This is a genomic window from Nonomuraea sp. PA05 (genome assembly GCF_008086045.1).
GTDB lineage: Bacteria > Actinomycetota > Actinomycetes > Streptosporangiales > Streptosporangiaceae > Nonomuraea > Nonomuraea monospora.
Window position 1 is genome coordinate 115,344 of the sequence record NZ_VSEY01000031.1, and the last position, 53,166, is coordinate 168,509.

The 53,166-nt window shown below is 72.1% G+C and carries 46 protein-coding genes and 1 pseudogene (1 of these 47 cut by a window edge); 23 read left to right on the top strand and 24 right to left on the bottom strand.

The features are described 5' to 3' along the window. Positions 1 to 2,279, bottom strand: partial view of a type I polyketide synthase gene (locus FXF51_RS39775; protein ID WP_148439936.1) — the 5' end (the start) only. Its footprint begins 4,981 nt before the window's first position; only the first 2,279 of its 7,260 coding nucleotides appear in the window; the start codon lies at positions 2,277 to 2,279; its stop codon lies off the left edge, out of view. A gap of 66 nt (positions 2,280 to 2,345) precedes the next feature. Continuing rightward, positions 2,346 to 2,894 carry an EF-hand domain-containing protein gene (locus tag FXF51_RS39780; RefSeq protein ID WP_148439937.1) on the bottom strand — a complete coding sequence of 183 codons (549 nt, stop codon included), beginning with the start codon at positions 2,892 to 2,894 and terminating at the stop codon, positions 2,346 to 2,348. 234 nt (positions 2,895 to 3,128) lie between these two features. Here FXF51_RS39780 and nhaC point away from each other — a divergent pair, with 234 nt between their 5' ends. The 8 genes and pseudogenes from nhaC to FXF51_RS39815 all read left to right on the top strand — a co-directional run bounded on the left by nhaC (position 3,129) and on the right by FXF51_RS39815 (position 9,270). Then, the gene (nhaC, locus tag FXF51_RS39785) at positions 3,129 to 4,640 is read left to right on the top strand and encodes a Na+/H+ antiporter NhaC (RefSeq protein WP_222871654.1); all 1,512 of its coding nucleotides are present in this window, start codon (positions 3,129 to 3,131) and stop codon (positions 4,638 to 4,640) included. Then, complete coding sequence (locus tag FXF51_RS39790) at positions 4,637 to 6,082, top strand: basic amino acid/polyamine antiporter (protein WP_262380123.1); 1,446 nt, start codon at positions 4,637 to 4,639, stop codon at positions 6,080 to 6,082. The genes nhaC and FXF51_RS39790 overlap by 4 nt, the downstream gene beginning before the upstream one ends. Before the next feature lie 28 nt (positions 6,083 to 6,110). After that, entirely contained in the window at positions 6,111 to 7,370 is a 1,260-nt protein-coding gene (locus tag FXF51_RS39795; RefSeq protein ID WP_148439938.1) for an arginine deiminase, read from the top strand. 90 nt (positions 7,371 to 7,460) lie between these two features. Next, positions 7,461 to 7,613, top strand: a pseudogene (locus tag FXF51_RS63915) (HAD hydrolase-like protein); the annotation flags it as partial. A gap of 68 nt (positions 7,614 to 7,681) precedes the next feature. Further along, complete coding sequence (locus FXF51_RS63035) at positions 7,682 to 8,065, top strand: HAD family hydrolase (RefSeq protein ID WP_262380130.1); 384 nt, start codon at positions 7,682 to 7,684, stop codon at positions 8,063 to 8,065. After that, positions 8,062 to 8,568 carry a DMT family transporter gene (locus FXF51_RS39805; protein ID WP_148439939.1) on the top strand — a complete coding sequence of 169 codons (507 nt, stop codon included), beginning with the start codon at positions 8,062 to 8,064 and terminating at the stop codon, positions 8,566 to 8,568. Before FXF51_RS63035 ends, FXF51_RS39805 begins: the two co-directional genes overlap by 4 nt. 4 nt (positions 8,569 to 8,572) lie before the next feature. Next, positions 8,573 to 9,034: a DMT family transporter gene (locus FXF51_RS39810; RefSeq protein ID WP_148439940.1), complete on the top strand. Its 462-nt coding sequence runs from the start codon at positions 8,573 to 8,575 to the stop codon at positions 9,032 to 9,034. Continuing rightward, complete coding sequence (locus FXF51_RS39815; RefSeq protein WP_148439941.1) at positions 9,013 to 9,270, top strand: hypothetical protein; 258 nt, start codon at positions 9,013 to 9,015, stop codon at positions 9,268 to 9,270. The genes FXF51_RS39810 and FXF51_RS39815 overlap by 22 nt, the downstream gene beginning before the upstream one ends. Before the next feature lie 129 nt (positions 9,271 to 9,399). Here FXF51_RS39815 and FXF51_RS39820 read toward each other — a convergent pair whose 3' ends face one another. After that, complete coding sequence (locus tag FXF51_RS39820) at positions 9,400 to 10,194, bottom strand: class I SAM-dependent methyltransferase (protein ID WP_148439942.1); 795 nt, start codon at positions 10,192 to 10,194, stop codon at positions 9,400 to 9,402. A gap of 67 nt (positions 10,195 to 10,261) precedes the next feature. Between FXF51_RS39820 and FXF51_RS39825 the strand changes: the two genes are divergently transcribed. Continuing rightward, positions 10,262 to 13,012 carry a heparinase II/III family protein gene (locus tag FXF51_RS39825; protein ID WP_148439943.1) on the top strand — a complete coding sequence of 917 codons (2,751 nt, stop codon included), beginning with the start codon at positions 10,262 to 10,264 and terminating at the stop codon, positions 13,010 to 13,012. 29 nt (positions 13,013 to 13,041) lie between these two features. Here the strand turns inward: FXF51_RS39825 and FXF51_RS39830 are convergent, their stop codons facing one another. Then, positions 13,042 to 13,515 carry a cyclophilin-like fold protein gene (locus tag FXF51_RS39830; protein ID WP_148439944.1) on the bottom strand — a complete coding sequence of 158 codons (474 nt, stop codon included), beginning with the start codon at positions 13,513 to 13,515 and terminating at the stop codon, positions 13,042 to 13,044. A gap of 102 nt (positions 13,516 to 13,617) precedes the next feature. On the opposite strand from FXF51_RS39830, the gene FXF51_RS39835 reads away from it, so the two are divergent. Together FXF51_RS39835 and FXF51_RS39840 are read left to right on the top strand one after the other, a co-directional pair. Continuing rightward, positions 13,618 to 14,484, top strand: a complete 867-nt coding sequence (locus tag FXF51_RS39835; protein ID WP_148439945.1) for a helix-turn-helix domain-containing protein — start codon at positions 13,618 to 13,620, stop codon at positions 14,482 to 14,484. 205 nt (positions 14,485 to 14,689) lie between these two features. Then, positions 14,690 to 15,682, top strand: coding sequence for an arsenic resistance protein (locus FXF51_RS39840; protein ID WP_262380124.1), 993 nt, complete (start codon positions 14,690 to 14,692; stop codon positions 15,680 to 15,682). Between the two features lie 140 nt (positions 15,683 to 15,822). Here FXF51_RS39840 and FXF51_RS39845 read toward each other — a convergent pair whose 3' ends face one another. The 4 genes from FXF51_RS39845 to FXF51_RS39860 form a co-directional block, all read right to left on the bottom strand. Further along, positions 15,823 to 16,515 carry an aspartate/glutamate racemase family protein gene (locus FXF51_RS39845; RefSeq protein WP_148439946.1) on the bottom strand — a complete coding sequence of 231 codons (693 nt, stop codon included), beginning with the start codon at positions 16,513 to 16,515 and terminating at the stop codon, positions 15,823 to 15,825. Continuing rightward, complete coding sequence (locus FXF51_RS39850; RefSeq protein ID WP_148439947.1) at positions 16,497 to 17,912, bottom strand: UDP-N-acetylmuramoyl-tripeptide--D-alanyl-D-alanine ligase; 1,416 nt, start codon at positions 17,910 to 17,912, stop codon at positions 16,497 to 16,499. The genes FXF51_RS39845 and FXF51_RS39850 overlap by 19 nt, the downstream gene beginning before the upstream one ends. Next, positions 17,909 to 18,865, bottom strand: coding sequence for a D-alanine--D-alanine ligase family protein (locus FXF51_RS39855; RefSeq protein WP_148439948.1), 957 nt, complete (start codon positions 18,863 to 18,865; stop codon positions 17,909 to 17,911). The genes FXF51_RS39850 and FXF51_RS39855 overlap by 4 nt, the downstream gene beginning before the upstream one ends. Positions 18,866 to 18,969: 104 nt before the next feature. Next, a complete protein-coding gene (locus FXF51_RS39860; protein ID WP_148439949.1) occupies positions 18,970 to 19,881 on the bottom strand; it encodes an aldo/keto reductase in 912 nt (303 codons plus the stop codon). Positions 19,882 to 19,967: 86 nt separating this feature from the next. Here FXF51_RS39860 and FXF51_RS39865 point away from each other — a divergent pair, with 86 nt between their 5' ends. Continuing rightward, positions 19,968 to 20,594 (top strand): TetR/AcrR family transcriptional regulator, encoded by a 627-nt coding sequence (locus FXF51_RS39865; RefSeq protein ID WP_262380125.1) that lies wholly within the window; start codon positions 19,968 to 19,970, stop codon positions 20,592 to 20,594. A gap of 7 nt (positions 20,595 to 20,601) precedes the next feature. Here FXF51_RS39865 and FXF51_RS39870 read toward each other — a convergent pair whose 3' ends face one another. After that, the gene (locus FXF51_RS39870) at positions 20,602 to 21,693 is read right to left on the bottom strand and encodes an NAD(P)/FAD-dependent oxidoreductase (RefSeq protein WP_148439951.1); all 1,092 of its coding nucleotides are present in this window, start codon (positions 21,691 to 21,693) and stop codon (positions 20,602 to 20,604) included. 88 nt (positions 21,694 to 21,781) lie between these two features. On the opposite strand from FXF51_RS39870, the gene FXF51_RS39875 reads away from it, so the two are divergent. Next, positions 21,782 to 22,489: a sulfotransferase family protein gene (locus tag FXF51_RS39875; protein WP_148439952.1), complete on the top strand. Its 708-nt coding sequence runs from the start codon at positions 21,782 to 21,784 to the stop codon at positions 22,487 to 22,489. A gap of 106 nt (positions 22,490 to 22,595) precedes the next feature. After that, positions 22,596 to 23,543 carry an alpha/beta fold hydrolase gene (locus tag FXF51_RS39880; protein ID WP_187414823.1) on the top strand — a complete coding sequence of 316 codons (948 nt, stop codon included), beginning with the start codon at positions 22,596 to 22,598 and terminating at the stop codon, positions 23,541 to 23,543. Here the strand turns inward: FXF51_RS39880 and FXF51_RS39885 are convergent. From FXF51_RS39885 to FXF51_RS39895, 3 genes are all read right to left on the bottom strand, one after another. Then, the gene (locus FXF51_RS39885) at positions 23,540 to 24,721 is read right to left on the bottom strand and encodes a lactonase family protein (protein ID WP_187414824.1); all 1,182 of its coding nucleotides are present in this window, start codon (positions 24,719 to 24,721) and stop codon (positions 23,540 to 23,542) included. The genes FXF51_RS39880 and FXF51_RS39885 overlap by 4 nt on opposite strands. A gap of 90 nt (positions 24,722 to 24,811) precedes the next feature. Then, positions 24,812 to 27,436, bottom strand: a complete 2,625-nt coding sequence (locus FXF51_RS39890; protein ID WP_148439955.1) for a hypothetical protein — start codon at positions 27,434 to 27,436, stop codon at positions 24,812 to 24,814. Then, the gene (locus FXF51_RS39895) at positions 27,415 to 27,840 is read right to left on the bottom strand and encodes a hypothetical protein (RefSeq protein ID WP_148439956.1); all 426 of its coding nucleotides are present in this window, start codon (positions 27,838 to 27,840) and stop codon (positions 27,415 to 27,417) included. The genes FXF51_RS39890 and FXF51_RS39895 overlap by 22 nt, the downstream gene beginning before the upstream one ends. Before the next feature lie 318 nt (positions 27,841 to 28,158). On the opposite strand from FXF51_RS39895, the gene FXF51_RS39900 reads away from it, so the two are divergent. The 6 genes from FXF51_RS39900 to FXF51_RS39925 all read left to right on the top strand — a co-directional run bounded on the left by FXF51_RS39900 (position 28,159) and on the right by FXF51_RS39925 (position 32,359). Next, complete coding sequence (locus FXF51_RS39900; RefSeq protein WP_148439957.1) at positions 28,159 to 29,085, top strand: ABC transporter ATP-binding protein; 927 nt, start codon at positions 28,159 to 28,161, stop codon at positions 29,083 to 29,085. After that, on the top strand, positions 29,082 to 29,846 hold the full coding sequence (locus tag FXF51_RS39905; protein WP_148439958.1) for an ABC transporter permease: 765 nt from the start codon (positions 29,082 to 29,084) through the stop codon (positions 29,844 to 29,846). The genes FXF51_RS39900 and FXF51_RS39905 overlap by 4 nt, the downstream gene beginning before the upstream one ends. A gap of 25 nt (positions 29,847 to 29,871) precedes the next feature. Next, the gene (locus FXF51_RS39910) at positions 29,872 to 31,137 is read left to right on the top strand and encodes a sensor histidine kinase (protein ID WP_148439959.1); all 1,266 of its coding nucleotides are present in this window, start codon (positions 29,872 to 29,874) and stop codon (positions 31,135 to 31,137) included. Then, positions 31,134 to 31,793: a response regulator gene (locus tag FXF51_RS39915; protein WP_148439960.1), complete on the top strand. Its 660-nt coding sequence runs from the start codon at positions 31,134 to 31,136 to the stop codon at positions 31,791 to 31,793. Before FXF51_RS39910 ends, FXF51_RS39915 begins: the two co-directional genes overlap by 4 nt. 14 nt (positions 31,794 to 31,807) lie before the next feature. Next, on the top strand, positions 31,808 to 32,041 hold the full coding sequence (locus FXF51_RS39920; protein ID WP_148439961.1) for a hypothetical protein: 234 nt from the start codon (positions 31,808 to 31,810) through the stop codon (positions 32,039 to 32,041). Positions 32,042 to 32,128: 87 nt separating this feature from the next. Beyond that, positions 32,129 to 32,359, top strand: a complete 231-nt coding sequence (locus FXF51_RS39925; protein WP_148439962.1) for a DUF6289 family protein — start codon at positions 32,129 to 32,131, stop codon at positions 32,357 to 32,359. Between the two features lie 4 nt (positions 32,360 to 32,363). Here the strand turns inward: FXF51_RS39925 and FXF51_RS39930 are convergent, their stop codons facing one another. The 9 genes from FXF51_RS39930 to FXF51_RS39965 all read right to left on the bottom strand — a co-directional run bounded on the left by FXF51_RS39930 (position 32,364) and on the right by FXF51_RS39965 (position 43,059). Then, on the bottom strand, positions 32,364 to 33,386 hold the full coding sequence (locus FXF51_RS39930; RefSeq protein ID WP_148439963.1) for an LLM class flavin-dependent oxidoreductase: 1,023 nt from the start codon (positions 33,384 to 33,386) through the stop codon (positions 32,364 to 32,366). Between the two features lie 43 nt (positions 33,387 to 33,429). Further along, positions 33,430 to 34,527 (bottom strand): serine hydrolase domain-containing protein, encoded by a 1,098-nt coding sequence (locus FXF51_RS39935; RefSeq protein ID WP_148439964.1) that lies wholly within the window; start codon positions 34,525 to 34,527, stop codon positions 33,430 to 33,432. 8 nt (positions 34,528 to 34,535) lie between these two features. Beyond that, entirely contained in the window at positions 34,536 to 37,205 is a 2,670-nt protein-coding gene (locus FXF51_RS39940) for a hypothetical protein (RefSeq protein WP_148439965.1), read from the bottom strand. Between the two features lie 91 nt (positions 37,206 to 37,296). Further along, the gene (locus FXF51_RS39945) at positions 37,297 to 38,466 is read right to left on the bottom strand and encodes an MFS transporter (RefSeq protein WP_148439966.1); all 1,170 of its coding nucleotides are present in this window, start codon (positions 38,464 to 38,466) and stop codon (positions 37,297 to 37,299) included. Between the two features lie 68 nt (positions 38,467 to 38,534). Then, a complete protein-coding gene (locus FXF51_RS39950; RefSeq protein WP_148439967.1) occupies positions 38,535 to 39,815 on the bottom strand; it encodes a TfuA-like protein in 1,281 nt (426 codons plus the stop codon). A 1-nt stretch (position 39,816) separates the two neighbouring features. Further along, positions 39,817 to 40,950: a YcaO-like family protein gene (locus FXF51_RS39955; protein WP_187414825.1), complete on the bottom strand. Its 1,134-nt coding sequence runs from the start codon at positions 40,948 to 40,950 to the stop codon at positions 39,817 to 39,819. Next, positions 40,947 to 41,969 (bottom strand): SagB/ThcOx family dehydrogenase, encoded by a 1,023-nt coding sequence (locus tag FXF51_RS39960; protein ID WP_148439969.1) that lies wholly within the window; start codon positions 41,967 to 41,969, stop codon positions 40,947 to 40,949. Before FXF51_RS39960 ends, FXF51_RS39955 begins: the two co-directional genes overlap by 4 nt. A 95-nt stretch (positions 41,970 to 42,064) precedes the next feature. After that, on the bottom strand, positions 42,065 to 42,193 hold the full coding sequence (locus tag FXF51_RS63040; protein ID WP_262380127.1) for a hypothetical protein: 129 nt from the start codon (positions 42,191 to 42,193) through the stop codon (positions 42,065 to 42,067). 122 nt (positions 42,194 to 42,315) lie between these two features. After that, the gene (locus tag FXF51_RS39965) at positions 42,316 to 43,059 is read right to left on the bottom strand and encodes a neutral zinc metallopeptidase (protein WP_148439970.1); all 744 of its coding nucleotides are present in this window, start codon (positions 43,057 to 43,059) and stop codon (positions 42,316 to 42,318) included. A gap of 111 nt (positions 43,060 to 43,170) precedes the next feature. On the opposite strand from FXF51_RS39965, the gene FXF51_RS39970 reads away from it, so the two are divergent. Beyond that, on the top strand, positions 43,171 to 43,749 hold the full coding sequence (locus tag FXF51_RS39970) for a dihydrofolate reductase family protein (RefSeq protein ID WP_148439971.1): 579 nt from the start codon (positions 43,171 to 43,173) through the stop codon (positions 43,747 to 43,749). 53 nt (positions 43,750 to 43,802) lie between these two features. Here FXF51_RS39970 and FXF51_RS39975 read toward each other — a convergent pair whose 3' ends face one another. Further along, on the bottom strand, positions 43,803 to 47,396 hold the full coding sequence (locus FXF51_RS39975; protein WP_148439972.1) for a CHAT domain-containing protein: 3,594 nt from the start codon (positions 47,394 to 47,396) through the stop codon (positions 43,803 to 43,805). A gap of 67 nt (positions 47,397 to 47,463) precedes the next feature. On the opposite strand from FXF51_RS39975, the gene FXF51_RS39980 reads away from it, so the two are divergent. Together FXF51_RS39980 and FXF51_RS39985 are read left to right on the top strand one after the other, a co-directional pair. After that, positions 47,464 to 47,811, top strand: a complete 348-nt coding sequence (locus tag FXF51_RS39980) for a hypothetical protein (RefSeq protein ID WP_148439973.1) — start codon at positions 47,464 to 47,466, stop codon at positions 47,809 to 47,811. Further along, complete coding sequence (locus tag FXF51_RS39985) at positions 47,808 to 48,701, top strand: hypothetical protein (protein WP_148439974.1); 894 nt, start codon at positions 47,808 to 47,810, stop codon at positions 48,699 to 48,701. The genes FXF51_RS39980 and FXF51_RS39985 overlap by 4 nt, the downstream gene beginning before the upstream one ends. 44 nt (positions 48,702 to 48,745) lie before the next feature. On the opposite strand, the gene FXF51_RS39990 is transcribed toward FXF51_RS39985, so the two are convergent. Then, positions 48,746 to 51,601 (bottom strand): RNA repair domain-containing protein, encoded by a 2,856-nt coding sequence (locus FXF51_RS39990; protein ID WP_148439975.1) that lies wholly within the window; start codon positions 51,599 to 51,601, stop codon positions 48,746 to 48,748. Continuing rightward, positions 51,601 to 53,091, bottom strand: a complete 1,491-nt coding sequence (locus tag FXF51_RS39995) for an AAA family ATPase (RefSeq protein WP_262380128.1) — start codon at positions 53,089 to 53,091, stop codon at positions 51,601 to 51,603. The genes FXF51_RS39990 and FXF51_RS39995 overlap by 1 nt, the downstream gene beginning before the upstream one ends. Between the last annotated feature and the right edge of the window lie 75 nt (positions 53,092 to 53,166).

Consider the following 53,166-nt stretch of genomic DNA (forward strand, 5'->3'; position numbering starts at 1 on the left):
ACCGTCGAGATCATCGGGATGGCCGGGGACGCGGTCGTCAGCCCGGCCAGCGCCTCGGCCAGGCCCGGCTGGACGGGGTCCATGGCGCGGCTGTGGAAGGCGAAGTCCACGAGGAGGCGGCGGAAGAAGACGTCCTTGCCCGCCAGCTCCGCCTCCAGCCGTTCCAGCGCCTCGCCGGGGCCCGCCACCGTCACGTCGCGGTCGCTGTTGATCGCGGCGATCTCCAGGTCGTACGGCTCGATGACCTCCGCGGCCTGGCCGGGGGGCAGGCCCAGCGCGGCCATGCCGCCCTGGCCCATGGCGAGTTGCTGGGCCCGGCCGCGTTCGGCGCAGAGGAGGACGGCGTTGTCGAGGTCGAGGGCTCCTGAGGCGCAGGCGGCGGCGATCTCCCCCACGCTGTGCCCGAACACGACATCAGGCACCAGGCCCTGACTTTTCAGGACTTGCAGGATGCCCATCTGCATCGCGAAGATCGCGGGCTGGCCGACCTCGGCCGTCGCCAGCCGGGAGCGGCTCGCCGGGGCGGCCAGCTCGGCTTCCAGCGACCAGGTCACGTGCTTGGACAGCAGCTTGCCGATGTGCTTGATCGTGTCGCGGAAGTGCGGATCCGTCGCCATGAGGTCGTCGGCCATGCCCGGCCATGGGGTGCCCGCGCCGCCGAAGGCCACGGCGATCCTGCCGTCCTGCTCGGCCGCCGCCGGCTGGGCCTCCCGCAGGAGCGTGGCGGCCTCAGCAGGGGTGGTGGCGAGCACCGAGATGCGGTGTTCGCGGTGGCCGCGGCGGCGGGTGAGGGTGTGGGCCAGGTCGTAGAAGTGGTCGCAGGGCAGCGTCTCGCACTGGTCGGCCACGCGTTGGGCCAGCTCGATGGCGGCGGCAGGGGTGCGGCCGGAAACGATCAGGGGTACGGCTCGCGGTGGCGTGCTCGGCACGGGGGCGCTCAGCGGCGCTGCCTGCTGCAGTGGCGCACTCGGCGGGGCCGCCGCTGGTGGTGCTGCTTGTTGCGGTGGTGCCGCCAGCAGGGCGTGGGCGTTGACGCCGCCGAAGCCGAACGAGCTCACCCCGGCGAGCGCCCGCTCCACCCGCGCGGCACACCGCTGCTCACGAACCGGCGACAGCCCGAGCCCCGCCCAGTCGATGCCCGGGTTGAGCACCTCGGCGTGCAGCGAGGGCGGGATCGACCCGTGCCGCAGCACCAGCAGCGCCTTCATCAGCCCCGCCATGCCCGCCGCCGACTCCAGATGCCCCATGTTCGTCTTGATCGACCCGATCGGCAGCGCGTTGCCGGGCGAGCGGCGCGACCCGACGGCCCGGCCGACCGCCTCGCATTCGACGGGATCGCCGACGGGGGTGCCGGTGCCGTGCGCCTCCCAGTAGACGAGGTCGTCCACCTCGACGTCCGCGTAGATCGTCTCAAGGAGCCGCGTCTGGCTCTCGACGCCTGGGTGGGTGAGGCCGGGTGTGCGGCCGTCGGCGTTGGTGCCGGTGTCCAGGAGGACGGCGTGGATCCGGTCGCCGTCGGCCTGCGCGCGGGCGAGCGTCTTGAGCACGACCATGCCGGCGCCCTCACCGCGTACGTAACCGTCGGCGTCGGCGGAGAAGGCCTGGCATCGGCCGCGCGCCGACAGCATGGAGGCCTGGGACAGGCCGACGAAGGAGAGCGGGTCGAGCAGCACGTTGACGCCGCCGGCCAGGGCGATCCCGGCCTGCCCCGACCGGACGGCGTGGGCCGCCTCGTGCAGGGCGACCAGGGCGGAGGAGCAGGCGGTGTCGATGGCGAGGCTGGGGCCGCGCAGGTCCAGGCCGTAGGAGACCCGGTTGGCGGTGTTGCCGAAGGTCCAGCCGGCGACGGAGTAGGCGTTGAGGCCGGCGGGGTCGCGACACTGGAGGTTGCCGTAGTCGCCGTTGAACACGCCTGTGAACACCGCGGTGTCGGATCCCGCGAGGGAGGCCGGGTCGATGGCGGCGTCGTCGAGCGCCTCGACGGCGAGCTCCAGCATCAGCCGCTGCTGCGGGTCGAGCCGGTCGGCCTCCTTGGGCGCGATGCCGAAGTAGGCGGCGTCGAATCCGGCGAGGTCGTCCAGGAACGCCCCGTGTGCGGCGTAGCTCTTTCCGGGCCGCCTGGTCGCGCGATCGACGAACCAGCCCGGATCGAACCGGTCGGCCGGCACCTCCGTCACCAGGTCGCTTCCCGCGACCAGCGCCTCCCACAAGCTCTGGAGATCCTCGATGCCGCCCGGCAGGCGGCAGCCGACTCCCACGATCGCCAACGGTTCCCGCATGACCCCCCGTTTCCTCAGGCGGAGGCCGCCTGCCCCTGGGGTGGCAAGCGGCCGTTGTCGGTTGGCTCAGACCGGTCCGAAGAGCCAGTTGCCGGTCAGGTCCGGGTCCGCGCTGAGGTAGAACTGCCGGCCGGCCTCCACCAGCTCCTCGATGCTGAGCGCGCCGCTGCCGTCGGTGTCGATCTTCTTGAACGCGAGCTCCGCGTCCTGCGGGCTGGTGCCGAAGGCGGACTGGAACCGCTGGAACTCCTCCAGGTCCAGAACGTGGTTGCCGTTGACGTCAGTGACGTCGAGGGTCGCCTGGATGGCCGGTCGCAGGGCCCGCTCGTAACCGGCGGGGTCGTCGATGAAGGCCGCCTTCATCCCGAGCCGGTACTCCTCGCGGCTGATCTTGCGGTCGCCGTCCAGGTCGATCTTGGCGAGCAGGACTTCCCAGAAGTCGGTGTAGGCCCCGAACAGGCGGCTTGCCTGGTCGCTCTCGGGGTTGACGCCGAAGGCGGCCAGCACCCTGATCCCCAGGGCGATGAGATCGTCGAGCTCCAGATCTCCGTTGTGGTTGACGTCCATGTGATGGAACGCCTTGTCGAGCTTGCGGTTCTGCAGCGCTGTGAGCACGCCCTGCCCTCCTGTGATCGATCAACTACAAAGAATAATCAAATAATTACTCTCCGTAGTCAAGCTCATGAACCCCACAGCCGGGAGTCCAGTCGTTGTCCGCCGCGGACGAGCAGGCGGGCGCCCGCACATGACCTGGGGGAACTTGACCTGGTTGTAGCCATTCCGGGAGCAGGTAACGGGTAGCTCGCCGAGCAGGACAGCGGGGTACCTCGGGGGGCGACGGGTGACAGCGTGAAGGACGGCGGGCAACAGGACGCTGGCCGCGCAACGCGCGCGCCGTCGCTGGCCGATCTGATCATCGTCCTGACCGCGCTGGTGGCGCTGGTCGGCGGATCGCTGGCGTTGTTCGGCCTGGACGCCCTCGACGGCCCGATGCAGGTCGCCCTCGTGTTGTGCGCGCTGGTCGCGATGCTGGTGGTGCTGAAGAACGGGCACCGCTGGGAGGAGATCGAGGCCAGCGGGCAACGGGCGCTGTCCTCGATCACCAGCGCGGTCTTCATCCTGCTCGCGGTGGGCGCGCTGATCGGCACCTGGAACATGTCGGGGACTATCCCGACCCTGGTCTCCTACGGGATCCAGGTGCTGTCGCCCGGGTGGTACTACGCCGCCACCGCGCTGATCTGCGGCATCGTGGCCATGTCGATCGGCAGCTCCTGGACCACGGCGGCGACGGTCGGGGTCGGCCTGGTGGGCATCGCGACCATGCTGGGCGTGTCGGCGCCGATCACCGCCGGGGCGGTGATCTCCGGCGCGTACCTGGGAGACAAGCTGTCACCACTGTCGGAGACCACCGTGCTGACCGCGCAGATGGTCCGGGTGAACGTCTACGAGCACATCAAGCGCCAGGCATGGACGTCCATCCCCGCCTTCGTCATCGCCTTCGCGCTGTTCCTGCTGATCGGGCAGATCTGGGGCCCCGCCGCGACAGACCTCGGGGACACCGCCGGAGAACTGGCCGCTCTCGGCGACCTCTACTGGATCACCCCGCTCAACCTGCTGCCGCTGCTCCTGCTGGTCGTGCTGTCGGTACGCAAGGTGCCGGCGACACTGGCGCTCATGGCAGCGGCGATCTTCGCCGGGATCGTGGGCGTCTTCACGCAGCCCGCGGTGATCCGCGCGTTCGTCGGCGAACCCGCCCTGAACTCGGTCGCCGCCGGGATCAAGGCGGTCTGGCGGGCCATGGCGAACGGGTTCGAGAAGAGCTCGGGCCTCGCCGACGTCGACCGGCTGCTGTCGCGCGGCGGGATGGACAGCATGCTGCCCACCCTGTGGCTGATCATCGGCGCGGTCACGTTCGGCACCCTGCTGGAGGAGTTCGGGCTGCTCAACCGGCTCATCGAGCCGATGGTGCGGGCGGCCAGGAGCACCGGCCGGTTGTTCGTGACGGTCTTCGCCAGCGCCTTCGGCCTCAACCTCATCGCCGGCGACCAGTACATCGCGCTGGTGTTGCCGACCCGGATCTACCGGGCCGAGTTCGCCCGGCGCGGCCTGGCGCCGGCGAACCTGTCGCGCCTGGCCGCCGACAGCGGGACGGTCACCTCACCGCTGGTGCCCTGGAACTCCTGCGGGGCGTTCATGGGCGCGGTGCTGGGCGTGCCGACCCTCGCCTACCTGCCGTTCTGCTTCTTCAACATCGCCAGCCCGCTGCTCAGCATGGTGTACGGCGTCACCGGCTTCAGGATCGAGCGGCTCCCGCCGCAGCACGCACCGGACCAGGACGTGAAGGGCGGGTCGCCATCGTGAGCCAGACCAGCACGCACACCGAGGGCGCGCGGAAGATGTCGCTGACGGTCCTGACCGCGATGGTGGTCGGATCGATGGTCGGCGCCGGCGTGTTCTCGCTGCCGCGCAACTTCGCCCAGGCCACCGGGGTGCTCGGCGCGGTCGGCGCCTGGCTGATCGCCGGGGTGGGCATGCTGATGCTCGCCTTCGTCTTCCAGACGCTGGCGGTGCGCAAGCCGCACCTGGACGCCGGCGTGTACGCCTACGCCAAGGCGGGGTTCGGCGACTACCCGGGCTTCTTCTCCGCCTTCGGCTACTGGGCCAGCGCGTGCGTGGGCAACGTCTCGTACTGGGTGCTGATCAAGTCGACCCTCGGCGCGGTGGTCCCCGCGTTCGGCGAGGGCGCCACGATCGCCGCGGTGGCGGTCTCTGCGGTCGGCGTGTGGGCCTTCCACTTCATGATCATGCGCGGCGTACGCGAGGCGGCCAGGATCAACCAGATCGTCACGGTCGCCAAGCTCCTGCCGATTCTGCTGTTCGTCGTGATCCTGGCGGTGGCGTTGCGCGGCGACGTGTTCGGCCCGAACCTGTGGGCCGACGCCGCACGCACCCCCGGCGCGCTGTTCGAGCAGGTCAGGGCGACCATGCTGGTGACCGTGTTCGTGTTCCTGGGGGTGGAGGGGGCGAGCGTCTACTCCCGCTACGCCCGCCGGCGCGCGGACGTGGGCCGGGCCACCGTGCTGGGCTTCCTGGCCGTCCTCGCGTTGTTCGCCTCGGTGACCATCCTGTCCTACGGCGTGCTGCCCAAGGACGAGACGGCGAAGCTGCGCCAGCCGTCCATGGGCGGCGTGCTGGAGTCGGTCGTGGGCGCGTGGGGCGCGGCACTGATCGGCGCCGGGCTGATCGTCTCGGTGCTCGGCGCGTACCTGGCGTGGACGCTGATGGCCGCCGAGGTGCTGTTCGTGGCCGCCAAGGACCATGACATGCCCGCCTTCCTCGCCCGCGAGAACGAGCGCGAGGTGCCGGTCCCCGCTCTCGTCATGACCAGCACGCTCATCACCGCCGTGCTGGCCGTCACCGTGTTCTCCGACGACGCCTTCACCTTCACGCTGGAGCTGACCAGCGCGCTGTCGCTGATCCCCTACCTGCTCGCCGCCGGGTACGCGCTGCGCCTCGCCCTCACCGGCGAGACCTACCGCGACACCCCCGCGGGCCGCGGCAAGGATTTGACGATCGCGGCGCTCGCCACCGCCTACACCGCCTTCCTGATCGTCGCGGCAGGGCTGAAGTTCGTGCTGCTGTCGTGCGTCGTCTACGCCCCCGGCACCATCCTGTTCGTCCTGACCCGCCGGGAACGCGGGCTGCGCCCCTTCTCCACCCCGGAGCTGATCCTGTTCGCCGTCGTCGCCGCCGGAGCGATCCTCGGCATCACCGGCCTGGTCACCGGCCGCATCACCATCTAGTCCGTACACAGAGAGGACGAACACACCAGTGAGCGATCAGCCCTACGGGGTGCACTCCGAGGTGGGCGCCCTGCGCAAGGTCATCGTGCACCGGCCGGACCTGTCGCTGCGCCGGCTCACCCCGTCCAACAACCACGAGCTGCTGTTCGACGACATCCTGTGGGTGGAGCAGGCACAGGCCGAGCACGACGCCTTCGTCCAGGTGATGCGCGAGCGCGGGATCGAGGTGTACCACCACCACGAGCTGCTCGCCCAGGCGCTGGAGGCGAGCTTCGAGGCCAAGCAGCGCGCCGTCGAGCACGCCGTCACCCATCTGACCGTCGGCCCTGCCCTGGTGGACGGCGTCCGCGAGACCCTGGCCGGATGGAGCGGGGACAAGCTGGCCAGGCACCTCATCGGCGGCCTGACCAAGGAAGAGTTCGGCGTGGCCGACCTGGACGGCCGCTCGCTGGTGGCCGCCTCCTGCCACCCGCGCGAGTTCATCCTGCCCGCGCTGCCCAACTCGCTCTACCAGCGCGATCCCGCTGCCTGGCTGTACGGCGGGGTGTCGCTCAATCCGATGTACTTCCACGTCCGGCTGCTGGAGACGATGAACCAGTCCACCATCTACCACCACCATCCGATGTTCGCCGGCGAGGACTTCGGCTACTGGTACCCCTACGCGGGCGAGGACGACCGCTTCAACGAGGAGTCCTACGGCAACGCCGCCATGGAGGGCGGCGACATGATGCCCATCGGCAACGCGACGGTGGTGATCGGGATCAGCGAACGCACCAACCCGCGCACGATCGAGCATCTCGCCATGTCACTGTTCGCCGCGGGGGCCGCCGAGCGGGTCATCGCCGTGGAGGTGCCCAAGGCCCGCTCCTACATGCACCTGGACACCGTCTTCACCTTCCTGGACGCCGACAAGGCCAGCGCCTTCCCGCCGTTCCTGGAAGCGGCCGTCGCCTACAGCCTGCGGCCGGGCGACAAGAGCGGCACCCTCGACGTCCACCGCGAGCCGGGCCTGCTTCCGGCCCTGGAGAACGCGCTGCGCATCCCGCGCCTGGACATCGTGCCCACCGGCGGCGACGACTACCAGCAGGCCCGCGAGCAGTGGGACTCCGGCAACAACTTCTTCGCCCTGGCCCCGGGCGTGGTCGTCGGCTATCACAAGAACCAGTTCACCAACCGCAAGCTGCGTGAGCACGGTGTGGAGGTCATCGAGATCGAGGGCTTCGAGCTCGGCAAGGGCCGCGGCGGCACCCACTGCATGACCTGCCCCATCCAGCGCGATCCCGTCTGAACGAAATTCCCCATGAACCAGCAAGTAGGCGCTTACGGTGAGGTTCGCAGCCCTCCCTCACCCCACGGCTTCGCGGCCGGAGAGGATGTCATGCGCCACCTGACCGTCTTCGACCTCGACGGCACCCTCGTCGACTCCCCGCGCGCGATCGTGGAGACCTTCACCGCCGCGTTCGGCGCGCTGGGCGTCACCGCGCCGGAGGCCGCGGCCATCCGCGCGACGATCGGGCTGCCGCTCGAACGGGCCTTCGGCGGGCTGCTGGGCGTCTCACCCGATGACGAGCTGGTGACGGGCGAGGTGAGCTGCGCGGCCTGGGCGTCACCTCGGCCGTGGCCACCAGCAAGTTCCACGCCGGCGCCGAGGCGTTGCCGCGTGCGGCCGGGCTGCGCGAACGGTTCGCGCTGGTGGTGGGCGCGGACGAGGTGGCCAGGCCGAAGCCGCATCCCGACTCGGGAGAGCTGGTGCTGCGGACCCTGCGGGTGACGGCCCGGGACGCCGTGGTAGTAGGTGACACCGTGCACGATATTCACATGGCCCACGGCGCGGGCATGCGCTCGATCGCCGTCACGTACGGTGTCCAGAGCCGCGACGAGCTGGCCGCCGCCGCGCCCACCGGGTTCGCCGGTTCCTTCGGCGAGGTCGTCGCCCAGCTCACCACCGCCTTCCGCCCCACGCCTGAGGGGGTGGCGAGATGACCGGACGCGACCCCCACCAGCCGCCCGCCGCCTCCGAGACGGTGACGGGCGGGCGGGCGCTCGACTGGCTGCTGGCCATCGCGGGCGGCGTGCTGCTGACCCTGATGACGCAGGCCAACGCCGTGCTGGCCCGCCACACCGACGCCTTCTACGCCTCGTGGGCCGCGCACGGGGTCGGCGCCGTGGTGGCGTTCGCCCTGGTCCTGCTCTTCGCCCGGCGCCGCCCCGCCCCGATCCCGGACGCGGGCAGGACGCCGCTCTGGTTCTACCTGGGCGGCATCCCCGGCGCGCTCGTCGTCGTCCTGTCCGCCGTCGCCGTCAACAGTGAGCTGGCCCTGGCGGGGACGATCGCCCTGATGCTCACCGGCCAGGTGGTCTTCGGCACCGCCGCCGACCACCTGGGTCTGCTGCGCACCCCCAAGCGCCGCGTCACGGGCACGGACCTGGCGGTCGCCGGGTGCGTGCTCGCCGGCAGCGTGCTGATCGTGCTCGGCGGAGCGTGACGCCGTGCTCTTCTTCGTTATTCTCGCGCTGGTCAACGGCGTGCTCATCGGCGCGAGCCGCACCATCAACGGCCAGCTCAGCACCCGGGCGGGCGCGTTCAGGGCCTCCGTGTGGAACCACGTGGTGGGCTTCGTCTTCCTGAGCGCCGTCCTGCTCGTCCTGCGCGTGTGGCCGGACCTCACGGACGTGCCCGTCGCCGCCTACGCGGGCGGCGTGATCGGCGCGCTGTTCGTGGCCGTCAACAGCTACGTGTTCCCGAGGCTGGGCGCCATGAGCGCGTCCGTGCTGGTGATCAGCGGGCAGGTGCTGTCCGCCGTGGTGATCGACTGCGTCCAGCAGCGCACGCTGCCCGCGCCGATCAGGATCGCCGGCGTGGCGCTCGTGCTCCTGGGGCTCAGCCTGCCCCGCCTAACGGCCCGTCTCCGGCAAAGGGAGATCAGCAAGTGCCCAACAGAGAAGAAGTGATCGACGAACTACTGAACGACCGCACCTACCACATCGAGTTCAACGGCCATCTGACCAACCACGCCAAGCACGCCGTCGTCGCCCTGGCCGCCGGGATCAGGGCGTACTACGACGCGTACGCGAAACTCACCTCCTACGGCTCCGGCCTGGAGGCGCCCAAGCCGGACCAGCACGTCACCGAGGCCAACTGCTGGAGGCGGGCCTGGACCGGCTCTCGTTCACCGAGCACGACGTGACCACGCCGGTGGGCGCCACCTACCGGGGCTCCGGCACGCGACGGACGTGTGCGCCGTGGCCGTGGTCAGGGCCGGGAAGAGCATGGAGGCCGAGCTGCGCGACATCCTGCCCGGCGTCCGCACCTCGGGTCATGACTCGCCGGGCTCGAGCGCCTCAAGGACAAAAGCCACAAACCCAACCTTGCCCTCGTAATCGGGATACTCGTCAGGGAACAGCTCACGGGCCGCCGGATCGACCTGCGGCTCGTCGAGGACCGCGACCCGGAAACCAGCGGCGGCGAACGCGTCGATCATCGCGTGCAGCGGCCGACGCCAGAACGTCATCGGGTACGACTTCCCGCCGAACGTCCACTCGTCGGTGAAGCTGGTGGTGGAGAAGTAGCTGGGCCGGGGAGGGGGCTGGCTCACGTGATCCACGTACGGGTGGTGCACCGACATGATGAGCCGCCCGCCCGTCCTGAGCACACGGCGGATCTCGGCCAGCGCCGGCCCCCAGTCCTTCAGGTAGTGCAGCACCAGCGACGCGACCACGTCGTCGAAGGAGCCGTCGTCGAACGGCAGAGGGTCGCGCAGGTCGGCGAGGCGCAGGTCGGCGTCGTCGCCGAGCCGCCGTCTGGCCAGCGCCAGCATCCCGGCGCTGAAGTCGGTGGCGGTGACGACGGCGCCGCGGTCGCGCAGCGCGGCGGCCAGGGGGCCCGAGCCGCAGCCGACGTCCAGGACCCGGCGGCCGGAGACGTCTCCGGCGAGTGCCATGATGGCGGGGCGCGCCCAGTACGCGTTCATGATGTTGTTCTCGGTCTCCGCCGAGTACGCCTCGGCGAAGGCGTCGTAGTTGTTCACCTGGGCCGGATCCACGGGCCCGGTGGCGGCCGAGACCCATGAAGGATGCCCGGTGGTCACGTGTATGTCGGCTGAGCGTTCCATCGTCACACCCTAACGATCACTACCGCGACATACCCGGGATATACCGCACGTCCCTACATTTGCGCGCATGTCTGCCACGTGGCGGCGACTCGCCGTCCTCATTCTGCTCTCCGCGTTCCTGGTGCCCGCCCCTCCGGCCGCCGCTGCGGCACTGTCCGACGCGGGCTTCTTCGGCAGGTGGACGTCCGGCGCCTGGACGGTGGGCCCGCGGCTGAACTACGCGCTGACGGACCTGAAGCCCGTGGAGACGGCGGTCAAGGCGGGCAACTACGCGCTGGCCAAGCAGCGACTGCTGGATTACTACCGCGCGCGCCCCGCCATCGAGGCCGGGAGCTTCTCGCACACGACGTGGCCGGGCGCGATCGAGCTGACCGCCGACCACATCTGGACGCTCGGCTCGGGCGAGGTCTACGTCAGGACGCTCACGTTCGGCCCGGGAGAGACCACGGTCGCGGCCGACGTCACCAGCAGCATCAACAGCGGTAAGTCCGGATTTTTCCTGATGAGCCGCTACAAGGATCCGGTGATCGCCCTCATCAACAGCAGGAGCAAGGGGTCCGGCAAGCCCGCCCTGCGGCTGACCCTGGCCGACGGCTCCACGCGTACGCTCAACCCCTCGCACGACACCTACATCTGGGCGGCGCATCCGGCCGGCGTCTACGGCGCCAAGTACTCCATGCAGGTCAGCGACCAGGGCGCGGCGGCGTTCAGCGACGAGACGCGCAAGGCGTACCTGCGCTTCGACCTCGACGGCGTCACAGGCGTGAAGAAGGCGGAGCTGACACTGACCGGCTCGGCCGACTCCGCGAAGGACCTCATGCTGTTCGGCAACGCCGAGACCTTCGACGAGGCCACCCGCACCTGGTCCAACACGGTGCAGAACACCTTCTCCTGGGAGGGCGACCCCGGTGGCTTCGACTGGAAGCTGCCCGCCGGCGCCGACATGGAGTACTTCTACCAGTTGCCCCGCTTCTACTTCGCCGGCCCGCTGGCCCTGGAGTACCGCAAGACCGGCGACGAGCGGTACGCCCGCACGCTGATCGGCCTGATGACCGACTTCATCAAGGACGCCGACGGCTACGACGCCGACCAGGGCGCAGGCTCCTACCCGGGCAACCTGCACGCCGCCCGCCGCCTGCACAACTGGATCGCCGCCTACGAGATCCTGCGCAAGAGCCCGTCACTGACGGCCGAGGCCAACACGGCGATCCTCAAGACGATGAACCGGGCGGGCCTGTACCTGCAGGTGAACGTGAACGGCACGCCGAACAAGATGCAGTCGCAGAAGATCACGCTGCTGCACGCCTCGGTCTACTTCCCCGAGTTCCGCGTCGCGCCCGCGTGGCGCACCAACGCCGCCGGCTTCCTGTCGGCCCAGCTCAGCGACTCCACCTACGCCGACGGCGGCTACAAGGAGTCCACCGACGCCTACCTGCGGGGCTATCTGAGCCAGTACGTGGACGTCGTCGCCTTCATGCGGCGCAACGGCATCACGTTCACCGCCACCGCCAAGCTGCGGCAGCTCGGCCGCTTCCTCATGGACCAGAGCTACCCCAGCGGGTACGGCCCGGCCTACGGCGACAGCGACTCCCTCGACCTGCGCGGCACCCTGCAGAAGCTGGGCGAGCTGCTCGGCGACCCCGAACTCCTCTACGTCGGCACGTCCGGCAAGTCGGGCCAGAAGCCCGCGCACACCTCGGCGCTCTACCCGGACACCCGGGTCGCGATCTCCCGCTCCGGCTGGACCGCCGCCGACTCCCACCTGCGGATCAACGCCGACCGCGGCAACCACAGCCACCCGGACGAGCTGGCGATCACCGCCTACGCCTACGGCCGCCCGCTCCTGCCCGACATGGGCACCTTCACCTACAGCACCGACGCCCGCTCGAAGTGGCTGCGGGCCACCACCGAGGCGCACAACACGATCGAGATCGACGACCAGGCGCAGACCTCGACCGCGGCCGGCGGGATCTCGCACCTGATCGGCAACCCGGCCTTCGACCTGATCGGCGCGAACACCGAGAGCTCCGCCGGCGTCCGCCACGAGCGTTCCGTCCTGTCGCTGCACTCGAGCCTGTGGGTGGTCTCCGACCGGCTCAAGCCCGCCGACAGCGCCAAGGAGCACCGCTACGAGCAGAACTGGCATCTCGCCCCCGCCGCCGACCCCGCGCTCCGCGCCGGAACGGAGGCGACGACAACCGCCTTCCCGGCGGGCGCGAACCTCACGATCGTCCCCGCCGACCCCGGCGAGGTGGCCTCCAGCCTGCGGGACGGCTACTACGCGCCGCGCTTCTACTCGGTGGAGAACGCGAAGTACGCCTCCTACGTCAGGACGGGCAAGGGGCAGACGGCCTTCGACACCCTCCTGGTTCCGTCCAAGGGCGCGGCCGACACCTCGGTGACGGTGGAACGGCTGCCGGTGGCCGGCGCGGAGCCGTACGAGGCGACGGCGCTGAGCCTGAGCGGCGGCGCGGGGGTCTACTACAAGTCGTGGGCCGCGAAGGCGCCGCGCACGTTCGGCTCCTACGCCTTCGACGGCAAGCTGCTGCACGCCGATGCCGGGTCGATCGTGATGGTGGACGGCTCGTCGCTCGCGCGCGACGGCGTGACCCTGGTCAAGGCGCCGGCCCCGGTCGCGGACCTGGCCGTGACGTTCGGCGCGGACGGCACCGTGCGCATCGACGGCAGCGGGCTGACCGCGAGCACCGACCCGGCCGAGGCCATCGCGATCTCGGCGCCGGACGCCACCAAGGTGGTGCTCAACGGCGTGGCCGTGCCCTTCGAACGCGCGGGCTCCCTCGTCTACGCCGCCGCCTGACCTCAAGCACCGGGAGCCGCCGCCTGACCTCAAGGCTCCAACCGGGACTCGAACCGGACCGTGACCTGGCCACCCGCCGAGGCCAGCCTGTCCAGCCCGGCGCTGACGACGCCGAGCCGGACCAGGCCCGGGTCGGGCACGGTCTGGCCGAGATCGTCGTAGTAGACGGCGATCATCCCGTTCGACGGCCAGAAGTAGACCTCGCCAGGGACGGGATCGCGCACCGCGGCCCCGTCCCTGGCCGTGATGGCCTGCGGCAGGCGCCCCACCTTGGCCTGCCCCCACGCGTCCGTCAGCCGAAGGGTCAGCGGCAGCATCGCGGCGAACTGCCGTGACGGAGGCGTGCCGGTGCCGGCGTGGCCGCCGACCCGCAGCACCAGAGCCGTCCCCGCGGTGACGGCCGCCTGCGGGCGGGTGGTGGGCGGAGGCGCGCACCCGGCCAGGACGGCGGTCAGCAGAGCGCAGGCCAGGCGGCGGAGCCGGGCGGTCACAACGTCGGTCATGGCGTCCAGCACAGCCGAGCGGGCCGGGGCTGGGGAGTCACTGCTGATGGGTGTACTGACAGTGCATCCCACGCCGCGCCCGGACCAGCGTACGGTCAAGGCATGGACAACCGGTCCGAAGTGCGCGAATTCCTCACCTCGCGCCGCGCCAAGATCACGCCCGCGCAGGCGGGGCTGCCCGTCGCCGGGCAGCGCCGCGTCCCCGGGCTGCGCCGCAGCGAGGTCGCCGCCCTGGCCGGGATGAGCGTGGAGTACTACGCCAAGCTCGAACGCGGCCACCTGGCGGGCGTGTCGGCCGGCGTCCTGGACGCGCTGGCCCGCGCCCTGCACCTGGACGACGCCGAACGCGCCCATCTGCTGCGCCTGGCGCGCGAGGCCGACGGCAGCAACGCCATCCTGCGCCGCCGCCGGCCGAAGCAGCCGGTGGCACGCCCCGGCCTGCAGTGGATGCTCGACACCATCACCACCGCCCCGGCCATCATTGGCAACGACCGGTCGGATCTGCTGGCCGCCAACCACCTCGGCCGCGCCCTGTACTGCGACGTCCACACCGACCCGGCCCTGCCGCCGAACTTCGCCCGCTTCACCTTCCTCGACGGCGCCGCCCGCCGCTTCTACCCCGACTGGGACCTGGCCGCCGACATGACCGTGGCCAACCTGCGCACCGCCGCCGGGAAGGACCCGCACGACAAGGGCCTGCACGACCTGGTGGGCGAGCTGTCCACCCGCAGCGACGACTTCCGCCGCCGGTGGGCGGCGCACAACGTCCGCACCCACGGCACCGGCGTCAAGCACTTCCACCACCACGCCGTCGGCGATCTCACCCTCACCTACGAGAGCATGGACCTGCGGGCCGACCCCGGCCTATCGATGACGATCTACGCCGCCGAGCCCGGCTCCCCCTCCGAGGACGCGCTGCGGCTGCTGGCCTCCTGGGCGGCCACCCGGCCGCCCGCCGAGACCCGCTGACCGCGGGAAGGTCCGGGTCAGGGGCCTGTGCGGTGAGCAGAGCAGCAGTGCCCCTTGCCGAGCAGGCCGCCCGGTAAACCAGCAGCCCGCCGGGAACAGTGCGGCCCACCGGCCGGGTTGAGCCGTACAGCACGACGAGGAGAACCACCATGCCGACCACTTCGCCCGTCATCCGGGTCAGCGACGTCCACCTGCGCGACCACCGGTGAGCGCCGACCCGCGGGGGCCGGGCCTGGTCGCGGAGATGGAGCGGCGGCAGGTCGCCGTCTACGTGGGCGCGATCGCCGCCGGCGGCGCGGCGGGCTGGGCCGCTCCCGGCCTGGGCCCGGCGCTGGAGCACGCGATCAATCCCGTGCTGGCGGCTCTGCTGTACGTGACGTTCCTCCAGGTGCCCGCCGCCGAGCTGGTGCGGTCGCTGCGCGCGGGACGGTTCCTGGCGGCGGCGCTGACGGTGAACTTCGCCGTCGTGCCGCTCGTCGTCGCCGCCATGTTCGCCTTCCTGCCCGCCGACCAGGCGGTACGGCTGGGCGTGCTGCTGGTGCTGCTGACGCCGTGCGTCGACTACGTGATCGTCTTCACCGGCCTGGCCGGGGGTGACGCCCAGCGGTTGCTGGCCGCCACCCCGCTGCTCCTGCTCGCCCAGATGGCCGTGCTGCCGGTGCTGCTGGTGGCGTTCATGGGCGCCGGCCTGGCCTCCGTGGTCGAGCCTGGGCCGTTCGTGCGGGCGTTCGCGGTGCTGATCGTCATCCCGCTGACGCTGGCCTGGCTGACGCAGGCGTGGGCGGCCCGCCGCCCCGCCGGGCGCGCACTCGCGAAGGGGGCGGGGACGGCGATGGTGCCGCTGATGGCCGTCACCCTGATCACCGTGGTCGCCTCCCAGGTGCCGGAGCTGGACGGCAACCTGGACGCGGTCGCCGCCGTGGTGCCGTTCTACGTGCTGTTCCTGGTCGTGATGGCCGGCGCGGGGCTCGCCGTGGCCCGCCTGTTCCGCCTGGACGCGCCCGCCGGCCGGGCGGTCGTCTTCACCGGCGCCACCCGCAACAGCCTGGTCGTGCTGCCGCTCGCGCTGGCCCTGCCCGACCGGCTCGCCGTCGCCTCGGTCGTCGTGGTCGCCCAGACCCTGGTGGAGGTGGTGGGCATGGTCGTCTACGTCCGCCTGGTGCCCAGGCTGCCGTGGTCAGGCCCGGACCGGCAGTGACCGGCCCGGCAGTCGCGCAGGCTCTGCGCCGCCGCGCTCCGGACCGCCGCCAGCTCGGCCATCTTCGCGTCGATCCCAGCGGCATCCGCTTCCGGTCGCGCGCCGTGCTGGAGGAGCTCTACCGCCTGCCCGGCAGTGCCTCACCCGCCGAGCGCGAAGCAGGCCGCCTCCTCGGCGTGCAGCCTGGCGCTCGGCAACACGGGGACGGCGGTGTCCTTCTCGCTGATCAGCAGCTCGATCTCCGTGCAGCCGAGGATCACCCCCTCCGCTCCGGCGTCAGCCAGGCCGGCGACGATCCGGGCGAACGCGTCCCTGGACGACTCCCGCAGCACCCCGCGCACCAGCTCCTCGAAGATCACCCGATGGACCAGCTCCCGCTGCTCACGCGGCGGCACCACCACCTCGAAGCCCTGGGCGGCCAGCCGGTCCCGGTAGAACGGCTGCTCCATGGTGAACCGCGTGCCCAGCAGCCCGACCCTGCGCATCCCTCTCGCGCGGGCCTGCGCGGCCACGACGTCGGCGATGTGCAGCACGGGCACGCTCGCGGCCCGCGCCACGTCGTCACTCACCCGGCTGAAGGTGTTGCTGCAGACCAGCAGCACCTCGGCGCCCGCCTCCTCCAGTTTCCTGCCCGCCCCCGTCAGCATCCTGCTCACCTCGTCCCAGCGGCCCGCGAAGACGAGGTCCTCGACCGTCGTGTAGTCGACCGACCAGATGAGGCTGTTGGCGGAATGGCTGCCGCCGAGCCGCTCCCGTACGCGCTGGTTGATGATCTGGTAGTAGATCACCGTCGACTCCCAGCTCAACCCGCCGATCAGCCCAATGGTGCGCATGAGACTCCGTTCCCCTGACTCGCGCCGGACAGCGCACGGGCGCAGGCGCTGAGCCCGATCTCGCTGGACGCCTTCACGAACACCACGTCCCCCGGCTCCAGCAACGCCACGGCCAGCCCGACGGCCCCGGCCACGTCCTCCACCGTGTGCACGGCCACGCCCTGGCCGGCGGCCCGCGCCGCCTCCGCCATCGCGCGCGGATCCCCCTCGCCGACCGCGATCAGCACGGTGAAGCCCAGCTCGGCGACGAGCGCGCCGATCTCCGCGTGCCGGGCGCGCGAAGCCTGCGCCTGCTGCCCCATCGCGCCGAGCACCGCCACGGTACGACGACCGCCCGCCAGCGCCCGCACCGCCCGCAGCCCGGCCCTCATCGACTCGGGATTGGCGTTGTACGCGTCGTTGACCACGGTGACGCCGTCGGGCCGTTCGACGATCTCCAGCCGCCCTCCGGACCGCCGCCGCGCCGCGTTCAGCCCTTGGGCGATGTCCGCGACGTCCAGCCCCAGCGCGCTCGCGACGGCGGCAGCCGCCAGGGCGTTGCCCACCTGGTGCTCGCCCATGAGGTCGAGCCCGACCGCGGCCCGACCGGACGGTGTCACCAGCTCGAACGCGGCGCGTGCCCGATCGTCCAGGCGCACCCCCTCGGCCCGCACCGACGCGCGCGCCGACCTGCCGAACCACACGACCCCGGCCCTGGTGCGGGCTTCCATCGCCGCCACGTACGGATCGTCGGCGTTGAGCACCGCGATCCCGTCCGCCGCCAGCGCCTCGACCAGCTCGCCCTTGGCCTGGGCCACGTCCGCCAGCCCGCCGCCCATCCGCTCCACGTGCGCGGAGCCGACGTTCAGCACCAGCCCGACCCGGGGCGGCGCGAGGCCGGTCAGGTACGTCAGGTCGCCCTTGCGGCCCGCGCCCATCTCCAGCACCAGGTACCGGGTCGCGGCGTCGGCACGCAGCACCGTGAGCGGCAAGCCGAGCTCGTTGTTGAACGACCTGTCGGTGGCGACCGTCGCACCGTGCCGTTCGAGCACCTGCGCCAGCAGGTCCTTGGTCGTGGTCTTGCCCACCGACCCGGTCAGCCCGATCACGACCGGGCTGATGCGTCCGAGCACGTGCCTGGCCAGCAGGCCGAGCGCGGCCTGGACATCCTCGGCCACCAGGGCGGGCACGCCGACGGGCCTGGAGGCCAGCACGGCGACGGCACCGCCGGCGACCGCCCGCTCCGCGTAGTCGTGACCGTCCACGCGGGCGCCCGCCGTCGCGGCGAACAGCCCGCCGGGCGCCACCTCACGCGAGTCCACCGCCGAAGGCGCCGTCACCAGCGCCTCCGGGTCAGGCACGTCCGCGAGCCGCGCGCCGGTCACCTCGGCGATCTCCCGCAACGTCATGGGGATCACGAGCCGCTCCTGACCAGTGCCAGGTCGATCAGCCGCCGCAACAGCTCCCCGTACGGGACGCCGCTCGCGGCCCACGCCCTCGCGTACACGGAACGGGCCGTGAACCCGGGCATGGTGTTGATCTCCCCGACGTACAGCCGCCCCGTCCCCTCCTCGTACAGGAAGTCGACCCGGGACAGGCCGTAACCGCCGATCGCCCGGAACGCGCGCAGCGACAGCTCCCGCACCTCCCCGGCCACCCGTTCCGGCAGCACGGCCGGGATCGTGGCGATCTCGGCCGGGCTGAGGTACTTGGCCTCGTAGTCGAGCCACTCCCCCGGCACGATCAGCTCACCCGGCACCGACACCTCAGGCGCGTCGTAGCCGCCCAGCACGCCGCAGATGAGCTCCCGCGCCGACACGCCCTGCTCGACGACGACCACCCGGTCGTGGGCCAGCGCCGCGTCCACCCCCGCGCGCAGCTCCGCCATCGAGGTGACCCGCGAGATGCCGATGGAGGAGCCCATGTTGGCCGGTTTGACGTACATCGGCCAGTCGAGCGGCTTCACCAGCCCCCACGGGTCCGTGGTGGTGCGCCACTCGTGCTCGGTGAACCACACGTGCGGGGTGACGGGGATGTCCTCCGCCAGGAACGCGCGCCGCATCGCGACCTTGTCCATCGCCACGGCCGAGGCCAGCACGCCGCAGCCCACGTACGGGAGGCCCAGCGTCTCCAGGTGTCCCTGCACGACGCCGTCCTCGCCGAACGGACCGTGCAGCACGGGGAAGACCACGTCCACCGGCTCTCGCCGCAGCTCCACCGGCCATCTGCCCTGCCGGTCGATGATCACGGCGATGGGCTCGTACCGGTCTCTCGGCAGCGCGTCGAGCACGGCCTGCGCCGACTGTAACGACACCTCGTGCTCGGCGGACGGGCCGCCTGCCAGCACAGCCACGCGCAAGCGTTCAGTCACGATCTTTCAGCCTTCCTCGGTGGAACTGATCCCCTCCACTGTCGGCTGGTCGTATCCGCGCCTCGTCATCGCTGTGTCATGGCTGTGTCACGGCGGGGTTCTGCTCAGTGCGGGAAGGCGAACGGGCGGGACGGGATCGCGTCGAGCGCGGCCAGGGTCTCCTCGTCGAGGGTGATCGCGCCGGCCGCCAGGTTCGCCTCCAGGTGGCTCACGTCGGCGGTGCCCGGGATGAGCAGCGCCCGAGGGGACAGGTGGAGCAGCCAGGCCAGCGCGACCTGCGCCGGGGTGCACCCCAGGCGGTCGGCGGCGGCGAGCACGGCCGGCTCGTCGGTCACCTTCGCCATGCCCGGCAGCGCGCCGCCGAGGGGGAAGTACGGCACCCAGGCGATCCGCTCCGCCTCGCACAGCCGGAGCACGTCCTCCTCGTCGCGGGACACCAGGCTGTAGGCGTTCTGCACGCACACGATGCCGGCGGGCAGGGCGCGGCGCAGGATGTCGCCGGTCACGCTGCTCAGCCCGATCGCGCCGATCTTGCCCGCCTCGCGCAGCGCGATCAGCTCCGCGAGCTGGTCGTCGAGGTCCACCACCTGGTCCGCGGGGGCGGGGACGGTGACGCCCGCGTCCATGCGGCGCAGGTTGACGACCGGGATCCGCTCCAGCCCGAGCGTGGTCAGGTTCTCCTCGACACCGGCGCGCAGCTCCTCTGGACGTTGCGCCACGCGCAGCGGGGCAGGGCCGCCGGGATCGGAGACGGCGCCGACCTTGCTGACGATCAGGACGTCGTCCGCAGGCCTGAGCGCCTCGCGGATGATCTCGTTGACGAAGCCGTCGCCGTAGAACTGGGCGGTGTCCACGTGGTCGGCGCCGAGGTCCAGCGCGTGGCGCAGCACGGCCACGGCGGCAGGGCGGTCGTCGTGCAGGCGGGCGAGCTGCATCGCGCCGTAGCCGACGCGCGCGACCGTGCGTCCGGCCAGCTCGCCGGGGCCTCCGGGACGCGGGGCGGGATGGGACATCATGGAGTACCTGCTCTCGTGAGAGAATGCCAGCAAAACGGAGGGACCTCCGTTACATCCACCGTAGCACTACCGGAGGTGCCTCCGTTTTGACCGGTCCCGCCACGCCGCCACCGCCCCACAGCCCGCCAGGCTCGCCGGAGCCCGCCGACCGGCCGGTCCGCCGGGACGCGCGGCGCAACCGCGACAAGCTCATCGCCGCCGCCCAGGCCGCCTTCGCGGCAGCCGACGGCCCCGTCGCGCTGGAGTCGATCGCCCGCCAGGCCGGAGTCGGCATCGGCACCCTGTACCGCCACTTCCCCACCCGCGAGGACCTCGTGGACGCGGTCTACGCCGCCGAGCTCGACGCCGTCACCGCGAGCGTCCCCGCCCTGCTCGGGCAGCACCCCGCCGACGTCGCCCTGCGGGCCTGGATGGGCCGCTACGCCGCGTTCGTCGCCACCAAGCGCGGGATGATGGAGACGCTGCGCGCGGGCTTCGCCTCCGGACGCATCGCCCCGCCCTCACGCGAACGGGTCACCGCCACGATCGCCGCCATCCTGGAACGGGGCGCCGAGGCGGGCACCCTCCGCGCGGACGTGGACCCGGACGACGTCACCACGATGCTCATCGGCGTGTTCGTCGCCATCGCGGGCGGCGCCCCCGACGAGCAGATCGGCCGCCTGCTCGACCTCCTCACCGACGCGCTCCGCCCGGGAGCCGCCGCAGGACCCTGATCGCCGGTCATGGTGCGAACCGCTCGGGGCGGAAGCCGTCCAGCAGGTCGTCCCGCCTCCCGCCGAGGATCTCCGCGGCGAGCAGCCGTCCGGCCACCGGCCCGAGCGTGATCCCGCTGTGCGTGACCGCCTCGTAGTAGCTCGGCACGGACGGCACCGCCCCCACCGAGGGAAACCCGTCGCCCGGGATGGGCCGGAAAGCCACCCGCGTCTCCGCGATGCGCGCGCCGCCCAGCCCGGGAACGACGCGCCGCGCCGAGGCGTGCAGCAGCCGCCCGAGCTCCGCGGGCTCCTCGCCCGTGTCGATGAGCGCGTCGATCTCGCGGCTGTGCAGCACCACGGAGGCGTCCCCGTCAGGGCGGATCTCGACGTGCGGCGCGTGCATGGCCCGCCCGATCGGGACCTCCGCACAGCTGAGCCGGGTGACGACGCCGGGTTCCCTGCGCATCGGCAGGCGCCGCCCGACCAGCTCGGCGACCTGGGAAGCGCTGGGGCCCGCCGCGTTCACGACGGCGTCCACGCCGAGACGGCTGCCGTCGGACAGCACGACCGCCCTGACGCTCCCGTCGGCGCCGGTGCCGATCTCGCGGACCCCGGCCCCGAACCGCCGCTCGGCGGCTGTCTGGCCGACCAGGCGGCCGACGAGACGGCGCCCGTGCACCCACGCCTCGTCGGGGTAGAGCACGACCGGCGCCTCGCCGGGCACCGCGAGGCCGGGTTCGAGCCGCCGCGCCTCGGCCCCCGTGCACACCTCCACCCCGTAGTCCCAGGCGGCCAGCAGTTCGGCGGTCTCCAGGAGCCTGGCCTCCGCCGCCGGGTCGTCCGTCCAGCGCAGGTGACCGCTGGGGTACCACCAGGAGTCCGGCCCGATGGCGGCGGCCAGCTCGCGATAGGCCGCCATGCCTGCGACGTTCAGGTTGTAGTAGGCCCTGCTCACGGTCTTGTTGCTGGCGTTGACCCACGAGAAGGACCAGTTGGTGACGCCTTCGCCCGGCTGGGCGGCGTCGATGAGGATCACTTCGGCGCCCTGCCGGGACAGGTTCCAGCCCACGGCGGCCCCGAGGATGCCCACTCCGATGACGGCGACCCTCTTTCCCATGAGGACTTCCTACCCACGTACAGGCGTTGCCAGGGCCATGATCACACCACCATGATCGACCCAAGCCGACACCGCATGGAGGAACGACATGCTGAACGTGATCGGCGCGGGATTCCCGCGCACCGGTACGAGCTCGATGAAGGCGGCACTGGAGCGGCTGGGCTTCGGGCCCTGCCACCACATGTTCGACGTCGGGTCCGACCCCGACAGGGCGCGGCGGTGGGCGCCCCTGGCCGACCCCGGCACGGTGCCGGACTGGGACCACGTGTTCGAGGGCTTCCATTCCGCCGTGGACTGGCCGGCCTCGTTCTTCTGGCGCGAGCTGGCTGCCGCGTACCCGGAGGCCAAGGTGGTCCTCACGGTACGCGACCCGCACACCTGGATCGCGAGCATGCAGGCGCTCATCGCCAACGGGCCCGCGCGGTTACAGGCCGACAAGCTCGCACCGGAGATGGCCCCGCTGGTCGAGAACATGAACACCACCCGTCCGCTGCTCGAACGCATGATCCGGGAGGGGCTGGGCAGCGACCGGGCCTTCGGCGAGCCTCTCGACGAGAAGGACAGCCTCCTGGCGTTCGAGCGGCACGTGGCCACGGTGCAGGAGAGCCTGCCGCCCGAGCGGCTGCTGGTGTTCGACGTGCGGGAAGGGTGGGAGCCGCTCTGCCGCTTCCTGGGCGTGGACGTCCCCGCCGGGGAGCCGTTCCCGCACCTGAACGACAGCAAGGTGATGGAGCAGTCGATCGACAGGCTGCTGCAGGGGGAGAACATCGGGCTTCCGTTCCACCCCGCGAGCTGACGCCCCGCGCCGCCGGCGTGTGTCCTGGATCACTTGCCGCACCTGTCACGGCGGCGGCCGCCTGCCCGTCCAGACCGGGAATCCCCGAGGACGAGCAAGGATGATCATGAAGAGCACGTCTCACACCTGGCGGCGCTGGACGGCGGCCGTGCTGGCGCTGCTGGTGGCCGCGGCGCTGTTCGGCGCCTACGGCTGGCAGCCGGCCGAGGAGGGCCGCGGCTTCCGCTCGCCGTACCTGGCGCAGGCCGGTTCCCGCTACGCCGACACCCGCCTCGCGCGTTTCCACTACGTGCGGGCGGGGTCCGGCAGCCCGGTGATCCTGCTGTCGCCCGGCGGCACCTCGGTCGTAGGCTGGAAGGAGCAGGTCGGCGTGCTGGCCGCCGACCACACCGTCTACGCGGTGGACCTGCCCGGCCAGGGCTACACCGAGCTGAAGGACCAGAGCTTCGCCTACGACCTGGACGCCATGGTCGCCGCCGTCGCCGGCTTCATGGACGCCGTCGGCGTGCGGCGGGCCGCCCTGGCGGGCAACTCCTGGAGCGGCGGCTGGGCGCTGGCCTTCGCCCAGCGCCACCCCGGCCGCGTCAGCAGGCTCGCCCTCCTGGACGCCACGGGCCTGGACGAGCCGGGCACCTGGATGTGGGAGGCCCTGAAGGTCCCCGTGGTCGGGGAGCTGGCCGTCAAGCTCTCCACGGGCAAGTCCACCGTGCGCGGGCTGGTCGAGGGCATGATGGTCAACAAGGGGCGCATCACCGGCGAGCTGGTGGACGAGTGGTGGGCGCCGCTGACCTTCCACGACAACATCCGCGCCACCTACCTGCTGGAACGCCGCCTGGACTGGGCGCGGACCGAACGCGCCCTGCCCGCCACCAGGACGCCCGCTCTGGTGTTGTGGGGCGCGCAGGACACCGTTCAGCCCGTCGAGCGCGCCCACCGCTTCGCCGGGCTGCTGCCGGACGCCCGGCTCCAGATCCTGGACGGCTGCGGCCACCTGCCCCAGCTCGACTGCCCAGAAGCGGTCAACCGCCACCTCCTGGCGTTCTTCGCCGCCTAGCGCGGACCGATCCCGCCGAAGGTGACGGATTGGAACAGCGGCCGCATCCCGCCGGTCTTGATCGGGCCGTGGATCAGCTTGAGGTCGCCGTCCGGCTCCACGGCGAACGTGAGGAGCTCCGAACGCAGCGTGCTGACGTAGGCCCGCTGCCCGTCGGGGCTCAGCGCGATGCCGACCGGGCCGCGTCCCGCCTCGAACGGGGCGCTGGGGACGGGCTTCAGCGAGCCGTCGTCGTGCTTGATGGTGAAGCCCCAGACCTTGGTGGCGGCCTCAGGGTCGTCGTTCAGTGCGCCGCTGGTGACGTACAGGTGCTCGCCGTCGGGCGCGACGGCGGTGCTGGAGGGCACGTCGGGCGCGGTGTACGGCGAGCCGGGGACGGCCTTGAGCGAGCCGTCGGCGCCGATCGCGAAGCCGAAGAGCTGGCGGGGTGACACGCTGGTCAGCGACTCGCAGGCGACGTAGAGGTAACGCCCGTCGGGGGTGACCGACAGGCCCTGCCCGCCGCGCTCGATCGGTTCCGGCTTGCCGAGCCTGCTCAGCTTGCCCCCCGGGCCTACCTCGAAGACGACGACGAAGCCGGGCGGCCCGGTGTCCGGGATGACGGCCGGGCGGCCGTGGCTGACGAACAGGAAGCGGCCGTCGGGGGTCATGGCGAGGCCGCGCGGGCTGTTCTCGCCGGTGGAGACGGGTTCGCCCAGCTCGGACAGGCGGCCGTCCACGCCGACGGAGAACGCCGACACGGTGCCGTCCTCGGTGTTGGCGGTGTAGAAATTTTTGCCCGAGGGAGCGATGACGCTGCCGAACGGGAAGTCGCCCGTCCCCACCGGAGGCGCGAGCACCGTGAGCCTGCCGTCGTCGCCCACCCGGTACTGGTGGACGCTGTCGTCGCGCGCCGTCGCGACGTAGGCGGTGCGGCCGTCGGCGGAGAGCTGGAGCTGCCGCGGCTGATCCCCCGTGTCGATGAGCGGCTTCTCCAGCGCCGGTTTTCCCGACAGGTCCAGCCTGAACAGCGAGATGTTGTTGGAGTCGCCGTTGGTGACGTAGAGCGTGCCGCCGCCGGCGGCGGCTCCGGCCGGCGCGCCGGCGAGCAGCACGCTCGCGGTCAGTACGGCGAGCGCGGCCAGAGCCGGGCGGGATCCGGGCGTGGCGGGCCGGCGCGGGGAACGGGTCGATCGCATGATGTCTCCCATCAGGGGTTGTCCGCAGGCCGGTAGTCGAACACGCCGCGTCTTCAGGGCCGTTTCAGTACGGCTTCACCCCGCCGCCGCTCAGTTCCGCCGCAGCGTGTACGTCTTCGTCTCGCCGGGAACGAACGGGTTCTGGGAACGCACCTCCAGGCTGTCGCCGTCCGCGCTGAGCGTGAACGTGGCCGCGCCCCACTTGAAGTCGCAGTTCTGGCCGCCGGAGCCGTGCACCCAGCGGGTCTCGCCCTCGTAGACAGGCCCGTTCCCGGACAGGTGCACCTCCGCGCCGCCGTGGGGAAAGGTGCAGCCGCTGTTGGGCTCCACATGGTCGGGTCCGGACCTGGTGGCTTCGTAGGAGCCGCCGCCCACGTCCTGGAAGTCCAGGTATCCGCCCCAGCCGCCGGACAGGTCGGGGGGCGGCTTGGGGGTGACGGTCAGCTCGGTGTCGTCGGAGCGGTCGGCGGCCCGGCCCGTGACGGTCAGGCGGTACGTGTCCGGTCGGGCGGGCGCGTGGCCGCGCAGCGTCACGTGGCCGTTCCCGCCCGCGGTGGCCGTGGCGACGAGGGTGTCGCCGAGCGTCAGGCGGACGGTCTCGCCCGCTTCGAAGCCCGTGGCGGTCACCTCCAGCGCCGCCTCGGCCTGCACCGACGACGGGACGCTGGTGAGCCTGATCAGGGGTGCGGGGCGCTCCCGGACGGTGAGCGTTGCCTCGGCGCGCCGTTCGGGGGTCTTGCCCTGGGCGGCGATCGTGTAGGCGCCGGCCGCCTGGACGGTGGCGTCGGGCAGCACCGCGGCGCCCCTCGCGTCGGCGGTTCGGGTGCCGAGGTCGCCGCTGCTGCCCTGCCCCTTCCAGGAGAACGTGATCTGTTCGCCGGGGTCGAAGCCGGTGGCGCGGGCGTCGGTCGAGCCTCCGCTCTCGATGGCGGGGTTGGAGAGGGTGAGGTGGGGGGTGGGGCGTGGCGTGTCGCGGTTGCGATCCCGTGGTGTGTTCTCCTCCGTGTCGGGCGAGGGCCTGCGGGAGGTGTCCGGCCCGGGGTCCGGCGGGGTGCGGCGGATGGGGCCGGGACCGGTGTCGGGCGAGGGCCGGTCGCCGGACTCGACCGGCGGATCGACAATCCCGAGCGGCGGATCGACGGTCCCGAGCGGCGGGCGGGCGTTGCCGGAGGTCCGCGGTCCTGCCGCGATCGGGGTGATGACCGTCGCGGGCTGCTCCGCCGCGCTGGGCCTGGCCAGGTGCACGCCGATGGCGGTGGCCGCCGTCACCACCACGGTGGTGGTCACCGCGATCGCCAGCGTCGGCACGCTGAAGACGGATCCGCCCTTGCCGAGGAACGCCAGCGCCCCCGCCGCGCCCAGCCCGCCCCCGCCGAGGCCCAGGAGCAGGCCGAGGGCGCGCTCGCGTACCTTCTTCTCGCTCTCGAAGTAGGCCACGTCGTCGGCCGCGCCCGCGTTCGTCGCCGCCGTCAGGCCGAAGGCGAGCGTCCGGCCCCAGGCGCCCCAGCGCAGGGAGCGGCCGAGCAGCGGCGCGGCGGCCCTGGCCAGGGTCCTGGCGGGGTCGTGCGCCTCCTCCTGCACCGCCGCCCGCAGCACGGCGACGATGACGGCGGCGCTCGCCGCCACCTCGGCGCGCGTGGCGGACCTGACCCAGGCGGTGCGCCGGGTGGCGTAACCGGCCGCGTCCCGCCTGCCGCGCCGGATCGGCGCTTCGCCCGCCAGCAGGTGGCCGGGGCCCGCGGGCTCGGCCAGGCGCAGCCGCCGCAGTTCGGTGAGCGCGGCGTCGGCGTCGTCCGGGGACGGGAGGGCGGCCAGCGCGGCGAGCACCGGCGCGGAGACCGGCACGCCGGGCAGCGCGGCCAGCGCGCGGGCCGCCGCGGACCTGTCGCCGTCCAGGGACGCGACCAGGGCGCGGGCGGCGGTGCCCGGGTCGGCCGCGACGGGCAGGACGCCGTTGGTGCGCATGAGGGCGGCGGCCTGGAGGAGCGTCCTCGGATGCCCGTTCGCGGCCCGGCACAGCTCCCGGATGGCGGCCCTCTCCTCCCCGCTCAGGACTCCGGCCCGGTCCGCGACCACCTCGGTGGTGGTCAGGGTGACGGCGTCGGCCTCCGTCAGCCCGCCCAGCGGCAGGACGTGCCCCTCCGCACCCAGCAGCCGCTGCGTCGAGCCGAGCAGCAGCCCGGCCCCGGGAGTGGCGTCGAGCAGCCGCTCCAGCGACTCCGCCGTCCCCTCGTACCCGTCGATCACGACGAGCGCCCGCACCTTCCCCATGAGCTGCCGCAACCGCTTGGGCGGCGGCAGATATCCGGGGCTGTCGTAGCACGCCTCGAACAGTTCCTGGACGATGTCCTCGGTCTCCAGCCCGGCCCCCGACAGGTACACGACGTCCTCACCGGCGTCCGCCGCCTCGCGGGCGACCCTGCTCAGCACGGCCGACTTCCCGATCCCCGGCGGCCCGTGGACCAGCACGGGCGCGCTGCGCTCGGCGAGCCAGCCGCGAACGCGCGCCAGGTCGCGATCGCGCCCGATCAGGCTCCCCGCGCTCTCCGGCAGGAAGCGCGGGTCGGGACGCTCCCGCTTGCGCACCGGCACAGGGCCGCCCTCGCGTTCGGTGACGATCGTCCGTCCGTCGGTGTAATGGACGATGTTGTTGTCACCGACGAGTACGGTTCCGTTATTGTCACCGTTGATGTCTATCTGGACGGCCTCTGACACGTTTCCTCCCATTCCCCTCGGTGGATGCGGGCGACGTTGTGATCGCCGATGATCAGGTTGCCGTTGTTGTGTCCGTCGATGCGCACGTTCGTCCCGCCCGTGGCGGCGGCCCGCAGCTCACGAAGCAGGCCCTCGATCTCGCCCGCGCATTCCGGCTGCCTCGTCAGCAGCTCGGCGATCCGCCCCTGCCAGTGGCCCGCCAGCACGTACGCGGGGATCTCGCTGCCACGCAACGCCTGGCCGGATCGTTCCAAAGCGGCCTCCTCCACCGGCACACGCTCCGCGTCGCCGCCGCTCATGATCCGGGCGATCCGGGCCCGCGCGCTCGCCCAGCCGTCCGAGACCATGGCCTGTACGAGGGCGTGTCCCGTCGCCCCGGCAAGGGTCAGTAATTCCAAATCCATCGCCGTCTCCCTTTTCAAGCGACTAATAAACGACATTTCCGAAAAAGGGGGACGGGGGCGTTCTGTCCGTGCCCCTATAAGCCGGGCGGAAGCCCCGTCCCACTCCTTCATGCCGAAAATTCAACACGCGTCCGGCGCCATGTGCGGCGCCCAAGAGGCACGCCGTACAGATCCGTACAGCCTGGTCGATCCACCGATCGGTGGATCGAGCCCAGCCGTCCGGACGGCAGCCGATTTCCGTCCACCGGCCGATACCGGAGACGGCCCTGCTCGAAGCAGGGTTGAGGGGTAACGCATCCGGCTCGGAAGGGACCCCGCATGCCACCCGTGATCGAGGTACGCAACCTCCGCAAACGCTACGACGACAAGATCGCGGTCGACGACGTCTCGCTCACCGTCCAGGAGGGCGAGATCTTCGGCATCCTCGGCCCGAACGGCGCGGGCAAGACGACGACCGTGGAGTGCGTCGAGGGCCTGCGCACCCCGGACCGCGGCGAGATCAGGGTGCTCGGGCTCGACCCCCTGCGCGACCGCGCCGAGCTGACCCGGCGGCTCGGCGTGCAGTTGCAGGCCGGCCACCTCCCCGATCGGCTCCAGGTCGGCGAGGCCCTGCGGCTCTACAGCTCCTTCTACCCCGAGCCCGCCGACTGGCGCGCGCTGCTGGACGGCCTCGGCCTGGCGGACAAGGCGAGAACCAGGTACGCCAAGTTGTCCGGCGGCCAGAAGCAGCGGCTGTCGATCGCGCTGGCGCTCGTCGGCAACCCGAAGGTGGCCATCCTGGACGAGCTGACCACCGGTCTCGACCCGCAGGCGCGGCGCGACACCTGGGACCTGATCGAGGGCGTGCGCTCGCGCGGCGTGACGATCGTGCTGGTCACCCACTTCATGGAGGAGGCCGAGCGGCTGTGCGACCGGCTGGCGCTGATCGACGCCGGCCGCGTCGTCATGGTGGACACCCCGGCCGGCCTCACCGCGCGGGCGCGCATCGAGCAGCGCATCCAGTTCCGCCCGTCCAGGCCCGTCGATGACGCGCTGCTGGCGAGCCTGCCGGACGTCTCCGGCGTGACCCGCCGCGGCGAGCTGGTCGTCGTCACCGGCAACGACAACGCGCTGAACGCCGTCACCGCCGTCCTGGCCCGCGACCAGATCGTGGCCGAACGGCTGCGCGTCGAGCAGGCGAGCCTCGAGGACGCGTTCGTCCAGCTCACCGGCGCCCACTCACAGAACGGAACCCGTACCCCATGACCACGCTGAACACCGCCCGGCACGGCTCCGCGACCTGGCGGCTCATCATGACCGAGTGCACGCTGAGCGTCCGCGACAAGGTCGGCCCCCTGTGGGGCATCGGCTTCCCGCTGATCCTGCTGATCATCCTGGGCAGCGTCCCCGATCTGCGGGAGCCCGTGGACGGCGGCGGCCTGACGTACTTCGACCTCTACGTCCCCGTGCTGATCCTGTTCAACCTGGCGATCCTGGCCACGGCCGCGCTGCCGGTCACGCTCGCGGGTTACCGGGAGAGCGGCGTGCTGCGGCGCATGCGGACCACGCCGGTCGGCCCTGCCCGCGTGCTCGCCGCCCAGCTCGTGGCCAACTTCGCCGTCGCGGTCGTCGCGATGGTGCTGTTCCTGGCGGTGGCGCGGCTCGGCTTCGGCGTCGGACTGCCGCAGCACCTTGCCGGGTTCGTCCTCGCCTGGCTGCTCGCGGCGGCGGCGCTGCTCGCGATCGGCCTGCTGATCACCGCGCTCGCGCCCGGACGCGGCCCGGCCACGGCGATCGGCACGGTGCTGTTCTTCCCGATGATGTTCTTCGCCGGGCTCTGGATCCCGATCTCGCAGATGCCGCCGCTGCTGCGGGACATCGCCCACTACACGCCGCTCGGCGCGGGCATGGGGGCCTTCCAGGACGCCTACCAGGGCGTCTTCCCCTCCGCCTGGCCGCTGCTGACGCTGGCGGCCTACGCGGTGGTGTGCTCGTGCGTCGCGGTCCGCTGGTTCCGCTGGGCATAGAATCTCGCGAAAGGAGAGGGAAGCCTTGAGCAGGAAGACCGCGCAACAGCCGCCGTTCCTTCTGGTCGACGTGGTGCCGTACGCGCTGCTGGCGCTGCTCGTCGCCATCCTGCTGGTCGTCGAGGACCGGGTGGACGGCTCCCTGCTCATCGACCTCGGCCTGTGCGGGCTGGCCGCCGCGTGGATGCTCGGCATGTTCACCCTGCGTCCCGGCCGGCGGGACCGGCCGCGGATGATGGGGGTGTTCGTCGCGGGGCTGCTCGCCATCACCGCGGTGCTGGTGGCCCGCCAGCCCGCCTTCGGGCTCTTCACCCCTGCCGCATACATCTACTCCTTCACGGTGCTGCCCTGGCCGTGGCGGCTGCTGGGCGTGACCGGCGCGGCGGTCCTGGCCGGCACGGCGCAGGCTTCCGCCATCCCGGCGACGGACGCGTTCGGCCTGCTGATGCACCTGATCATCATCGGCTTCAACGTCGCCATGATGTGCGGCTGCGCCTGGGTGCTGCGGATCGCCGAGCGGGAGGAGGAGCGGCGCGAGCAGACCCTGGAGGAGCTGAGCCGGACGAACCGGCTGCTGGAGGCGACGCTCGCCGAGAACGCCGGCCTGCACGCCCAGTTGCTCGCCCAGGCCAGGGAGGCGGGGGTGCTCGACGAGCGCCAGCGGATGGCCCGCGAGATCCACGACACCCTGGCGCAGGGCCTGACCGGCATCATCGCGCAGCTCCAGGCGGCCGAGCAGTTGCACGAGGTCCCTGCGCAGTGGCGGCGGCCGTTCGACGCCGTCAAGAACGTGGCCAGGCAGACGCTGTCGGAGGCCCGGCGGTCGGTGGACGCGCTGCGGCCCGAGCCGCTGGACGGCGCGCACCTGAGCGACGCGCTCGCCGACGTCGCCGGCCGCTGGTCGAAGCTGCACGGGCTGCCCGTCCAGGTCACGACGACCGGCACGGTGCGGCCGATCGCGGCGGACGCGGAGTTCGCGCTGCTGCGCACGGCGCAGGAGGCGCTGGCCAACGTGGCCAAGCACGCCGGCGCCGCCAGGGTCGGGGTGACGCTGTCGTACCTGGAGCAGGAGGTGGCGCTGGACGTGCGCGACGACGGCAAGGGCTTCGACCCGGCCCGGCTCGACGCCACGGCGGAGCCGTCCCCCGGCGGCGGTTTCGGCCTGGCCATCATGCGGCAGCGCGTCGAAGCGCTGTCGGGAACCCTGCGGATCGAGTCCGAGCCCGGCGCCGGCACCGGGATCTCGGCGTGCCTTCCCCTCCCTCTCCTGCCGGCCGGGAGCCACCCATGACCGAGCCCACGATCCGGCTGCTGATCGCGGACGACCATCCCGTGGTCAGGGACGGACTGAGCAGCATGTTCGCCTCCGCGCCCGGGTTCGAGGTGCTGGGCGAGGCCGCGGACGGCGCCACCGCCGTCCGACTGGCCCGGGAGCTGCGGCCCGACGTCATCCTGATGGACCTGCGCATGCCGGGCATGGACGGGCTGACCGCGATCACCGAGCTGGCCAGGCTCGGCCTCACGGCGCGCGTGCTGGTGCTGACCACGTACGACACCGACACCCACGTGCTGCCGGCGATCGAGGCGGGCGCGACCGGCTACCTGCTCAAGGACTCGCCGCGCGAGGAGCTGCTGCGGGGCGCGCGGGCCGCGGCCAACGGCGAGAGCGTGCTGTCCCCCTCGGTGGCGGCCCGGCTGATGAGCCGGGTCAGGAAGCCCGCGCCGCAGCTGCTGAGCCGGCGGGAGCTGGAGGTGCTGGAGCTCGTGGCGGCCGGGAACACCAACCGCGAGGCGGCCGCCCGGCTCTTCATCACCGAGGCCACCGTCAAGTCGCACCTGCTCAACATCTACGCCAAGCTCGGGGTGAACGACCGGGCCGCCGCCGTCACCGAGGGGTTCAACCAGGGGCTGCTCGTTCCCCGGGGCTTGCCCGAGGGGCCGGCCTGAGGTGTGATCAACGCATGAAACTCAAGCGAGGGGTCTCAGCCGCGGTGCTGTGCGCCGGCGTGCTCGCGCTCGGCTCGTCACCGGCTCACGCCATCCCCCCTCCCCCGCCGGGTGGGGATCTCCTCATCGTCCACAGCTACTACAGCGGCGACCAGGTCATCGGGCAGCGCTGGGCAGGGTGCGGCCAGCCGCCCGGCCAGTGGGGAATCCTGGAGGGCCCGGTGAAGGTCTTCTTCACACCCTGCTGACCAGGAGACACAAACCGCCAGCTCTTGATCAATCGCATGGGGCGGCCGATCATCAAGGAAGATCCCCCCACCTATGGAGGAACCCCCATGATCCGCCGCCTCCTGCTGGCCACCGTCCTCGCCCTCGCCGCCGTCACCGTCTCCACGGCCCCCGCTCAGGCCCGCGCCTGCAAGTACAACTACACCTGCGTGACCGTCTTCTACAGCGACTCCACCCGCACCACCGTGGTCGGCGAGAAGTACGAGGACTGCACCGGCGCGGTCGACATGTGGGGCGTCCGCACCGGCTACCTGGAGTTCTACGAGAGCCCCTGCTGAGCCGTCAGCGCCAGCCCAGCGCCGGAGCGACGTGCGTCAGGACCGACGAGAGGAGATGCGCGTTGTAGTCCACGCCGAGCTGGCTGGGCACCGTCAGCAGGAGCGTGTCGGCGGCGGCGATCGCCTCGTCGGCGGCCAGCTCCTTGACGAGCACGTCCGGCTCGGCGGCGTACGTGCGGCCGAAGACGGCCCTGGTGGTGGCGTCGATGAAGCCGACCTGGTCGGAGCTGGTGCGCTCGTGGCCGAAGTAGGCCCGGTCCGTCTCGTTCACGATCGGCATGATCGAGCGGCTCACCGACACCCGCGGCTCGCCCTCGTGGCCGGCCTCCTTCCACGCCTCCCGGTAGGCGGCGATCTGCTCGGCCTGCTGCACGTGGAACGGCTTGCCGTTCTCGTCGTCCTTGAGCGTGGAGCTCATCAGGTGCATGCCCAGCCCGGCGGCCCACTTCGCGGTGGCGTTCGAGCTGGACCCCCACCAGATCCGCTGCCGCAGCCCCGCCGAGTGCGGTTCGAGGCGCAGCAGGCCGGGCGGGTTGGGGAACATCGGCCGCGGGTTCGGCTGTGCGAAGCCCTCGCCGTCGAGCACCTTCAGGAACACCTCGGCGTGCTGCCGCGCCATGTCCGCCTCGCTCTGCCCCTCGGCCGGCTGGTAACCGAAGTAGCGCCAGCCGTCGATCACCTGCTCGGGTGATCCCCGGCTGATGCCGAGCTGCAGCCGCCCGCCCGCGATCAGGTCGGCCGCGCCGGCGTCCTCGGCCATGTAGAGGGGGTTCTCGTAACGCATGTCGATCACGCCCGTGCCGATCTCGATCCGGCTCGTCCGCGCGCCGACGGCCGCCAGCAGCGGGAACGGGCTGGCGAGCTGCTGGGCGAAGTGGTGGACGCGGAAGTAGGCGCCGTCGGCGCCCAGCTCCTCGGCGGCCACCGCCAGGTCGATCGACTGCAGCAGCGTGTCGGACGCGCTGCGCGCCTGCGAGTGCGGCGACGACGACCAATGCCCGAAGCTCAGGAAACCGATCTTTTTCATACGCAGGTCAACCTTCCCCACGTCAAGGACATTCCGGCGGCTCTCAGCCGGTCGCGGAAGGCAGCAGGTAGTCGCGGACGAACGCCGTCACGTCGATCTCCTCATCGCCGTCCGCGCTGGTCACGAAGACGAGGTCCGCGCCGGGGATCACGTGCGCGAACTGCCCGCCGTACCCCCAGGCGAAGTAGGTGAAGCGCCCGGCGACGGTCCGCGTCCACCAGCCCTCGGCGTAGGCGAAGGTGTCATCGACCTGCGTGGTACGGGCCTGCGCCGCCCGCACCGCGCTCCGGGGCACCAGCTCCCGGCCCTCCCACCGGCCGCCGCGCAGGTAGAGCAGGCCGAACTTGGCCAGCTCCCGTGGCGTCAGGTACACGTTGTACCCGCCGGAGTAGACGCCCTGCCGGTCCCGGCCCCAGTGCTCGGCCGTGACGCCCATCGGCCCGAACAGGTGCCGGTGGGCGAACTGGCAGGTGCCCATGCGGGTGGCCCGCTGCAGCACGGCCGAGACGAGGTGCGTGTCGCCGGTGCTGTAGTTGTACGCGGTGCCGGGGGCCGAGACGAGCGGGCGGCCGAGAATCGCCCGGACCCGGTCCGGTTCCCGCTCGATCCGGTACTCGGTCGAGTCCTCCGTCCAGTCCAGGCCCGACCTCATGGTGAGCAGGTGCCGGATGGTGATCTTCTTCTTGGCCGGGTCGCCACCGAAGTACTCCGGCAGGTACCTGGCGACCGGGTCGTCCAGGCTGCCGAGGTGGCCCTGGGCGACGGCGATGTGGGCCAGTGCCTGGAGGACGCTCTTCGACGCCGAGTGGATGTTGCCGCTCCGCCGTGCGCCGCCGCCGTGGAAGTACCGTTCGGCCACGAGCCGGCCGTGCCGCACGACCAGCGCGCTGAGCAGCGACGCGTTGTCCCCGAGCCGGTCCAGGCCCGCGTCCAGCAGGGCCGGGTCCATCCCTGCCGACTCCGGCGGGGATGGCGGCCAGTCCGCGTCGTCGTTCACCGGATCCTGGTACGTCGGGTTGTCCTCGTAGAACGTGCGGCCGTCGCCCGCGATGCGTTCGCAGTCGACGGCCGCCGTCGCGCCGGAGCATCCGGCCGACGCCAGCAGCGCCAGCGCCGGCACCACCCGGATCAGCCGCCGCACAGAGGCTGTCAGGGCTTGAATCCGAACATGTACGTGTTCGGCGTCCCCGGATCGCCGGACGTCACCGGCTTGGCGATGGACCAGGTCCTGATGCCGAGCTGCCCGAACGCCCCCTGCGCGGCAGGCTGGTCGGGGGCGGCGCCGTAGTAGAGGGTGACCCGCCCGACGAGGCCCTCGACCGGGTCGTGGCTCATCGGGACCGCCAGGTCGAACAGGGCGCCCTGGTCGTAGGGCCCGGCGTCGGTGAACTCGCCGTCCTCCCGGATCTTGGTGCGGCCCGCCTGCGGGTCGGCGGAGGCCAGGCCGTCGTCGCTGGAGTACTCGACCTGCGGGTCACCCGCCCGCACCGTCACGTACTCCTGGCGCGGGGTGGGGTCGGCGTTCCAGTTCAGCACCCTGCGCAGCGTGACGTGCGGCAGGTCGGCGGCCTCGCCGGTGGTGCGCACGGTCACCTTGACCTGGTAGAGCTCCTTGACCGGCGAGGGGCCGAACTCCTGCTCCAGCGTGGTCGTCCCGTAGGGGCTCTCCACCGTGACCACGGACTTGGCGGTCGTGTCGGTGGACTCGAAGCTCACCGGTGTCACCCGGTTGGCGACGCCGGGCGCGCCGGAGATCCAGGGGCCGCGCGCCCATCCGGAGTAGGCGGGGACGCCGCCGGGGTGCGAGACGTTCACGCCCCAGCCCTCGCACTTGCACTCCTCGTTCTGGTCGACGTGCGCCAGCCCTTCGCCGCCGGTCGGCAGGTAGCGCAGGCCGATCGCGGTGGTGCCCTCGCCGGACGACGGGGCGCAGCCCTGCTCGTGCAGGGTGCCGTACTTGTTGACGCCGAGCGCGACGGTCCCGTTGGAGATGCCCGCCGCGTCGATGCCGTCGAACGCGGTCTCCCAGTGAACCTTCGCGTTCGGCTGCCTGTAGTCGACGAGGTCGGCGCGGAAGTGGGTGAAGACGAGGGTGAGCGCCTGCACCTGGCTCGCGCACGGGCCCATGGTGAAGCGGTGGTGGGCGTCGGGGATCGGGGTGCTGCCCTCGTCGGGGACGGCCCGGGCGGGGAAGTTCCCCCACAGGATCGGGGTGAGCTGGACGCTGCCCGCCTGCTCCTCGACCTTCGCCTTGATGTCGACGATCCACGTCTTCCAGGCGCCCGCGGAGGTGGGGCCAGGCACCATGATGTCCACGTACGCGCTGCCGCCCTCCTCCAGCACGAGGTCACCGGACGCCTTGCCGTCGCCGCTGAGCTTGCGCACGTCGCGGGCGGGGCGCGGCATGGCGGGGAACGGGTCGGCGGCGGCGGTCCTGGTGTCCCGGCCGAGCAGGTCGCACCAGGCGGGGATGTCGGGGTCGGTCAGGTGGAAGACGGCGCCGGGTGAGGGCCCGCCTCTGGCCTGGCCGCAGAGCTGGTAGGTGGCGATGCCGAAGTCGATCATCTCGTGCACGATGCTGCTGCCGAGCTCGGCGACCACGGCGGAGATCACCAGGCCGGGGTCTGCGTCCTCGGAGGTGTCGATGCGCTCCCAGACCTTGCGGACGGCCACGGCGCCGAAGCGTTCCTCCAGGAACTCGGCGAAGACGAACCCGCCGTACTGCCGTCCCTGGGCCAGGCCGTCCCAGTGGGTGATCGACTCGTGGGGGCGGCCGAGGAAGTCGGTGATGTTCGAGGCGTAGGCGTAGCGCTTGCCGGTGGACGGCAGGTAGGTGTCGTCCTTGACCGCCTGGTGGGTGGCCCACTCGGCGGTCGACTCCATCCAGGCCTGCAGCGGGATGAGGTTGCCCGGGATGTTGGCGATCGACCTGGGCGGCTTGTAGGCGTACTGGATGACGTGGAACACCTCGTGCCTGGCGGTGGACCATTCGTCGGCCTGGTGGCCCATGAAGATCGAGCTGCGGCCGATGAGGTCGGTCGGCGGCGTGAACCCGTCGTGCGCGCCCGCCCCCTCGGGCCCGAACACGACGAGGATCTTGTCGGTGCCGGGCCGCCGGTAGCCGAGCGCGGTGTAGGTGTCGAGGGCCATCTCGAAGGAGACGGCGGCCCGCTGGATGTAGTTGGGAATGCCGTCGTCGGCGATGCCCTCGCGGAAGTCGGTGACGGCGCCGTCGTAGGAGTTGACCGGGCGCGGGCCGTCCAGGTTGTACCAGATCTCGAAGTTGGCGGTGAGGTGGCGGCAGTGGAAGGTGCCGATGGCTCCGGCGCGCAGGTTCTGACCGCACTGGACGGGCGGCACGGCCAGCGCCGCCGCCTCGCCGCGCTGCGTCGCCTCGATCCCTTCGCCCGTCGCGGCCCATCCCCGCGGGACGGGGCGCGCCTGCTCCCTGGGCTTGTCCTCGTCGAAGGCGTGGTTGGCGACCCGGTTGCGGATGCCGTTGCGCACGGAGTGCGGCAGCCGCTCCATGACGCTGTCGATGGCGAGCCCGAGCACCGCCCGCTCCTGCTCGGTGATGTGGTCGTCGCGGTAGCGCTGCGGCGGGTTGCCCTGCCAGCCGAGCTTGGCGTAGCCGTGGTTGACGAACGGCTGCTCGTTCAGCCTGCCGTCGCGGACGTCTTCGAGCAGCGCCCGCAACCCCGGGCTGAACTGCGAATAGTCGTCGCGCGGCTCAATCGTCTCCGCGCTGGAGGCGCCGGTGAGCAGTCCTCCGCATAAGACCGCCACCACGGTCACGATGATTACCCCGAGTCTCCCCATGCCTTCTCCTCATGTCGGTCCCCCGCACCGAAGCATGAGGTTGTCCGGCGGCTCTGTCCCGGCCTGTCATCTGATTGTGATCCCCGGGCCGTCAGACGGGCTGGAACTCGAACTTCCGCCCCACGACGAGCACCGCCGCCGCCAGCAGGCCGGTCGCGGCGGCGAGTACCAGCCAGCCGAGCGACCCTCCGGAGGCGACGACCAGGCCGAGCACCGCCGGGGCGGCGGCCGACGCGAGCCCGTGCAGCGTCCCGAAGGCCGCGCTGTACTGCCCCTGCGACTCCCCCGGCACCACCCTGAACTGCAGGTCCATGGCTCCGGCCGAGAGCAGGATCTCGCCGAGCGAGTAGACGACGACGAACGCGAGCACGAGGACGACCGCGACGGCGAGGGAGGCCCGCGCCATCCAGGCGAAGACCAGGTAGGACGCCCCGATGGTCACCCCGCCCGCGAGGAACGACAGGACGGCGCCGCGCCCGGAGTTCACCCGGCCGTTCGCGTAGATCTGCAGCAGCACGCCCAGCACGGTGTTGACGACCATGGCGATGCCCGCCAGCCAGGTCAGCCGCGGATGGGTCACCGCCAGCCAGAGCGGCACGGCGAAGGGCAGGACGTGGTTGTGCACCGAGATGAACGCGGACACGACCGCGAACGTCATGAACCGGCGGTCGCGGTAGACGTGGAACAGCCCCGCGGGCCGCCGGCCGCCGTTCGCGGGGCTGCCGGGCACGTCGAGGCCACCGGTCAGCAGCGCGCACCACAGGAAGGTGACGAGGTTGACCGCGACGGCGAACAGGTACGCCCACGGCGCGCCCACCGCGAGCACGCCCGCGCCGGCGAGACCGCCCAGGGCGAGACCGGCGGTCAGGAAGGTGCGCAGCGTCGCGCGCGCCATCACGGCGTCGGCGCCGGCGGCGCGGCGGATGAGCGCCACGTTCGACGACATGCAGAGCCCCTGCCCGACACCGGCGAGCAGGCCCGCCAGGACGAAGACGACGACCTCGCCCGCGGCGAGCATCGCCGTCATGCCGGCCAGCGACACGATGAGACCGGCCTGGAACACCTGCCGGGGGCCCTTGGTGTCGGCCAGCCGGCCGCCGGCCAGGTCGGCCGCCATGGCCGCCAGCATCGCCGCGAAGAGCACCGCCGACACCAGACTGAGCGAGTGGCCGAGCACGGAGGTGAAGTACAAGGCGCTGATCGTGGCGTACAGGCCGTTGCCGACGGCGTTCACCCCGGTGATGAGAGCCAGCAGCGTCATGGCGCGGGAGCCGCGTACGGTACGCCAGGCGCGCGCATATGCCGATATCAGGGATTCCTCCGGATATTTCAGGAAATGTCCAGCGAAAGCGCCACGGTTTCCGGGTTGTACTTAGCGAGCAAGTAGTACGGTCGCAGCGCGGCGAGCAGGACGTCGGCGCCGGGAATTCCTCGCATTCTAGCGGCGATCTCCAGCTCGTCCCGGCGGACACCGTAGAGATCGCTCGCCAATTGCGCCAAGCGATCGTCAGGGACACGTTCGGCGGAGAAGCCGGGGAGCCGGGATTCGGCGTTCAGATTGATCGCGGTGGCGAGCGCGTGCACGTCCCTGGCCCGCGCCTGAAGCTGCGGTGAGCGCAGCCGCCTGGCGGCCTCGGCGTCCGGGGTGACGTCGGGCAGCATGCGGAACGCCCTGGTCACCGCCTTCCTGAGCAGAGCGGTGGGCGGTTCCCCTGAGCGTTCCGCCTCGGTCAGCCAGGGGCGCAGGCGCGGCAGGAGCGCGGTGTCGCCGGGCGTCAGGTAGCCCTCGTGGCAGGCATGGTTCAGGACGGGATCGGGGAAATCGATGGGCGCGTCCGGCCCGCACCGGGAAGCGCACTCGTTTCGAATCGCATCTCCGACGATTCGTGCGTGCAGTTCTTCGTAACCACGGCCGAAAAGCTGAAAGACGCGAAGCGTGCGTCCGCCGATCTCGTGGCCCAGTCGCCAGGCGTGCAAATAGATGGTGTTCGGCACGTCGGGGCGTTCCGGGAAAGTTTCCTTGGACATCTCTTCGACGAGCAGGATGGCGTCGTCTTTCTTGGCGTCGATCCACGCGGACTTCAGGGGTCTTTCCGCGAGGCGTCCGAACGTGCGGTCCAGGTAATGGACGGCCCGCATCTCGCGGATCAGCTCTCCGGCTTCTCGGGGTGACATTCTTCCCAGCTCGACCAGGCGTTCCACGGTGTAGCGCAGGGAGACGAGCGGGAACGTCAGGCAGCGATACCCGTGCTCGCGATCGGTGTGGGCCACCGCGACCTCGTCGTCCGACGTCAACCGGCCGGAGGCGAAATCGGCGTAGACGCGGCCGACGCCGCGCATGCCGAACGGCGCCAGTTCGGCGGCCCGGAGCGCGCCCATGCTGGCCGCGCCGAGCACGGCGGCCCCGCACTGGAGCGCGTACAGGATCTCCTTGTGCTGCACCGACCTGACCTGGTGGAACAGGCCGTCCACGATGCCGATGACGTCGCCGGGCCGCGGTTCGAGCGCCAGCAGGTCGCCCGCTTTGACGGGCGGCAGAACCCGGATGCTGTCGCCGGCATGGGCCCGCGCGTCGGGGAGGCTCGGGCCGGCGAAGAGGAACCGGCGCATCCTAGTGTTCCTTCCTCGCCGTGCCGGGGACGACCACGTGAACCACCGGAATGCCCAGGTCGGGGCGCGTGTGGTCGACGTAGAGCGGTTCCGACCGCGTCCGGGCGCGCAGGCGTGTCGCCACGACGTCGATGTCCGCACGGACCGAGGCGCCGCTGTCGTCCCGGCGCGTGTAAGGGGTTCGCGGGGCCGCCGCCCAGCGGGCGGCTCTCGCGTCGATGCCCGCGTGCGAGATCCTCGCGGACGTGTAGACGGAGGCGGGCAGGTCGTCCCTGGCGCCGGCGATCGCGGTCAGGCGGGACTGCGCCGCCTCGGTGAGCGCCCGGCTCAGCGCGACGTCGCTGTCCACGTGACAGCCAGAGCCGCGGAAGACGACCGGGAAGTCGTGACTCAGGATCAGCACCTTGAAACAGGGCAGCCGGTAGACGTTGCCGATGTCCTCGATGCGCAGACTGACACGGGCGTCGGCGAAGCGCTTGACCAGCTCACCCGGATAGCCGCCGACCGAGCCGGGAAGGATCGGCACCCGTTCGCCGTCCGAGGCCAGCGCGTCGCGTTCCGCCACCTCCAGCAGCCCGTGCAGCAGAGCCTCTTCGAGGGTGTTGCCGCTGGCCAGCCCGTTCGTGGACGGCCGGAACAGGGGGACGGCCCAGCGGTCGCGCACGGTGCCGTCGAGGCGGACGGCCTCGTACGGCAGCCACCGGGGGCGGCCGTCGCCGGGCAGGACGGGCTGGGCGGGGACCCAGTCGAGCCGCGTTCGCGCGGTCAGCAGGCTGCCGTAGGCCAGCGGCAGCCGTGCGGGGTCGTAGGTGAGCTGCGGTCCGAGGCCTTCAGCGGTGTCGCTTCTCAGCCCCGCCGGGGCGGTCTCCGCGTGCCACAGCTCTATGGACTCCATCACCGCCGACGCCTTCGCCAAGGCGTCCGTGAGGCCCTTTCCCTGCGAGACGGACAGGGTGGTGGACATGGGTCTGCAGGCCTGCCACACCGGGATGCCGATGTGGTCGAGGCCGGTGATGTCGGCGATCCGGGTGATGCCGATGCGCTGGAGATGGGGCGCGACCCGGCGCAGCGTCTCCTCGGGCGGGACGGTGCGATGGGTGCCGTCCCGCACCGCCTTCTCCGGGTGACTGCTCATGGGGTGCCTATGACCGCGCATCCCATGACGAGCTCCGTGGCGCCGTCCAGCTCCAGGAGCTGCGCGAGGGTCTCGTCGCGCAGCGCCGCGGTGAACGTGCAGGAAAGGCCCATCGCCGCGGTGAGAAGGTAGACCGTCTGGCTCAGGTGGCCCACGTCGTAGTGCAGGACGCGGTAGGAGCGGGAGATCTTGTACTTCCACTTGTTCCTGGCGAACACGCTGGTGAAGAAGACGTACGCGGACGCGTCGCGGGCCCACGCCTGGTCGCCGCACACCCGTACCAGCAGGTCGTCGGGCAGGGCCGCGGTCAGGCGGTCGAGCTGCCGGTTCCTGGCGTCGTAGTGGTAGAGCCCCGCCGGGACGCCGGCCACCCTGCGCGCGTAGACGTACAGCTCGGTCGGATGCCTGCCGCCGCCGGACGGGCTCATCTTGAGCGTCGTCCCGCTGAGCTCGCTGCTCCTGATCGGCGACGCCGTGATCGACAGGAGCGCGGCGAGCCGGTCGCGCGGGATGGCGCCGCCCGAGTACGTCCGCACGCTGCGCCGGGCGTAGAGCAGCGTCAGCAGATCGCGTTCGACGATCGCGCCTCCGGGTGGGGCGCCGTCCGCGAACGAGACGCTGTCCAGCGCGTTCGCGTGCTTCTTGAACGCCGGGGGCGGCGGGTCGGCCTCCAGCTTGCTCCTGAGCTGCTCGTCCTGCTCGGCCTCGGACAGGAACAGGTTCGAGTCGAGGAACTGGGTCGAGTAGTGGAACGCCCTGGCGATCGGCGACCAGGGGGCCCACGCCGCGTTCAGCCGCCTTTCGCGGAGGTCGCGCGCGGAGCCCAGCTCGACCAGGATCTCCACGCCGATGAGCGCCCGGATGACGCGTTCGGCGCGTTCGCGGTCGCCCTGACCGGCGAGCACCGGCGCTATTTCCGCCGGCTTCCTGAAAGCCGCGATGAACGATTCCGTGCCGGTCGCCAGAGCGACTTGCCGGTGATTCAGATAATCGTCCCAGACGAGATGTCCGTCGTCCACATAAAGGACGCCACAGGATGAGGTCCGATACATCGCATTCCTCTGGTCGAGGAGTTGGGACGGCAGGGGGATGCCGCCCCAACAGCCTTTTCCGGCTACTGGATCTCGATGCTCTTCCAGTTGGGGCTGTAGGAGTCGAGAGACTTCTCCGTCTGGGCGTAGCCGTCGGCCCGGGCCTCGAAAGCGAGGTCCTCGTCGGTGGGGAATGCGATCTGGTTGGGCATTTCGAATCCTTCCCGCGATCATCTTGCTGGCCATTCGAATTTAGCAAGCGGCTGGAAGGAGCGTCAAAGCAATTAAATGCCGGAGCATTTATTGAGAAATATCGGCATTTAATTCGCGCGTCTCAGGAGACCTTCGACGAAGGTACCGTCCAGGTGTCGCAGGACTTCGGGTCGCCGGTGCGGAAGCCCGCTCGCATCCATCGCCTGACGTTGTCGTCACCGGCTATGCCCAGGAGCTGGTTCCAGTCCTTGGCGCTCCTGCCCTTGAGCGGCCAGACGCTCTGCGTGAAGGCGCCGCCGAGGCACTCGGTCTGGAGGTGCATGCGCCGGTCCTGCTCCCGCTGCTCGGCCTTGCTGCCGGCCCGCAGGTCCTCGGCGGCGTCGTACAGGCCGGTCAGCTTCTGCACGTGGTAGCCGTACATCGACGCGGCCTGGTTGAAGAGCAGCAGATCGGACGGGGACGCGAGCCAGGACGGGCCGAGGATGAAGGAGAGCGTACGGTCCCAGTCGCAATACCAGACCTCGGAATCCTCGCTGCTCTGCTCCTCGGAACCGCAGTAATTCTTCGGCAGCCGCTTGACGTACCGGACTTTGACCGGTTCGTAGGGCAGGCCGGCCTTCTTCAGATACGGCCCCCATGTGTTCTCCAGGCAGCGCAGCACCTCGTTGAGGTAGGCGCGGGCCTGCTCGTCGTTGTACGGTTCGACCGGCAATTCGTCGCACGTCGTCTGCGGCAGGGGGCCCGCCTGGTAGAGGGCGTTCTTGGTGAGGACGGGGTTCCGCACCGGAAACGCCGAGGCGTTCGCCGTCCCGGCTAAGGGAGTGATGAGGGCGCACGCGAGCGCCGCGATCTTGAAGGCTTTCACGACGGGCGAGAATAGGGCCGTTCGCGGTCGGTGTCCACTTACCCGCTCAGTTTTGCCGCGCGTTCCGGTCTGTACTCCGACACCCGCCCGACAGCATCCGAGGAGAGCAGCATGACCGCCATCTACACCTTCGACGTCTTCTCCAGCCTCGACGGCTTCGGCGCCGCCGGCGGCGACTGGACCGGCTACTGGGGCAAGCAGGGCCCCGAACTGCTCGGCCGCCGCCTCGCCCTGTACAGCGAGGAGCAGCGGATGGTCTTCGGAGCCAACACCTACCGGGCGTTCAGCCGGATGCTGGCCGAGAGCCCCGAGGACTCCGAGGTGCGCGACCCGTGGGTGACCCGGATGACGAACCTGCCGGCGACCGTGGTGTCCTCCACCCTGCGTGGCGCGCTCGACTGGCCGGACGTGACGCTGGCGAGCGGCGACGCCGTGGACGTCGTGGTCCGGCTCAAGGAGGAGTCCAAGGTGCCGTTGCGCTCGCACGGCAGCCTGGCGATGAACCGGGCGCTGATGGCCGCCGGGCTGGTGGATCGCGTCCAGGTGACGCTCTTCCCGGTGATCACCGGGCGGACGGGGCTGGATCCGATCTTCCAGGGTGCGCTCGACTTCGACCTGGAGCTGATCGAGAGCCGGACGCTCGACGGCGACATCCAGGAGCTCGTCTACCGGCCCACCCTGCACGGCTGACGTCCGCACACCGCCGCCGACGTGCGGCGGGCACACTGTCATCGGCGGGCGCTTCACGGCCCGCTGTGGATCAGTGGCGCCCACAGGTCGGCCCGGTCGGGGTAGCGGGCCCGCAGCTCGAGCGTGACCCGGTGCAGAGCCGCCGCCGCCTGATCGACCGCGCCGCCCAGATGACCGTAGAAGGCGCGCGCGGCAGCGGCGGCGACCTCGTCGGACAGCGGCCACAGGCTCGCGATGACGTGCCGGAACCCGGCGAGCTGGAACGCCGAGGCGAGCTGGATCGCCTCGTCGGCGAGCCGCATGCCGCGGTGCGCCGTCGAGCAGGCGGACAGGTAGGCGAGCTCGGCCCGGTCGAGCCGGAGCGCGCTGATCTCGGGGATCGCGAGGATGCCGTCGTGCAGCAGCAGCCCGCCCCGGGACGGTCTGGTCAGGTCCGCGCCGGCGTGGCAGGCGAAGTGCGCCCAGGTCGCCTCCGTCAGGGCGGCCCGCACGTGGCCCGTCGTCGCGTTCTCGCCCGTGAGCGGCGGCGTGTCCGGGTGGTCGCGGTGCAGCGCGGCGGCCTCCTCGACGCAGCCGGGTAGGTCGGGCAGGCCGGGCGTCTGCTGGAGCGCGACGGTCAGCTGGCGGCGTTCCGCGCCGGCGGGGCGGGCTCGGGCGTAGGCGAGTGCCCGCAGGGTCGGAGTGTAGGAGGAGACGACGTGGTCGAGCGCGCCCGGCTCGCCGGGGTGTCCGGCCGCGTGCAGGGGGAACAGGCCCAGCAGACCGGTGGGAAGCCAGCACACCTGGGGCATGCCGTCCGGCTGCAGGGCGGCCATGACGGGTTCGACGGCCGAGGTCCACAGCCAGCTCAGGATCTCGCGGATCACCCGCTGCCGTTTGAGCGGGCCCGTCAGGCGGCTCTGGTCGTCGGTGGCGTCCAGCAGCTCTTCGGCCTTGTCGCGGACGTCGGCCACGGTCAGCCTGGGCAGCGGGAGCAGCAGCGGGGCTGCGCCGGGCGTCATGATGATCGCGTCGCTGCGGAGGATGCCCGCGTTGAGCAGCACCGCCGTGCCGTCGATGCCGAAGTCGTCGTAGCGAGGTGGGAGCAGGAAGCGGGTGAAGCCGGGCCGGCGGCGGATCTCGGCGAGGAGGGCGTCCTGCTCGGCCCACAGGCGTTTGCGGTCCTCGACGTACTGGATGGTGCCCGCGGCGGCGGGGTCCGTGTCGAGCGGGATCGAACCTCCGGCGGCGGGCGCGGCTTCGAGGCGGTCGCGCAGCCGGCGCAGCCGCGCGGCCGGCTCCGGATGCGCGCGGGCGAGTTCGGTGAGGTCGGTACGGCTGTCCAGGCCGGCGCCCAGCAGGATGCCCCTGCCCAGCTCCGCCACCTCCACGGCGCGAACCGGGTCGCGTCGCGCGCAGTGGGCCGCGATCGCGTCCGAGACGACGCCGGAGTGCTCACCGAGGCCGCGTTCCTGATCCGAGCGGGCACCCTCGCGTGGCGCGGTGGACGGCAGCAGCGCGACCGCCGTGTCGAGCAGGTCCGCCGCGCCCGTGAAGTCGCCCATCGCCGCGGCCAGCAGCCCCGCGTAGTGGCCGGCGAGGACGCGGTCGGTCGGCGAGGACGCCGTGGCCGTGCGCACCTCCACGCCGAGCTGCTCGATCGACTCCTGGAGGAGGCCGCGGCTGTCGACCTGCAACCGGTACCAGTACGCGTCGGCCAGGTAGCCCAGATACCGCGCCCGATACGGATGGTCTTCGGCGGTGCACGCGGCGGCCTGCTCCCCCGCCTCGACGGCCAGGTCCAGATCGGCCAGATCGGCGGTACGTTTGAACCGTTCCAGGTAGGTGAGCCCGAGATCCGACCTGACCGCACCACGGTCAGGATGGTGCGTCGGGACGCCCGCGGCCGCCTGCCGTCCCAAGGCGACGGCCCGGTCGAGATCGGCGACGGCGCCGCTGTGCCGGTAGCGGCGCTGATGGGCGAGCCCGGCGGCCGAGAGCACGCCGAACCGATCCGGATGGTCGGCGGGGAACGCCGCCGTCGCCAGTTCGGCGAGTTCCACGGCGCGGTCGAGATCGGCCACCTCGCCGTCACGGACGTACCGCTCCTGATAAAAGACCCCGAGGTTGGACAAGGTGCCCGCGTACGCGGTGCTGTCCGGGGCCGCGCGGAGGGCCAGTGAGCGTTCGAGCAATGCGATCGCGTGATCCAGCTCCGCCGCCACGCCGTTGCGGCGATACCGCTCCCGGTGGGCGCCGCTGAGCGAGGACAGGTAGCCGGCCTGGGAGGGATGGTCCTGCGGCGTCGCCGCGATGACCTGTTCGAGGAGCGCGATGGCGTGGTCGAGATCGGCCAGGGAGCCGCCGCCGCGGTACCGGTCCTGGTACGCGTCGCCGAGGCTGGACAGGAACGTCGTGCGGTTCGCGCCGGCGTCCGGGGTCACAGCGAGCGCCTGTTCGGCGAGTTCGACGGCGCGGTCCAGATCGGCCCGTGCCCCGCTGCTGCCGTGGCGCTGCTTGTACGAGAGCCCGCAGGCCGACAGGACGGCCCCTCGCGCGGGATGGCCTGGCGGCATGGAGCGCAGCGCCCGCTCGGCGGTGTCGATCGCCCGGTCCAGGTCGGCCGGGTCGCCACGGCGGGCGTGCCGCTGCTGGTAGGCGTTGCTGAGATTGGTCAGCCAGCCGGGCTGGTTGGGGTGATCCTCCGGGGTGCCGGCGATCGCCTCCTCCCCCGTCCTGATCGCCCGGTCGAGATCGGGCAGCGCGCCCAGCTCGCCGTAGCGTCTTCCATAGGCGGCGCACAGGTTGGCGAGCTGGCCCGACCGTTCGAACCCCGGGTCGCAGGTCAGGGACACCGAACGCTCCATCAGCTGGATAGCCCGGTCCAGGTCGGCCCGGCTGCCGATCAGGTCGTCGCGCTGCAGGTAGCAGTTGGCGAGATTGCCCATCGCGGCGACCAGGTCCGGGTGGTGGTCCGCCATGGCGACGGCCTGCTCGCCCGCCTGGATGGCACGTTCGAGGTCGGCCCGGTCGCCGTCCCGGGCGAACCTCTCACGCAGGGCGTTGCCCAGGTTCGTCAGCCGCCCGATCCGGTCCGGGTGGCCTTGCGGGGTGAGGGTCAGGGCGTGCTCGTTGTGCTCGATGGACCGGTCCAGGTCTTCCGGGGGGCCGCCGCGTTCGTACCGTACGAGATGGGCGACGGCGAGATGGGACACAACCTGCGGGCCGGGCGCCCGCCGGGCGGCTTCCGCCAGCAGGAACAGGCAGGCGTCCAGCAGGTCGGGCTCGGCGGACGCGAACGCCTCGGTGAGCAGCCCGCCACCGACGCCCGCCGTCGCCGCCGGATCGGCGGCCGGGCCCAGGACGGCTCGTAAGGGCTCGGGGATCGCGCCGCCGTCGTCCGCCACGGGCATGACGACGACGATCGCGCGGGCGAGAGCGGCGCTCGACTCCGGGCCGGGCGGAAGCAGGTTGTGCCGGTAGAGGTGGAACCAGCCGAGGGCGTACGCGGCGGCGGACCTGCGCCGGGCGTCGGCGGACTGCGCGGCCTGCCACAAACCGGACGCCTCGGCCAGCGCCGAGTCGCTGAGAACCAGCTCGGCGTCCGCTGTGCTGGCCAGCGCGTCGAGCCGTCGGTGCAGCAGGGCCAGCAACATGTCGAACGCCACCCTCTGATGCTAGCCAGCCGTGACAGGATCGTCGCGGGTGCAGCGTCGCGGAGGGGAAGGAGACTCGATGGACGCGTCGGAACGGCTGGCCCTGGCCACGCTCTGCGAGGAGTTACCGGAGCTGCGTGCGGAGTGCGCCCGTCAGAGCGCGGCCCGGCAGGCGCTGCTGGCCCGCGTCGAGTCAGAGGCGCAGGCACGCCGCCCGGTCCTCGGGCTGCTCGCCGAGCTGCTGGGCACCGGTCCGGACGGCGCCGTCCGGGCGTTGGGCACCGCTCTGCCCGGCTCGGGGCCCGGCCAGGCGGATGAGGAACGGTTCGGGTGCCCTGACCGGGCGTGCGTGCGCGTCGCGTTCACCCTGCCCGCCGGACCGGCGCCGCGCTGCCGGGTGACCGGCGAGCCGATGGCCCGCTCGTGAACAACTTCTTCCAGGCCCTGGCCACGAAGCTGGCCGAACGGTGGGTCGCCCTCCTGTTCGTGCCGGGCGCGTTGCTCGTCGCGGCGACGTGGGCGGGGATCCGCCTGGGGCACACGCTCGACGCCGCGCGCCTGACCCAGGCGGCTTCCACCGTCACCGCGAGCTTCGCGGCCCGGCCTGCGGGCGTGCAGGCGCTGTCGATCGCCACGCTGCTGCTGGTGACGACCGGCGCCGGATGGGCGGTGCAGACACTCGCCCCCGTGACGCGTGGGCTCTGGCTCGGCCAGTGGCCGTTCCTGCGCGGCCAGCGGATCGCCCGCAGGCGGGCCCGCTGGCGGCGCCACGTCGAGCGGCGCCGCCGGCTCGCTCGTGACCATCCGGCCGAGTCCCGCACCCCCGAGCAGCAGGAGTCGATCGACGCCGCCGCTGGCCGGGCCAACCGCGTCGCGCTGGCCCAGCCGGGCAGGGCCACGTGGATGGGCGATCGCGTTCACGCCGTCGAGCAGGTCGCGCTGGACCGTTACGGGCTGGACCTGGCGTTCGCGTGGCCGCGCCTGTGGCTCGTACTGCCGGACGCCACGCGCGCCGAGCTGAACGCGGCGAACGCGGCGTTCGCCGGGGCCGTGGCCACCGGGACGTGGGCGTGGCCCTACCTGTTGCTCGGTGTCGTGTGGTGGCCGGCGGCGGTGGCCGGGGTCGTCGTCGGTGTCACGGGATGGGTGCGCGCTCGTGGTGCGATCGCCGATCTGAGCGCGCTGTCGGAGGCCGTGCTCGATCTGCACACCCGGACGCTGGCGGTCTCGCTGGGCGTCGGCAGCCCCGACGCGGCCGGGCCCATCACCGTCGCGGAGGGCGAGGAGGTCACCTCTCTCGTGCGCAAGGGTCGTTGAGTCTCACACGCGAGGCTCGTCGAGCGAGCGAACCCCTTCGGGGCTCAGCACAGCGTGGGCACTGCCCCGCCGTCGGCGCGTTCGACCGTGACGCCGGTCAGGCCCCTGGTCCACGGGGCGGTGATCTCGCTGAGCCCGGCGGCGGTGGGCGGCGTGCGGCCCAGGCCGATCGCGTACCGGACCTGCCGGGGACCGCTCTCGAACGGTCGCGGCCAGGCGTGCGCGTCCGACGCCCCGGCCTCCTCCAGGGCGCCGATCAGCTCCAGCATCCGTCCCCTGACGCGGCCGAGCAGCGTGTCGAGCTCGCCGGAGCTCACGGTCACCACCGCCCAGGCCGCATGACGGCGGTGCAGCGGCGGTGGGACGGCCAGCTCCTCGGTGCGGCCGGACTCCGCCAGCTCCCACGCCCGATACAGCTCCTGGGTGAGCAGCTCCAGGCCGCCCGAGGTGACCTGGCGGGCGCAGTTGCGAACGGGCGCGCTGGGCGTCATCACCACGATCGGAGCGGGGCCGGGATCTGGAGCGGGGGTGAGGGCGACAGGGTCGCGCCAGTTCCAGGCGGCCCACGTACCGAAGAACGTGCTGAGCGGGTCGCCGCCGTCGTGCACGGTTCGTGCGGCCATCACCATCCACGCCAGGCCGGGAAGCCCGCCGAACGGAGCCGAGTCCAGGCCGCGGGCCCGCGCCCACGCCTTCACCTGCCTGGCCAGGCGGGCGAACAGGACGTGGTTCCCGCCGGTCGCGGCCCGGATGGCGGCGGCGTCGCTGATCGCGCTCAACGCGGTCGCCGCCGCGTCGCCGAGCTCGGCGCGGCGGTCCACCGCCTGCGCCGGCGGCAGAGAGCCGGTCGGTACGACGGTCAGATCCACATCCAGGTCTCCGGTACGCAGCCGCAGGCCCGGCACCCGGGCGCCCACCACCTGCCGCAACCGTGTCGCCTCGGGCAGGGCCGCGCGAACCCGCGCCTCGATCTCGGTCAGGTCGGGCTCGCCGGGCAGGATCGCCACCAGGTCCAGGTCGGCGTTCGGTAGCTCGCAGCCGACGCGACGGGAGCCGGCGACGTGCACCACTCCTGGCTCCAGCGCCGCCGCCAGCGTGTCCGCGAGCGCCTCCGCCGGCACCCCGATTCTCGCTGGCGCCTCTGCCGGGACGCCCGTTCTCGCCGGCGCCTCCGCCTGGCTCTCCGTCGGCGCCTTCCGCGGCCCCGCCACGACCCACGCCGGCCCGTTCTCCCCGGCGTCCGCCTCGGGCAACCAGTGGAACTCGCCCGTCCCCAGCGTGATCCGCGCCCTGACACGCATGGGTTCGTCACCCCGGCGCGACAGCAACACCAGCTCCCCCACCTGCGCCACCATCGCGCCCAACCGGATCGGCTCCTCGGTCCGCCCGAGGGTCAGGTGCGGGGTGAAGCCCTCCGGACGCCCCGCGCACCGGGGAAACCGCCGCCGCAACGCCTCGTGCAGCCGGCGCCACGGCTCCGGGTCGCCGGCGGCCGGATCGAGCCAGGCGGTCACGTGCTCACGATGCCGGAACGCCCGCACCCCCTCCAGCCTGGCCGGGAACGGCCCTGCCTCGGCCGCCGCCGCCGCGAGCAACGGCGCCGCCGCCTCGAACTCCGACTCCGGCACGAACCCGAACAGCAAATTCACGTGCGGCGGCCACCGGCGGATCTGCGGATCGTGCGCCCGCCGCACCTCCTGGATCGCGGGCCACAGCTCGTCCGGCGGGATCCACGCCACCGCCGTCCGCGCCGTCGGCGGCACGTCGAGCACCCCGCGGTCGCGAACGTCACCCGTGAGGTCGAGCACCGCCTCCACCGCGTAGTGATCGGAGATGAACAGCCCGCCCGGGTCCGGCGCGTCGCCGCGCAGCGTCGCCGACACCACCTGGGGCCGCCCCCGCAGCAGGATCCGGTCCAGGCGCGCGGCCCGCCCTGACCTGGAGGACAGCGCCGCGAGCGGGTTGACGACCGGGTCGAACGTGGGCGTCCCGTCAGGCCCGTGCGCCTCCGCCCAGGCGTCGCGCAGGCCGAGCGCCGCCGCGGGCGTGTCCGTGCCGTCATTGAAGTCGCCCGCCAGGACGACGTCACCGTCCACGCCTGCCAGCCCCTCGGCGATCGCGGCCAGCTCGCCCCGCCGCCTGGATGGGCCGTCGGCGGAATGGTCGCTGGTCAGGTGGGTGACGGCGACGGTGAGGGGCCCGGTGACGGTGTCCACCACGACGGCGGCGATCGCCTTGTGCGGGCCCAGCCCGTGGCGGGCCGCCTCACGCACGGGCAGCCGACTGAGCAGGAGCAGACCGGCTTCGTCCACGTCCGGGCCGTACGGGTCGGTGCCGAGCGTGTACGCCTCGCGTACCCAGGGGGTGGCCAGCAGCATCCGCAGGAGCGCGGGCTCGGCCTCCTGCAGCGCGATCACGTCCGCGTCGGCCTCCGCCAGGGCCGCGAGCAGCAGGGGGCGGCGGCGGGCGGTGTCGATGCGGTCGCTGTCGTAGCGGTCCCAGAGCGTGTTCCAGGTCAGGACGCGGACGGCGGTGGGTGTGACGGGCCCATGTCCGGCGAGCGCGGCCTCGTCTCGGGCGGGGTGCCAGCCGGTGGCGGGGTTCCAGGCGTGCGGGGTCGAGGCGGTGAAGAACGGCGGGCGCAGCAGGCGCGCGTCCCGGACCCGGCCGGCCTCGCAGGTGTCGACCCGGTCGAGGCCCGTGGCGCGGTCCCACACCAGCTCGCCGTCCGCCTCCACGAACAGCACCCGGTGCCAGGGGATGTCCCCGCCCGGCGTGAACGCGGACAGCGCGACACGCTTGGGGGCGGCCTCGCGCTGCCCGACACCCAGGACGAACCGGGACGCGTCGAACCTCGGGTCCCAGCGGATCCGGTGGTAGATCTCCTCGCTGGTACGCATCACGCCTCCCGTCCGTACAGGGCGCCGTCCACGTCGTCGATGGCGCCGCGCGCGCCGACGTACCAGGTGCGATGGGACTGACCGGGGTACGGCGGGACGAACCGCCGCCATTGCGCGGTGAGCACGTGCGGGGGCACCGGATGGGGGCGGCGGGCGTTGCGCCGGTGCAGCTCGTCCTCGTCCACCAGCACGAGCGCGTGCGCCGTCAGCGCGTCGCGGCGGCGCGCCACGGCGTGGACCAGGCCGCGCTGGTGCGGGTTGAGGGAGGTGGCGTCCCAGACGACGGTGCCGCCGGCCGCGAGGGCCATATCGAGGCGGTCCAGTGCCTCGCCGAGCACCTCGCGGTTCGCCCGCTGGTCGGAGCGAGAGCCGCGGGCGTCGCGCAGGTCGTCCTGCGAGATGTACGCGTCGGCTTCCTTCAGGCTTGCCGCGAACGTGCTCTTTCCGCTGCCCGACGGCCCGACGAGGTGCACCAGCCGGGGGAAGTGCCCCGGCCGCCACCGCCACGTCGCCGCCACAGCCTCCTCCACTGTGGTGAGCTTGCCGGCGGCCCACGCGGTGCGCGCCTCGGCCCAGCACCGGTCGGCCGCGTCCGTGTCGAGGCCGGTCAGCGCCTCCCCGAGGCCGGTCCGCAACGGGCCCAGCGGGTCCTGGCTGAGCAGCCCGGCCTCCTCAGCGTGCAGCGCCGACCATTCGACCTGCTCGCGGGCGTCGTCGTCGGGGTTCGACGGGACGGACGCCGCGACGGCGTGCAGCACGCCCAGGTCAGCGGCCAGCGCCATCCGCCGCAGCCCGGTCTGCCGCTCCTCGTCGGGGAACGGCCGCCGTAACCCTCCGTGCAGCCCGGCCAGGTCCGCCACCCGCCGCGCCAGCGGCATGCCCAGCGGTCCCGCCAGCCGGGCCGCCACCCAGGGTCTCGGCCGGGCGTGCAGCATGGTGGCCAGGACTCCCGCCAGCCTCGCGTCCCCCCACCGCCCGATCGCGTCCAGCCGGGCGACCACCTCGGCCACCGCCCGCGCCTCGGCCTCGGCTGGGGTGAGCACACCGGAAGCGAGCGCCTCTCCGCCGGGGGTGAGGCCGAGCGCGGACAGCAGGGCGCCGGCCTCCGGGGCCGCGCCCGACCGTACCGACCACAGCGCCGCCCCCGCCCCCAGCCCGTTCGGCACCACCGCGGCGTGCATCCAGTGCGTCCCCGTCCGTACGTGCTCGCGCCGCACCCACTTGGCCACCCGCCCCGCGAACTCCTCCCGCCCGAACCCCTCGGCGGCCCGCACGACGTAGCCCTCCTGCCGCTCCGGATCCAGCCGCAGCCCTCGCAGCACCCGCTCGTCGAAGACGCCACGCCACAACACGGGCGGCACAGGAACCCCCAGCGTCCGGAGGAAGGCGACGGTGTGGTCCCAGCCGAGGCAGCGGTCGCCGTCCCACACCGAGAACCCGTAGAACCAGCTCTCCAGCTCCTGGTAGGCGATGGAGTGGCGGGCGGACATGTTTTCCCCCCCCCCCCCCCCGCCCCCGGGGGGGGGCCCGCCGCTCCCCCCCTTCCCGCCCGATCGGGAGAGGCA

What these genes read in the sequence shown, in the direction of transcription:
- FXF51_RS39860 (WP_148439949.1), bottom strand. Translation starts at nt 19,881, where the DNA reads ATGATGTCCCATCCCGCCCCGCGTCCCGGAGGCCCCGGCGAGCTGGCC.
- FXF51_RS39880 (WP_187414823.1), top strand. Translation starts at nt 22,596, where the DNA reads ATGAAGAGCACGTCTCACACCTGGCGGCGCTGGACGGCGGCCGTGCTG.
- FXF51_RS39930 (WP_148439963.1), bottom strand. Translation starts at nt 33,386, where the DNA reads ATGAAAAAGATCGGTTTCCTGAGCTTCGGGCATTGGTCGTCGTCGCCG.
- FXF51_RS39885 (WP_187414824.1), bottom strand. Translation starts at nt 24,721, where the DNA reads ATGCGATCGACCCGTTCCCCGCGCCGGCCCGCCACGCCCGGATCCCGC.
- FXF51_RS39945 (WP_148439966.1), bottom strand. Translation starts at nt 38,466, where the DNA reads ATGACGCTGCTGGCTCTCATCACCGGGGTGAACGCCGTCGGCAACGGC.
- FXF51_RS39925 (WP_148439962.1), top strand. Translation starts at nt 32,129, where the DNA reads ATGATCCGCCGCCTCCTGCTGGCCACCGTCCTCGCCCTCGCCGCCGTC.
- FXF51_RS39830 (WP_148439944.1), bottom strand. Translation starts at nt 13,515, where the DNA reads ATGACCGACGTTGTGACCGCCCGGCTCCGCCGCCTGGCCTGCGCTCTG.
- FXF51_RS63040 (WP_262380127.1), bottom strand. Translation starts at nt 42,193, where the DNA reads ATGCCCAACCAGATCGCATTCCCCACCGACGAGGACCTCGCTTTCGAG.
- FXF51_RS39955 (WP_187414825.1), bottom strand. Translation starts at nt 40,950, where the DNA reads ATGAGCAGTCACCCGGAGAAGGCGGTGCGGGACGGCACCCATCGCACC.
- FXF51_RS39915 (WP_148439960.1), top strand. Translation starts at nt 31,134, where the DNA reads ATGACCGAGCCCACGATCCGGCTGCTGATCGCGGACGACCATCCCGTG.
- FXF51_RS39895 (WP_148439956.1), bottom strand. Translation starts at nt 27,840, where the DNA reads ATGGATTTGGAATTACTGACCCTTGCCGGGGCGACGGGACACGCCCTC.
- FXF51_RS39980 (WP_148439973.1), top strand. Translation starts at nt 47,464, where the DNA reads ATGGACGCGTCGGAACGGCTGGCCCTGGCCACGCTCTGCGAGGAGTTA.
- FXF51_RS39805 (WP_148439939.1), top strand. Translation starts at nt 8,062, where the DNA reads ATGACCGGACGCGACCCCCACCAGCCGCCCGCCGCCTCCGAGACGGTG.
- FXF51_RS39845 (WP_148439946.1), bottom strand. Translation starts at nt 16,515, where the DNA reads ATGCGCACCATTGGGCTGATCGGCGGGTTGAGCTGGGAGTCGACGGTG.
- FXF51_RS39875 (WP_148439952.1), top strand. Translation starts at nt 21,782, where the DNA reads ATGCTGAACGTGATCGGCGCGGGATTCCCGCGCACCGGTACGAGCTCG.
- FXF51_RS39820 (WP_148439942.1), bottom strand. Translation starts at nt 10,194, where the DNA reads ATGGAACGCTCAGCCGACATACACGTGACCACCGGGCATCCTTCATGG.
- FXF51_RS39825 (WP_148439943.1), top strand. Translation starts at nt 10,262, where the DNA reads ATGTCTGCCACGTGGCGGCGACTCGCCGTCCTCATTCTGCTCTCCGCG.
- FXF51_RS39990 (WP_148439975.1), bottom strand. Translation starts at nt 51,601, where the DNA reads ATGCGTACCAGCGAGGAGATCTACCACCGGATCCGCTGGGACCCGAGG.
- FXF51_RS39920 (WP_148439961.1), top strand. Translation starts at nt 31,808, where the DNA reads ATGAAACTCAAGCGAGGGGTCTCAGCCGCGGTGCTGTGCGCCGGCGTG.
- FXF51_RS39900 (WP_148439957.1), top strand. Translation starts at nt 28,159, where the DNA reads ATGCCACCCGTGATCGAGGTACGCAACCTCCGCAAACGCTACGACGAC.
- FXF51_RS39970 (WP_148439971.1), top strand. Translation starts at nt 43,171, where the DNA reads ATGACCGCCATCTACACCTTCGACGTCTTCTCCAGCCTCGACGGCTTC.
- FXF51_RS39870 (WP_148439951.1), bottom strand. Translation starts at nt 21,693, where the DNA reads ATGGGAAAGAGGGTCGCCGTCATCGGAGTGGGCATCCTCGGGGCCGCC.
- FXF51_RS39995 (WP_262380128.1), bottom strand. Translation starts at nt 53,091, where the DNA reads ATGTCCGCCCGCCACTCCATCGCCTACCAGGAGCTGGAGAGCTGGTTC.
- FXF51_RS39835 (WP_148439945.1), top strand. Translation starts at nt 13,618, where the DNA reads ATGGACAACCGGTCCGAAGTGCGCGAATTCCTCACCTCGCGCCGCGCC.
- FXF51_RS39905 (WP_148439958.1), top strand. Translation starts at nt 29,082, where the DNA reads ATGACCACGCTGAACACCGCCCGGCACGGCTCCGCGACCTGGCGGCTC.
- FXF51_RS39950 (WP_148439967.1), bottom strand. Translation starts at nt 39,815, where the DNA reads ATGCGCCGGTTCCTCTTCGCCGGCCCGAGCCTCCCCGACGCGCGGGCC.
- FXF51_RS39940 (WP_148439965.1), bottom strand. Translation starts at nt 37,205, where the DNA reads ATGGGGAGACTCGGGGTAATCATCGTGACCGTGGTGGCGGTCTTATGC.